Source organism: Acinetobacter sp. COS3 (assembly GCF_000475335.1).
In the GTDB taxonomy this organism is placed as follows: Bacteria; Pseudomonadota; Gammaproteobacteria; order Pseudomonadales; family Moraxellaceae; genus Acinetobacter; species Acinetobacter venetianus.
This window is the reverse complement of record NZ_AXCD01000011.1, coordinates 115,343-173,013: the sequence shown is the minus strand read 5'-3', so window position 1 is coordinate 173,013 and position 57,671 is coordinate 115,343. Positions and strand designations below refer to the sequence as shown.

Below are 57,671 nucleotides of genomic sequence, written 5' to 3'. Positions count from 1 at the left end.
GTGAGTATTTGGTTTGGTGCAGTAGTCCGTGCAGATAATTGTGTGATTCGTATTGGCGACTTTTCTAATATTCAAGAAAATGCTGTTTTACATACAGACGCAGGTATTGAGCTCAATATTGGTGAATATGTTACTGTTGGCCATAAAGTGATGTTACATGGTTGTACGATTGGGGATAATTCACTTATTGGGATGAATGCCGTTATTTTGAATAATGCGGTCATTGGAAAGAACTGTATTATTGGCGCAAACGCTTTAATTCCTGAGGGGAAGGTGATTCCGGATAATTCTGTGGTTATGGGATCACCAGGTAAAGTTGTTAAAACTTTAGATGAACAAGGTGCTGCAAGATTGCGTTTGAGTGCTTTGCATTATGCTGAACACTACAAAAACTTCTTAGAGTTAGAAGCATTTAGCTTCTAACTAGCTGTCTCATAAAAGATGTTCGGATTGCCAAGTCTGTACTTGGCTTTTTTGTATCTATAAAAACAGAACAACTCGCCTATCAGCTTTGAGTGGAGTATGATACTCGACGATTTTTCTCTCTTTTAGTTAAGGTTTTTGCATGAAGTTGCTTGCATTGGAATCTGCAAATGAGCAGTGTTCTGTTTCATTAATTAATGATTCTCAAGAACTCTATTTTCAGTTAGATGAGCGAGCAAAAGCCCAAACGCAAACGATATTACCTTTAATCGAACAAGCATTGTTACAGACAGCGACTCAACTCGCAGATTTAACAGCAATTGCTTTTAGCCGTGGTCCAGGTTCATTTAGCGGTGTGCGAATTAATGCTGCTGTGACACAAGCCTTAGCATGGTCACAAGACCTACCTGTGATACCAGTTTCAAGTTTACAAGCCTTGGCACAAGCGGCATATCGTTTAACAGGTTTGCAGCAGGTAACGGCAGTTTTAGATGCGCGAATGCAAGAAGTTTATATCGCTAACTTTTGCATGGATGAACATGGCATCATGCAGGCTGTAGATGAAGAAAAATTATTAAATTATGAACAAGCGACTGCTTACTGCAAGTATAAACCAGTTGGATCTGGTTCAGAATTAATTAAGCCTGAGTACATAGACTCTCCAAATATTTCCACTCAAATATCATCTGTAATAAAAATTCAGGCAACAGCCCAAGATATTGCGACGATTGCACGTGTGCGCGCAGTTAAAAAAGATTGGGTAGATGCGGAGCATGCTTTGCCAGTTTATTTGCGTGATGATGCGTGGAAAAAAATTCCAGAACAAGGTAAGTCAAATTAAGGTTAACTATGGATCTTTTATTGCTTTTTAAAGCAGCGATTATGGGATTGGTTGAAGGGATTACAGAATTTCTTCCAATTTCAAGTACAGGGCATTTGATTTTAGCTGGACAACTTCTCGATTTTTGGACAGTAGAAAAACGAGATATGTTTGCTGTAGCTGTACAGATTGGTGCAATTGCTGCGGTTATTTATGAGTACTGGGGAAAGCTTTGGGGGGCTTTGATTGGTGCATTAAAAGGGCAGGAGCAAGGTCGTCGTTTAAGTCTGAATTTAATCATTGCATCGATTCCAATTGTGATCATTGGTTTGACTTTCGGTGATGTGGTCAAGGCATATTTATTTAATGCGATTACAGTTGCAATCGCTTTGATTGTGGGTGGTTTTATTATTCTGTGGGCTGAACGCCGTCAGCATCAGATTGTAACTCAAGAAGTCGATGATCTAACCTTTAAACAAGCAACCTTGATTGGTTTGATTCAATGTTTAGCTTTGTTTCCAGGAACATCTCGTTCTGGCTCAACGATTATTGGATCGTTGTTTTTGGGCGTTTCGCGTAAAGCGGCAGCTGAGTTCTCATTCTTCTTGGGTATTCCTGTGCTGATGGGTGCTGGTTTGCTCGACATGTATAAGATGCGTCATGAGCTACATAGCAATGACATGCTGGTGTTAGCAGTCGGTATTATTGTTGCCTTTATTTCGGCGCTAATCGTGATTCGTGCGTTGATTCGTTATGTGTCGAAGCATGACTTTACTGCATTTGCCTATTATCGAATCATTTTTGGTTTATTTATTCTAGCGACTTGGTGGACTGGTTGGGTGCATTGGTAATGCAAATGATTTGTCGATATCAAGCTGAATATGAAGCACAGTTTCAGCAACTACAGGCTCGTTTTACAGAGTTAAATGTTCAGCTTGAAGGACAAACTGTCGAGAAAATTAACGCTAGGTTTTTACGTCTTAACCCAGAAATGACTTTGGTATTGGATAGCGATGGTTTAAGCCTTGCAGCCAATGGAATGAAAATGCAACCTGATTGGCGCGCAGAAATTCCTAGATTAAAACGTGCAACTTTAAAATCAGAAATGATCGCAAGAGCATGTCAGTTAGGGGAAAAGCCGACATTAATTGATGCTACCGCTGGATTGGGCCATGATAGTTTGTTGATGGCCCATCTTGGGGCTGAAGTTCAGTTAGTCGAGCGCCATCCAATTTTGTTTGTTTTATTGGAATATAGCAAAGTTCAGGCTGAACAAGATTCTTTCTTGCAATCCACAGTGCAACGAATTCAGCTTATTTTTGCAGACTCTAATCGCTATCTAAGTCAATTGATCGAGCAAAATGAACAAGTGGATGTCGTTTATTTAGATCCAATGTTTCCTCAGCGTGATCAAAACCAACAAGCGGTTAAGAAGCAAGCACAGGTCAAAAAACAAATGCAGCTATTGCATATGTTACTTCCCGAAGATGGGGAAATGGATTTGGGAGATCAGTTACTTGATTTAGCTAAGCAAATGGCAAAAAGAGTAATTGTTAAGCGCCCACGGCATGCAGTTTATTTGGCTGAGCAAACACCTGATCATCAGTGGTTAGGAGACGCTTGTCGTTTTGATGCATATTTTCCAAAAGGTTAAATCTGAAATCGCACGCAAGTGATTGTTTAGCTTAGGTCAATGCTCGGTAAAGATTTGTGATATAGTGCAAAAGCATGATTGCTAAAAAATTCTTGTCAAGTTTACACTAGTGCAGCGCATAGCATGTTTTTGGAAAAATGATGTTCATTCTGTAACGTTTGGCATATTTTCAGTTTAGGCTTGAAAAGAGAAACTCCCGAAGAATTTTATGATAGACCTCAAACCCTCCATTAATATCTGGCATGATTTTAAAAGTAACCAAATTGCTGGAATGTGGTTGTTTCTAGGGTCTCGTCGTTCCTTACAAGTGGTTCATCCTTCGATTACCCAGCTGATTTTGTGGGGTATTTTGGGAGGCTGTACTAACTCACTTTATAGTTGGTTGGTTGCAGGACAAATGGGAGACTTTAACTCCCAAGGTCTGATAGGTTATGCGCTTTGGCCTTTTATTGCTTTGATTGTTGGGATTTTCTTATCTCAACGTATGAACCAGCCAAGATTGATGCTTGTACCTGCATTGTTATGGTTGGTCCTCGATACAAATATTCTCTTACTACAATGTTTGATCCAGTATTTAGGATCGAATGGTTACCTCAATTTTATCCCTGATAGCATCTACAATGGTTTTCTACCACCACTTTTTGTCGGATTATTTGTTTGGCAAAGTTTAGCTGTTATTTGGGTTTTTTCCCGTGCTTTGAATTGGCCTTGGTGGGAGCGTGCTTTAGTCTTTGTCGCAACGATCGCAACCATGGTGGTTTGGCAGCTCTCGGTAAAAGACCAGCCAATTTGGAAGGTAGAAGAAACACCACCAACATTTGCAGAAGATGCTTTTTATGCACAAAGCTATTTGCTCGATAAAGCATTAGATCAAGTTCAATATGGCGATATTGCACAAAGCCATTGGTATTTCCTTGGTGTCGCGGGTGATAGTTATGTGGATGTATTTAAGTCTGAAATTGAGCGTATAAGAGAGCAATTTGATACGCGTTTTGGAACGTTTGGTCGTTCTATCATGTTGATCAATAATCCTGCGACTCGTTTGGAAGTGCCAATTGCTTCAAAAACCAGTATAGAACTGGCGTTACGACGTATTGGTCAGCAGATGAATCGAGACAGTGATGTTTTATTTCTCTATATGACATCACATGGTGAGCGAAATCATTTTGAAATTGAAAATGCTCCGCTAAATCTCGGTCAGGTTGATCCGAAATGGCTACGGGAGGCGCTAGATAAGTCTGGTATTCGGTGGCGTGTTATTGTGATCTCTGCATGTTATTCGGGAAGTTTCATTCCTGCATTACAGTCGCCTGAAACTTTGATTATTACAGCTTCTGCAGCAGATAAGACGTCTTTTGGTTGTAATAATGAAGCGGATTATACCTATTTTGGTCGTGCTTTCTTTGATTTAGCAATGCGTGAACAGTCTTCAATGAAAACAGCATTCGATCAAGCAAAGCAGACGGTCACTAAATGGGAAACATCACAAGGTTTTGAGCCTTCAGAACCACAATGGTCAATCGGACGAAATATGGAGTTGATGTTGCCACAACTTGAGCCATATTTATTTCCACAACAAAATATGACAACAACAGATATTACAAAACCACAGGATAATGAGCATGCAACTACTGCAAAAAAATCGTTGTTTTGAGGGAGAACAACGAATTTATCAAATTGACTCTCAGCATCTTAAAGGGGCAAGTAAAGTTGGTGTTTATTTACCACCTACTGCTTTAGAAGGAAAACCATGTTCAGCATTGTTTTATCTTGCAGGTTTGACTTGTACAGAGGAAACATTTGCAATCAAAGCACATGCGCAGCGTATGGCTGCTCGTCTTAGTCTTATTTTGATTACCCCTGATACTTCTCCGCGTGGTGAAAATGTTGCGCAAGGTGATCATTGGGATATCGGGCAGGGTGCTGGTTTCTATATTAATGCGACTCAACAACCTTGGGCTGAACATTATCAAATGGAGTCTTATATTGTTGATGAGCTATATGCTCATGTCTTGCAAGAGCTCCCAGTCATTGAAAATCAAATCGGGATTTTTGGTCATTCGATGGGTGGTCATGGCGCATTAACGTTAGCATTTAAATATCCTGAACAATTTAAATCTGTATCTGCTTTTGCTCCAATCTGTGCACCGAGTATTTGTCCTTGGGGGGAGAAAGCATTTGGTCAGTATTTAGGTAATAATCAGCAGCAATGGTTGGCGCATGATGCATTGGCATTAGTTCAACAGAAAGGCTGCATTTTTGAAGAAATTTTAATTGATCAGGGTGTCGATGATCAGTTCTATAGTCAACTTAATCCAGAAAAATTCAAGCAAGCCTGCTTAGATGCTGGTCAGCCACTCACCTTGCGTTTACACAAAGGATATGATCACGGCTATTACTTTATCCAAAGTTTTGTAGATGATCACTTGCAATTTCATGCCATTCAATTAGAAAAAGTGAATGCTTAAAAGAAAAAGAAGCTCTTATGAGCTTCTTTTTAATTGTGTGTCCATTCAACATTGAACTCTTGTTGAGCCATGCGGTTTAAATGATCAATCACGACTTGCTCTAGGTGTTGAACATCATCTTGCTGATTTTCAATCAATACACCTAGATATTGCTGTTGTGGTGTCAATGTAACGGTTGCTGTAGGCATAAAAATTTTTGAGTCAGTTTCGGTCTCAGCAACTTCGAATTTGTGCTTCCAATGATTGATAAGCCGTTTGCTAATGCGCTTACCTTCTTGAGTTGTAATCTGTGTCGTACTATTCATATCTAAACTTCATCTTCTGATTTTCACCGATTAAAAATAGCAAAATCAGTCAGGGTTAAAAACAGCATTCATGCAACGAGCTGTTGCAAGTTTGCAATGTGGTAATCGTGTCTTTGTAACAGCCCTAAAGTGAATGAATTTGCTATAATTCATTTATCATTTTTTCAAAGTTTGCCAGGTCTTCCATGTCCAAGCCTTATTTAATTGCTCCTTCTATTTTATCTGCTGATTTTGCTCGTTTAGGTGAAGATGTAGAAAAGGTTTTAGATGCAGGTGCAGACGTTGTACATTTTGATGTGATGGATAATCATTACGTACCGAATTTAACCTTTGGTGCAGGTATATGTAAGGCGCTTAAAAATTATGGTATCAAAGCACCGATTGATGTGCACTTAATGGTGTCGCCTGTTGACCGTATGATAGGTGATTTCTTGGAAGCTGGAGCTGACATTATTACTTTTCATCCAGAAGCAACAGATCATATTGATCGCTCGCTTCAGTTGATCAAGTCTGGTGGTGCAAAAGCGGGTTTAGTCTTTAACCCCGCGACACCATTACATTATCTTGACTATGTACTTGATAAAGTTGATCAAATTTTATTGATGAGTGTAAACCCTGGGTTTGGCGGTCAAAAATTTATTCCAATGACCTTAGAAAAGTTGCGTCAAGCACGTCAAATTATTGATGCAAGTGGTCGTGATATTCGTTTAGAAGTAGATGGTGGTGTCGGGCCAGCGAATATTAGGGAAATTGCTGAAGCTGGTGCAGATATGTTTGTTGCAGGATCAGCGATTTTTGGTCAACCTGATTATAAAACTGTAATTGACCAAATGCGTGCAGAGCTAGCCAAAGTTGGTGCAAAACAAATTTAGTCTCTTTATCCTATTTTCATACAAGGCTGTGGATAACTTTGTTTATAACTGGGTGGATAACCGTGTTGATAAGCAGGTGGATAAGGTGTTGTTAAATTAAACAAAATGATTTCAGTTGTTTATAATGGCAGCATATTGATGAAAAAAGGACAGTAAAATGTCCTTTTTTTGCGCGCTAAATTATTTATTTTGCTCTTATTTTACTCATTTTTTTACAAAAGTTAATTTTGAATATTTAAACAGCAGCTTTGAACTAAAATAGAGCACCAGAACCTGCGAACAACATAATGTGGATTGTGCATAACTTGAAAAGAAATTATGCTATGAGCATTAAATTGATCTGTTTATTGTGAATAAGGAACACCTCGTGCAACTTCAACCAAAGTACAAACATGTATGGTTTGTATTCCTGATGATAATTTTCATCGGGGGAGGTAGTGCGGCTGTTGCAGCAGTTCATGCCATTCAAGCTGATGAGCAAATGGAGATCATGCCACAGCAGATGCCTTGCCATGATCAAACAAAGACAGATCAACATCAGCACATGCAAATGTCTCATGTCGATGCTCAACTGATGGTGAAATGTCATGGTGAGAACATGTCAGATGATCAGCATTGTCAAGATTGTAATCAGCCATCGCATTGTCAAAATGTTAATTTAGCACTAGATCAACAGGTGCCGACTTTAACTTTGAATTCCATTTTTGAGCTAAGTCATCATAAGAATACGGACTACCACGCTCGTCATCTTGCTGGATATTGGCAAGAAATTTTACGCCCGCCTAAAGCCTAATCTGCATTTGAGTTACCTCTTTTAGATAAGAGGGGCTAGGAGAGATTGTTCTTTCCTAAAATCAATTCATACAGATTGGGAAAATAAAATGTCTGCAAAAATCTATGCTGGTGTAATTACTAGCTTCAGCTTATTGTTTGCGCCTGCCAGTTGGGCTGCGATTAAAGAATATCATTTGAATATTGATCAGGGCATGGTCAATATCACAGGGAAATCTGTCAAACGCATGACGGTGAATGGCAAATTCATTGCTCCATTACTTGAGTTTGAAGAGGGTGATGAGGCGGTTATTCATGTTCATAATCAATTAAAAGATCAAGATACCTCATTGCACTGGCATGGTCTGCTGTTACCTGGATTGATGGATGGTGTGCCTGGTTTTAATGGTTTCAAAGGGATTAAACCAAATGGTAGCTTTGAATATCGCTTTAAAGTCCGCCAAAACGGAACCTACTGGTATCACGCACACAGTAAAGGTCAAGAACAAGATGGTTTATATGGCGCTTTAGTCATTTATCCGAAAGGTAAGCAGCCTGTCGCTCAGCATGAAAAAGCAGATCGTGACTATGTGGTTATGCTTTCCGACTTTCATGAAACTGATAGTGATCAAATCATGGCGAATTTGAAAAAGTCTGCTGAATACTATCAAAATCAACGTGAAACGGTGGGTGATGTTTGGCAACAAGTCAAACAAAAAGGTTTGAAAGCAACTTGGCAAGATCGTTCGATGTGGAATCAGATGCGGATGCTCAAAACCGATTTATCGGATGTCACGGGTTATACCTTTCTAGTTAATGGAAAAACTCCGCAGCAAAACTGGACAGGTGCATTTAGTGCAGGTGAAAAAGTTCGTTTACGTTTTATTAATGCATCTGCAATGTCATTTTTTGATGTACGTATTCCGAATTTGAAAATGACGGTGGTCAGTGCAGATGGTCAACCTGTACAGCCTGTTGCTGTAGATGAGTTTCGTATAGGTGCGGCTGAAACATACGATGTAATCGTTGAGCCAAAGCAAGTACATTATCAAATTGAAGCAGAGTCGATTGATCGTAGTGGTTTTGCAATTGCATCACTACAGCGTGATACAGTCGCCCCACCAGCTCAGATTGAGATGCCAAAAGCGCGTCCACGTGCATTATTGACCATGCAAGATATGGGCATGGATCATGGTACACATGCACAGATGGATATGAAAGATATGGATCACACTGCTCATAAACCAATGAGTACTGATCATTTAGACCATACTGCAATGAAGATGTCAGACATGGATCACTCTTCTCATGATTCTATGGGGATGGGCAAAATGAATGACATGCATCAGCAACAGATGACCTCTCAGCATGAAAATGTGAAGGCTGAATCTGTTCAAGGTTGGGCAAATGCATCCACGCCAATAGGTCATAAAGCATTGCAATATGCTGATCTAAAATCATTAACACCGCAGCCTGATACACGTCCAGCAGAAAGAGAGTTGGTTATTCGTCTTGGTGGAACGATGGAACGCTATATGTGGACCATGAATGGTAAAAAGTTTAGTGATGCTGAGCCATTACAAGTGAAGTTTGGAGAGCGTATTCGACTGAAATTTATCAATGACAGCATGATGGCGCATCCGATGCATCTGCATGGCATGTTTATGCAGTTAGAAAATGGTCAAGCTGCGATTGATATGCCAAATAAACATACTGTTGTCGTTCCACCGGGACAAACGGTGACTGCATTGTTAACCGCTGATGAGTTGGGGGAATGGGCAATCCATTGTCATTTGTTGTATCACATGTCAGCAGGCATGATGAATAAACTGATTGTGGCGAATGTGGATGATTCAAAAACAGTGAATCAACCCAATGAAACAGCACCATCAGAAGGAGCACGCCATGCACATCACTAAGCAATCTCCCGAGGTGAATAAAATGCTAAAGTTGTTATTGATTGGCAGTGTTGTGTCTACATCAAGCGCAATCACCTTTGCTTATGAATCACATCAAATGACGGAAATGGATCATTCAGCTCATCAGATGACATCAATGAATAAAGCATCAGCAATAGATCATTCACAACATCAAACAATAAAGGCAGCTCCAACGGATGCCGTACATCATGCACATGATCACCGCCGTGAGCATGGTGGTCAGATTTATCAAGCCACGACTTTAGAAAATGCTTGGACTTTAGATGAGCATGGACGAGGTAGAGCGAGTACAGAGCTTAAAACATGGATTGGCTCAGATGAAAATAAGATTTTCATTAAGGCACATGTAGAAAAAGCTGAATCTGAAAAAGCAGATACAGAAACGATGGCATTATACAGCCGTAATATTGCAGACTTCTGGGATGTACAAGCAGGTGTTCGTTATCAATATATGCCTGAGCAAAGTTTAGATAAAAATCAGTGGAGCGCAGTATTTGGCTTACATGGTCTAGCGCCTTATTTCTTTGAGACAGAAGCTTATTTGTATGCTGGCCAAGATCAACGTTGGCAATTAAGTTTGGATACCACTCGAGATTTTTTATTTACGCAAAAGTTGATTGCTCAGCCATATTTGCAAGCTGATCTTGTGCTGAGTGATAAATCAAAATACGCACAGAAAACAGGTCTATCAAAGTTTCAGGCTGGCGTGCAAACACGCTATGAAATCAATAAAAAGATCATGCCATTTATTGATATTGCTTATGCATACCATAAAGGTGCTAATAAAACGCTTTGGCAGGAAGGTTCTGACAGTGAAAAAGGTTGGCTATACGGCGCAGGCTTTACGCTAAAGTTCTGATACTTTGTCTAAAATGTCACGTTTCTGAGATACTGTTAGTTTATACTAGCAGTATCTTTTTTGAGTCATTCATGGTGCATAAATGGCTTTAGAACAACAAGACAATCAAATAACAGAAAAATCAATCCAAACGGCTAAGCCAAGAGAAAAGTCTCAAGCTGTAACTTCATCCCAGTTAGAGCTGATACCAACTGATGGCAGTATGAATGTCAGTTTTTATTACATTCCACATATGAGCAGTTTGGTGGAAGTACAAAGAGTCAGGAAGGCATTGTTACCATTCTCTGATCTGTTGATTGAACATAGTATCGATTTAGATGCCCGCCATTTGGTGTTATATCATCTGCAAGAGATAGAAAATGTGACTACAGCATTGGAGTATTTGAGTTTAGGTGCTGAGTTGCAGCAAACGATGCCTCATTATGAACCTGTGGAAGTGTTTATCCAAAAGTCGGATTCATTTGATTCCATGCCACAACATGAGGGTTCTCAGTATCATTTGCTTCATGTTTTTCAGAAATTTTTTTACGCTATTTTTACGTGGTTTAGGCTCAGGATAGAAGCCTTGCAAAAGAAAAAGGAATAATGGAATGCCGAGATGGATGTATGCTGTGTTGGGTTTGGCTCTCGCTTGGTTAGTTTGGACAAAACTGATAAAACCAACGCCAGATATCAGTCAACTTACGACCCATCAAGATGTTCAAGTTGTTAATTTACAAAGTTATGAAGGTTCATTTAGAGTGCTTTCGAGAGAAGATTATAACTTTGGGCGAGAAGCTGAGTATTCTCCGATGGATATCGCTGTTGGATGGGATGATATGGCGAATCCCCAAGTCTATAAAGAAATTGATATTTCACAGAGTAACCGTTGGTATTATTGGCGTGTGGATCATGAACCTCCGATTCCATTACGGGAAATTGCAACGCATAGTGCCAATATGCATCTAGTACCCGCCGATGCTTCTGTTGCTAAACAAATGCAGAAATTAAAGAAAGATGATCTCGTGTATCTCAAAGGTTCTTTAATTGAAATTCAGGCAAAAGATGGTTGGCGTTGGAAAAGTTCTTTATCAAGAGAAGATACGGGAAATGGTGCATGTGAATTAATGCGTGTAGATAGCATTGTTTGGCAATAATACAATTGATCAATATATTTTATTTTCAGTGGGTTAGATTGTTTGGATACATAACAATTCACATATTTAAAAAGATTTGAATTACACTTTGAAGCCGAAGGGGACGACCCCTTTGATTGGTTTGATGTTGGGACGACCCAACCATTTAAAGTGTGAGTAGAAAATGGCTTGGGCGATTTTAATTTTAGCAGGTGTGTTTGAAGTCATTTGGGCATATTCGATGAAGCTATCCGAAGGCTTCACTCGTTTAACACCAAGTATTATCACGATCATTTTCATGATATTGAGTGTCGTTCTTTTGTCGATTTCCATGCGGACTTTACCTCTTGGAACAGCGTATACCATTTGGACAGGGATCGGTGCAATTGGATCGTTTATTGTGGGAATTGTGGTATTGAATGAGCCGATGACGGCAATGCGAATGATCGCAGCAGTTTTGATCGTATCGGGTTTAATGCTGATGAAATTGTCATCAAATTAATGTTCTAAGGAGAGTGTGATGCAACTGGTATATATGTACATGGATTCTCCTGTGGGTGCATTAAAACTGGTTGCGCATGATCAAGCCTTGGTTGCTGTGATGTGGGACAATGAAGATCATAAGCGTGTTCGGCTTGCTGAGTTGGTTGAAAATGTTCAGCATCCAATATTGTTAAAGGTAAAACAACAACTTGAAGAATATTTTTTAGGACAGCGTCAGCAATTTGATTTGCCATTGGATTTTCAAGGCACAGCATTTCAGCAACAGGTTTGGCAGGCACTATTGACGATTCCTTTTGGGGAAACGCGTAGTTATAAAGAGATTGCCGTTCAGTTGGGGAATCAAAAAGCAGTGCGTGCGGTGGGTGCTGCCAATGGGAAGAATCCGATTTCGATTATTGCGCCGTGTCATCGGGTGATTGGTTCGACTGGGGCGTTGGTGGGTTTTGCAGGTGGTTTGGATAAGAAGCAGATTTTATTGAGTTTGGAGCAAAGCCAAACTCTGTAATCTGTATTGTTAATACTCGATTTTCACTTCTTTTTGGAATAAGCTACCAAATCAGATATGAATAACATATTTTATGACTTGAACTGTAAATAAATTACTGAAAAGGCGGTATCTTGTCTAGCGTAATTCAATTATAGGAATAACCTTCGGTTCGAGTTACTTTGGTTTCGCCCAAAGTAACCAAAGGCATTCTCATCTACAAAACCTGTTCACTTGTGGCATTTGTTTTTATCTATCGCAGAAACGAGATATTACAGATACTACGCAGGTTGTAGATGACCTGTCCGAGTCTCATATGTAGGGTATGGTATATATTCATTTTCTTTTTCATAACAAGTTGAAAGGAAGTTTAAAAATGGCTGTTGGTGACGTAACAATGCCACTTATGCATGTGGTGCAGGGTGTAAAAATTGGCTCAACTGAGGCGTATGTGCGTTATCCAAATCGACGAGATTTAGTTATTTTTGAATTTGCTGAAGGTTCAAATGTAGCAGGGGTATTTACCCAAAGCGCATTTGCTGCTGCGCCTGTTTTACTTAGTAAGAAACATTTAACTGAGAACACGCCACGTTACTTGATCATTAATACAGGCAATGCCAATGCGGCGACTGGTGCTATAGGCTATCAAAATGCAGAAGCGACTTGTGCGAAGTTAGCTGAGTTAACTGGTGTTCAAGCCAATCAGATTTTACCTTTTTCAACAGGTGTGATTGGTGAGCAATTACCAATTGATCGTTTAGTACAAGGCATTCAACCTGCGTTAAATGATTTAAATGCTGATCGTTGGGCGGACGCTGCATCAGGCATCATGACCACAGATACCACACCAAAAGGTGCATCTGAACAGTTTGAACTGGATGGTGTGACTTATACCATGACTGGTATAAGTAAAGGGGCTGGCATGATTCGTCCGAATATGGCGACCATGTTGAGTTTTGTAGCAACAGACGCACCAATTGCGAAAGAAATGGTTGAGCAGCTATTAAAAACAACCGTTGAGCATTCATTTAATCGCATCACCATTGATGGTGATACATCGACAAATGACTCGTGTATCTTTATTGCGACAGGTCTTGCTGGCGGGGCTGAAATTCAGCATCAAGATGACGCACGTTATCAAAAAGTGCTTGAAGTGTTGGCGCGTATTATGGAACGTCTTGCACAGTTGATTGTACGTGATGGTGAGGGGGCAACAAAATTCATTACCGTACAGGTTGACGGTGGTGCAAATACGCAAGAATGTTGTGATGTGGCTTATAGTGTTGCAGAGTCTCCACTCATCAAAACGGCATTATTTGCGTCAGATCCAAACTGGGGCCGTATCGTCATGGCGATTGGAAAGGCTGGTGTACCGAATTTAGATAGCAGTAAAGTACAGGTTTGGTTAGGCGATGTGCAAATTTGCTTAGATGGTGGTGCAAATCCAGACTATACCGAAGAAGCTGGTGCCGCTGTCATGGCAGAAAAAGAAATTAGCATTCGTATCGATCTAGGTCGCGGTTCAGCAACGGATACGGTCTATACCTGTGACTTTTCTTACGACTACGTCAAAATTAATGCCGATTATCGCTCGTAAATTTGCGTTATAATAAAAGCCTCCACAGTGGGGCTTTTTTTATATTGCCTATTTGTGGACGATGTGATTGACCTCGAATGATCACCATACCCACGTTATAAGTTTGCAGTGATGCAAGCACGCAGGATAGAGAAGACGTTTTATGAATGATGCGAATTTAATTGCGAACGAAGCCAAAAATATTGTGCAAGCGCATTTAGATCGTTTGGGCGAGCCTAAGGACAATAGCCTTAGCCCAGAAGTGAAACAAGAGAAGTTTGCGCAGATCGCAGCAGAGCTCAAAAAACGAGATGCTGTACTTGTGGCGCACTATTACTGTGATCCTGATGTGCAAGAGCTTGCAGAGCTTACGGGTGGTTGTGTTTCTGACTCATTAGAGATGGCACGTTTTGGCCGTGATCATGCTGCTTCAACCCTTGTGGTTGCTGGAGTAAAGTTTATGGGCGAAACTGCAAAAATTTTATCTCCTGAGAAAACAGTATTAATGCCGACATTAGAGGCAACCTGTTCTTTGGATTTAGGCTGTCCAGTCGATGAGTTCACAGCATTTTGTGATCAACATCCAGATCATACTGTTGTAGTTTATGCAAATACCTCTGCTGCTGTAAAAGCTCGTGCAGATTGGGTGGTTACATCTAGCTGTGCTGTAGAAATCATCGAGCATTTGGATAGCTTAGGTGAGAAAATTATTTGGGCACCAGATCAACACTTAGGTCGCTATATTCAAAAGAAAACTGGCGCTGAAATGTTGCTGTGGGATGGTGCTTGTATCGTGCATGAAGAATTCCGTGCCCGTGGTATCGCACAAATGAAGGCACTTTATCCAGATGCAGCAGTTTTGGTACATCCAGAGTCACCTGAATCTGTGGTTGATATTGCTGATGCGGTGGGAAGCACCTCGCAATTGATTAAAGCAGCACAGACCTTGCCGCATAAACAAATGATTGTTGCAACTGATCGTGGCATTTTCTACAAAATGCAGCAAGCAGCGCCTGATAAAGAATTATTTGAAGCTCCAACTGCAGGTGAGGGGGCAACCTGTCGTTCATGCGCACATTGTCCGTGGATGGCAATGAACGAACTCGATGGTATTTTGCATGTACTACAACATAGTGATCAAGAAATACACGTTGATCCTGCTTTAGCTGAGCGAGCTAAATTACCATTAGATCGAATGTTGAACTTTAGTGCTTCATTAAAGCGTTAAAAAACGCCAAGGTGTTTGTTAAATATACATTTGATAAGGATTTATTACATTTTTGAAAAATAGGTGTTGACGTTCTAGGGCGTCGCGCCTAGAATGCACACCGTACCGCACGATGTGCGATACAATAAAAGCTGAGAAAAATCGGAGCATAGCACAGCCTGGTAGTGCACCTGGTTTGGGACCAGGGGGTCGTAGGTTCGAATCCTACTGCTCCGACCATTTAAAATAATGTTGCAAAACATTGTTTTAAGATCGGCGAAGTATCGCTTGATATTAATATCATCGTTATGCGCCTGTAGCTCAGTTGGATAGAGCATCCGCCTTCTAAGCGGATGGTCACAGGTTCGAATCCTGTCAGGCGCGCCATTTGGTCGCTTGGTACATAGAACTAAATGTTGATGGTGGATGTAGCTCAGTTGGTAGAGCCCCGGATTGTGATTCCGGTTGTCGCGGGTTCGAATCCCGTCATTCACCCCACAAACGGAGCATAGCACAGCCTGGTAGTGCACCTGGTTTGGGACCAGGGGGTCGTAGGTTCGAATCCTACTGCTCCGACCATCATCTTAAAGATGAGATAAATTACCGCTAAGTTAGCGGTTTTTTTATGTCTAAATTTTAATATTCTCATAGCTATATTCATTTAAAAAGTTCTATTCATACTCTTTATTTTATCTAATTTTATATTAAGGATTACTAAGTTAAATATTTGAATGATTTAATAAAAAATTATGATTAAATTTTAATTTTTAGCTATTAAATATATTTCTATCAAAAATATAAGAAAAATAGGTCGTTTGCATTTCAGCGGTTTTAAGTGATAAGTATAGGAGTAGAAAACTTTAATAAAGATTCAAACAGTTGATTTAAGCAATAAAAAGAGAGGTCACGAATGCATAATATCAGCTATGTGTTGATTAGTATTTTAGGTGGTTTAATCGTTCCTCTACAATTGGCAATGGTGAGTGCCTTTCGTAATGCCAGTGGTGCTTCACAAATACAATCAACACTTGTGCTTTATGTGGGTGGAGCGGTGGCTTCATTGATCATTGCATTGATGATTGATGGAAGCATTAAGCCGCCTTTATATCAGCAAGCCTCTTGGTGGATGTGGTTGCCTGGTCTTTTAGGTTCACTTTATATTTTATGTATGTTTCTTGCTGCTCCTAAAATTGGTGCAACCAATACCTTACTCTGGGTGTTTCTAGGTCAGATGCTGTTTGCCACACTTGTCGAGAGTACAGGCTTTCTCGGGATGCAAGTAAAAAAAGTAGATGGTTTAAAACTATTGGGACTTATGTTTATTGTGATTGGCGGTTTAATCATGATTTATAACGAATATAGAAATATGAATGCTTAAGCGCATTTTGTTAAATTTTCTCCGTAATGAGAAGGTATTTATCGGCAATAAAACTAGATCGCTTTCGGGAAGTTAAGAAGAATCTTCACCAGTTCAGATTGTTTGTGTGTTGATGTTTTTCTATAAATTGACTGTATTTGCTTCTTGATAGTATCTGCACGCACTTTATTTTTTTGTGCAATTTCTTTGGTTGAAAAACCATCTAAGAGACTTAGTGCGACTTTACACTCGGCAGGTGTAAATTTGAACACAGAGCTTAATAGTTGAATATCTACAGAGATTGAATGTTCAGGATGAAATAAAGTGAGCATCACTAGAGGGCGGATACCAAAAGCTTTTAACTCTTGCTCAGTCGCAAGTAGGCTGGCAAAGATATACAGTGTTTCACCACTTTCTGACTGTATTTTTATCCCGCCGTCTTGAAGTAATTCATTATCAAATGTTTGTTGCCTAAAAAGTGCTTCGATTTCGCGGAGATTATCTTTTAATTGCTGTTGATAAGGTTGATCTAAGTAGATTTGATTATTCTGCAGTTGAATGAGATTGGTTTTTTCTAATAGTGTTGAAACCGCAGTATTGTAATGAACCACACCTCCAGATAAGTTAAGCAATACGATCGGCTGATGCAGCTTATTTATCAATGAATAACCCACAATACTATTGGTAGAAAATTTATATAGTTGGCGTTGAGTTTTGAGGACGCGTTCCAAATGCGGAAGCAAGCGATTTAAGAACTCAATTTTTTCATTTTGCAGGGGCTGTTGTTTTTCTGATGTATGAATAATGAAGGCAATACAAAGCTGCTCATCTAATACCAATGCTTTCACGGCAACATAGCGTAAATCAAAAGGCAGTAACACTTGCTGATATAGCTTGGACTGTTCAACAAAGGCATGATCAATATGGTGATGACATTGATACCATTTATGCTGATCTTCTAAGCTAAGTTGTAAGAAATATTCCCAGCGAGGATCTGAATCAACTGGATAATGTAAATAAGCAAGATCAGATGCTACACGGTCTACATCATTTAAGCGACCGCCACCTGCACTAAAGGAAATCGCTTGATTACAGACATCTAGCGCTTGAACTTGAATATAAGTCGCATCCAAAATCTGAGTTAAACGTTGTCCAAAATGAACCCAGTTCTCAGGTGTATCTAGAATTTTATAAATTAAATCAATTAATTCATCGTAGTACTGATTTAGAGTTGATTGAGACATCTTTCTTGCTGAATCTATACATGACTTAAATGTAACTGATATGTATCAAATTAACAATATTTAACAAAAGTGGATTTTTCACTAAAAATAATTGGATGGATCTTAATGCTATTAGAATAATTTACATTTTGTTGAGATGACCAAAACGATTTTCTATGTTTTGAAGAATCGTATTTAGATTTAATAAATGAAAGCATATAAAAGTTTTGGATATTTTTGTAGATTGATGAATTATGGCAAAGGGGATGCTGCATTTAGCTATTGAGATTTTGAGTTGCAAAAGCTAATTTTAATTATTTACATCTGTTAGACAGGCGATCGTTTGTTTATAAGATATCTTAGGCATAATGCTTTAACTTTTATAAAGAAAATAACAGGGAAAGAAATGACACAAACAGCATTTGATTTTGTAGTGATTGGTGGCGGCTCAGCTGGTTGTGTACTGGCTGGGCGATTGTCTGAAAACCCAAATGTTTCAGTTTGCCTTTTGGAAGCTGGTGGTGATGGAAATAGTTGGCTGGTAAATACACCTGCCGCTGCTGTCATTAGTATTCCAACAAAAATAAATAATTGGGCTTTAGAAACAATTCCGCAAAAAGGACTAAATGGACGTAAAGGATATCAACCACGAGGTAAATGTTTGGGGGGGAGTTCAGCCATCAATGCGATGGTCTATGTTCGTGGTCATCGTGATGATTATGATCATTGGGCAGCTTTAGGCAATACAGGATGGTCCTATGATGAAGTACTGCCTTATTTTAAAAAATCTGAGCATAATGAAAGAATTAAAAATGAATATCATGGACAACATGGCCCGTTAAATGTCAGTGAGCTACGTTCAGATAATCCATACCAAAAAACCTTTATTGAGGCCGCTAAGCAGGTGGGTTATCCATTGAATGATGACTTTAATGGTGCTGAGCAAGAAGGCTTAGGTGTTTATCAAGTTACTCAAAAGAATGGTGAGCGCTGGAGTACGGCACGAGGCTACTTAGTTCCACATCTCGGTAAACGCCCAAATTTACATATTGTGACTCAAGCAAGCGTTTCAAAGATTGTGATTGAAAATGGTCGTGCTGTTGGTGTTGCATATAAACACAAAGGGCAAAGTTTAACGATTCAGGTAAATAAAGAAGTTTTATTATCTGCTGGTGCTTTTCAGTCACCGCAAATATTAATGCTTTCAGGTATTGGACCACGCCAAGAATTAGAAAAACACGGGATTCCTGTTGTTAAAGATTTAGCGGGTGTTGGTGAAAACTTGCATGACCATCCTGATTTTATTTTCGCGTATAAAACTAAGCAAATGGATGGAACCTTTGGGGTTTCGGTTGGAGGTAGCATCGATTTAGTGAAGCAAATAGGGCGTTATCGTAAAGAGCGCCGTGGATTGATCACGACCAATTATGCAGAATGCGGTGGTTTCTTAAAAAGCCGCCCTGAGCTAGATAAGCCAAATTTACAATTACACTTTGTGATTGCGGTGGTGGATAATCATGCGCGAACCATGCATACAGGGCATGGGATTTCATGCCATGTGTGTTTGTTGAATCCGCGTGCGCGGGGTTCAGTCAAACTCAGTGGTAAAAATGTCGATGATCCATTGTTGATTGACTTTAAATTCTTAGAGGATGAACAAGATCTTCAGGATATGGTTGATGGTTATAAAGTCACGCAAAAGTTAATGAATGCACCTGCTTTAAGTGAAAAAATTAAAGAAGATATGTTTACAGCCAATGTGCAGTCTGATGATGAAATTCGTGAGATTTTACGCCAACGTGTTGACACGGTGTATCACCCAGTCGGCAGTTGTAAAATGGGCGTGGATGATATGGCCGTGGTTGATCCTGAACTGAAAGTGTATGGTGTCCAAGGTTTGCGTGTGGTTGATGCGTCGATTATGCCAACTGTCGTAAATGGTAATACCAATGCGCCAACGGTGATGATTGCTGAAAAAGCGGTGGATTTGATTCGTCAAACTTGGAAGTAAACTATAATTTACTGGAGCTAAGGTAGAAATATCTTAGCTTTTTTCATTTTCAGTGTTGCTGCGAGGCGTTTCCAGCATACGCGGAAAAGTGAAGTTATAATCTTGTAGTGCATAGCGAAACAATTGAGCAGGGCGCTTGCCGACAATTTTTTGCTGTCCTGTTTCTTCAACTGCACCTGCTTCCTGCATACGCCGTCTAAATGATTTTTTTTCTAAGCTATGCCCTAAAATAATTTCATAGATTGTTTGTAATTCGGTCAAGGTAAATAATTCAGGCATGAGACTCGCAGGGAGCGCGGTATAGCGAGTTTTATTGCACAAGCGATCAAATGCTAATTTTAGTAATTTCTGATGGTCAAAGGCTAAATTAAGTTGCAAGGCTTCTGCTATAGAAATCCATTTACTTATTTCAGTAGTTGAAGTCTTTTGAATTTTAAATTGATTAAAATCAATCAGTGCAAAATAAAGTGATGTAATCGACCAACCGCGTGGATCACGATGTTGATTGCCAATGGTTTCGACTTGTTCTAGGTAAGGGGAGTGAATCCCTGTTTTTTCAAACAGTTTGCGGTGCGCCGTTGCCATTAAATCTGGATCGTTTTTTAAATCGACAAAGCCACCCGGTAATGCCCATTTGCCTTTTTCGGGAAAGTTAGAGCGCTGAATCATTAAGACCTGTAATTGACCTTTTGCCACAGAAAAAATTGCCATATCGACCGTAAACAGTGGGGTGTTGTAATCTGTTTTTTGATAGCGGGCAAGGTATTCCTGTTCGGAAGTATGGATAGTTTCCTTACTCATAGAAATATAAAGAAATCGGAATAAAGTAATATCATAGCGGAGTCTTATTGGGTTCTCATCATATTTTAGGATAAGCCACTGCGTCTTGCACTTCTCTAAAGCTTTAATCGCTTTAGTTTGTTCAGACTCGACCTACTTTTGTTTTGGCAAAAGTAGGCAAAACCATTGTCATCCGCAAAACCTGTTCACCACTTGCATCTATTTAATTCTAGTAAAGAGAATCGTGCAGATATTCTTTTAATACCATGCAGGTTGCGGATGACTTTTCCGAGTATCTAATCAATGGATGTGTTTTAATCTTAAAGAGTTTTGCTTAGACCAATCTCTCCCGAATTTGATCAAGCGAGCATTCTCTTAACAGTTGACCATTTTCAAATACTGTTTGCAGTGCACCCATATTCTCCTGTTCAAAGCTTTGTTGATCAAATAACTCAAAGCCATTATTAGTTTGTTCAACCCTTAATAAACCTTTGGCTGATTTTTTAACGCCTGAGTCGGTCACTGGGTCTTTAAATAGTTCGCGACCAACGCCGTTGACTTGACCCCAAGTGGCTTTTACGGCAAAACCAAAGGTGTCACGAGTTAAATAGTTGTAGGTATAGCTACCGATACCAAAGACTAGATTATTAGAAGCAAAGCCTTTGGCTTCTAAACCTTTTAGGATATTTTGGGCACGTTCTAGAGTAATCGAGTCACCATAGATTAAACCAACACGTTCGTTGAGTACTTTATAGCCTTGAGTTGTTTCTGTGCCGCCAAAAATTTCCCATAAACATTGCACTGCACCTTTATAAGCGGGGCTATCTAGCTCTGCATCAGGATCACCACAGATAATTTTTACGGGATCACCAGAGTCAGGGCGAAACACCACTTTGGCAAGCCCGAGGGCATTGGGTTGGCGATTTAGAATCTCTGCTTTTAATTCCATGCTAAACTCAGTAATCACACGCCAAAAATCCCAAGTATCTGAAACGATACTGACCACGCCACTAGGATAGAGTTCACAGATCAGACGTCTAAAGGTCTCGATTTCACTTTCTTCACTACCCATACACATCACACTGTGTTCTGTTGCAGGTACTGAAACGCCTACGACACCAGTGGCGTTGTAATATTCTTCTGCATAGTCAATCGAAGCGACTGAATCGGTACCGATAAAACTGGTCAAGTGCCCCACGCCTGATTGGGCTGCATCATAGATCCCACTCATCCCACGGCTACTAAAATCATGGCCTTGGACTGGAACAAAGTCTAAAGGTGCACCTGTTTTTTCTGCATATTGGATCAACAAGCGTTTGTATTCATAAGCAATTGTTGCAGTGGTGCAACTTTTCCATAATTCGGCACTGAGCACAGTTTCAATATAGTTGGTTAACCAAAAGAAATTTGGATCCGTATTGATAATGGTCAATACGGGCACTTTGATATTGACTCGGCTACCTTCTGGTAAGGCTTTAATCTTTAATGGTAAATAACCAAGATCGTGCAACGCTTCGATGTGTTCGATAGGCACAGCACCTTCACCTAGAGAATTGTCCATACGGCGTTTATAGGCCGCGACTACTTTAGCTTTAGGCTGATTAAAGAAGCCTTCATTCCAAGTTTCAATCAAAAAGTGTTTGATAAAGCCTTGCAGACCAAAGAACACAATCTTGTCATCAAAGTCAGGCAGCATTTTGGCTAAACGTGATGAACGCGGGGTAAAGTTGGCATAGACGTATTCAGTTCCCACTGGATACTGACGACGGTGGTCGGCTTTATAGAAATCAATTGCATTGAGTGGGTTAATTTTAATACTCATTTTTATCTGCCTCTTGCTTTAATCTTAATTTTGAAAATTGATGATGTTGAGTTTGCTTGCTTCTGATTGTGGTAGGCTATTGCTGGTAAAGATCTGATCGACCAAGCCATCAAATACCGCGAGACCTTTGCTAAAAATGCCATGCGTGACATACAAAATAATGTTTTGGCAGTTTAGGCTGCGTAGTTGTTTGGCAATACCAATAAAGGTTGCACCACCATCGCAAATATCATCTGTGATCACGGCTGTTTTTCCTGTCAAATCAGGGCTATCCACCGCCGTTGTTCTAATTTTGCCAGTACTTGGATCGCGTTTCTTTTCACAGTGAATCACGTCAATGGCCTGTTGGCGTTGCGGATTAATGCCGTTTGCAATCGCTTGAGTGCGTTGTGTTGCACCTGCATCAGGACAGATTAATACCGTATTGTCAGCGCTTAAAATCTGCATCAATGCTGGGCTTTGCTGGATAATTTCAATCGGTTCAATATTGATTACTTGTTGGAAGCTGGTATTTCTGCGTAACAGCTCAATCGTTACTGGGCTATGACAATCCCACACCACAATTTTCTGACGTTGCCCTGCAAATTTTTCGCTATTGCTATTCAATAACTTGGTCATTAAATCCAGTGAGAAGGCTTGACCCTGTGCACAGACACGGTCTTGACGTGCATAGGGAAAATAAGGGATTTCCACTGAAAGGTGAGTGCTTTGTTGCAGTAACACATTTTCCAGTAATAGATAATCCATCACATCTGTACTGTTATGCAGTGAAGCTTTGATTTGAGTGTTAGCCTGTAATTGATTTAGTAATTCAGGCTGTAGTTGAATATGACGTTCACCACCTGAAAACTGCAAAAACTCGATGGGAACATTCGCTTGAGCTGTCATAAGTTGGATTGTCATTTTTAATTTCTCTTTTATAGTGGCTTAAAGCCAGTAAATGTATAGTGGCATAGTGACACTATAAATGCAAGGTTTAAATTTGATTGTTTTAATAAAAATAGAGAAGTTATTTAGAAAACTAGATTTATCTACTTGAAGTTAATAGAAAAATAATTTTTAAGTACTTTTAATTAGCCAAGCTACCCTAAAATTAATTATTTGCTGACTTAATTGCTGCGATATATAGATATTTAGGTCATAGTTTTTGACAATTATCCTTGTCAGGATTGAGTGATGTATTGTTTGCTTGCCTTTGTAATAGGTCAAAGTGCTACAGTTGAACAATGGGAATAAAACAAAAAAGGAAAGCATCCTATGAAATCTCTAGTTTGTCATAATGCACAGCTACAACTTGAAGATTCACTTGAACTCATTCCGACGAAAGGACAGGTATTACTCGAGGTAGTACGTTGTGGTATCTGTGGTTCAGATTTACACATGCAACATCACTGTGATCATATGCATGATTTGGCAGCACGTGTGGGTTTCGATGGGGTTGCGAAATCCTCGGATAAATTGGTTTTCGGGCATGAGTTCTGCGGTAAAGTCTTGGATTATGGTCCAAAAACACGCCGTAAATTAAAAGCAGATACTTTAGTTTGTGCAATGCCACTCTTAAATGTTGATTCACAAGGTTATATGCCTACAGGACTTTCAGCGAGTGCATCAGGCGGATATGCAGAACAAGTCTTGGTTCAATCGAGTTTGATGTTTGAAGTTCCAAATGGTTTAGATGCCGATAGTGCAGCGTTGACTGAGCCAATGGCTGTTGCTTTGCACGCGGTACGTCGTAGTCGAATCAAGAAAAATGAGCCTGCAATCGTCATTGGCTGTGGCCCTGTTGGTTTGGGTGTGATTATTATGCTCAAAGCAGCGGGCGTTAAAACTGTCGTTGCTAGCGATTTTTCACCGAATCGACGTCGTTTGGCTGAACAGTGTGGCGCAGATATCTTGATTGACCCTAAACAACAATCTCCATTTAGCAGTTGGAAAGAGCTTGGCTTATTGGGTAACGTCTCTGAAGCAATCAATATGGGGATGGGAATTTTTGATAAAGTTCAGACCTACTCATTACCTTGGGTCAATGCGATGCGTGTGGGTGATAAGCTCGGTTTATTACCGAAACGCCCTGTAATTTTTGAGTGTGTTGGTGTGGCTGGCATCATGCAGCAAATTTTAGAAGGTGCGCCATTGTTCTCACGTATTGTCGGCGTTGGTGTCTGTATGCAAAGCGATAAAATCGAACCTGCATTAGCAATCAACAAAGAGTTGGAAATCCAATATGTACTGGGCTATACACCGCTTGAGTTTCGTGACACGCTACATATGATTGCGGAAGGTAAAGTCGATTGCTCGCCACTGATTACAGGTGTCGTTGGCTTAGAAGGGGTCGAAAATGCTTTTGATGCTTTACGTGATCCTGAACAACACGCAAAAATTTTGATTGATCCTAAAAAATTAGGCTCAGATATTCAGTTGATTTAATTTTAAGTTTGAATCATAAAAAAGCTGCGATAATGCAGCTTTTTTATTACCAAGATTAAAAGCTCTTGGTGAGAGAGAAGGTCACAGTTGAATCAATAGGATCAGATACTTTTGCGTTTGGATTACCATTGCTGTATTGCTTGTAATAATCGTCTTTATCCCATGCTTTGCTGTAGATCAGACTTGCTGCAAGATTGTAAGGTAACTCTTTATTCACAGAGAAACTTGCATCCTGAAAGTTTGCATCAGAGAATTTTTTAATTCTTTGATTGCCGTAGTGGGCATCGACAGACCAGCCTTGTGTAATCGGTTGATGCCAATTCACATCTAAATAACCTGAACCACGTGAATGCTTATTGTTACCTACACCTAGGGTGTCTGAGTTATTGCCGAAATAGTCTTGGGTATAAGTCACTGCATATCGAACGGTTAGCGGCCCATAAGTAACTTCTGGGATAATTTCACCATAGTTAAAGCTTGTATGACCTGTATCAGCGGTCGTTTCAGCACCCGGATAATAATAGTAAGCAACTTTGGTACCTACAGTTAAATCACCAAAGCTACGGCTATAACCTGTATAAACATCCCATTCGACTGATGCATCGCGGATAAAATGGTCACTTACAGTGGATGCCCATGTTCCCGCATAAAAACCGCTATCATGGTTATAGTCTAAGCCACCTTGGATCGCTGGTTTGCCCCAAGTTTGTTGGAAGCCGCGCGAAACATATTGGCTGGCAACAGTAACATTGGCGCTGAAAGGAGATGCTGTTTCAGCTGCGAGGTCTGTTGCATTTGCTGTGTTGAAACATAACCCTAAAGGTAGAGCGAGTAAAAGTTTTTTCATTTCCTTCCCCTTAAGTTTTCAGCACTCCGCATCATGCGAAGTGCTGATCAAAATAATTTGTTTTAATAAAATGGACGTACTGGCGGTTGTCGAACAGGTGCTGTTCCAGCCTTGTAATAACCTGCTTGTGAACGTGGTAATTTTTGCCCGCGAATTTGATCCGCAATTTTTTCTGCCATCATAATCGTGGTGGCATTTAAGTTACCTGTGATAATGATCGGCATGATTGACGCATCGATCACACGTAGGCCTTGCACGCCATGCACACGACCTTGCCCATCGACGACAGCCATATCATCTTCACCCATTTTGCAACTACATGATGGGTGGTATGCAGTTTCAGCATGTTCACGTACAAATGAATCCAGTTCAGCATCAGTTTTTAACTGCATGCTTGGGCTAATTTCCTCGCCACGATAAGGATCGAGCGCAGGTTGATGCATGATTTCACGCGTGATACGAATGCCATCGCGGAATTCGCGCCAGTCTTGTTCCGTTGACATGTAATTGAACAAGATGCTTGGATGCTCAAATGGATCTTTGGATTTGAGTTTGATCCGACCACGAGAAGGTGAGCGCATTGAACCAACATGGGCTTGGAAGCCATGTTCATTCACAGCATTACTACCGTTGTAGTTAATCGCAACGGGTAAGAAGTGATATTGAATATTTGGCCATTCAAACTCATCAGATGAACGAATGAATCCACCTGCTTCAAATTGATTGCTTGCGCCAATCCCTTTGCCAAGGAATAACCACTCCGCACCAATTGCAGGTTGGTTATACCATTTCAAAGCAGGGTAGAGTGAGACGGGCTTTTTACATTTGTACTGAAGATACATTTCCAAATGATCTTGCAGATTCTCACCTACACCTGGTAAGTCTTGTACTACCTCAATGTCCATTGATTTGAGGAAGGTACTTTGTCCAACACCTGAGCGTTGTAAAATTTGTGGTGATGCGATTGCACCTGCACAGAGTAAGACTTCACGCTTTGCATGCGCTTGTTTCATATTGGCTTGATCTGAACCAATAATATATTCAACACCAACAGCTTGCTTATTGCTAAACAAGATTTTATTGGTCATAGCATGTGTGACGATGGTGAGGTTTGGACGACCTTTTGCCATATCCAAATAACCACGAGCAGTACTTGAACGGCGCCCTTGCGGTGTCACTGTGCGATCCATTGGACCGAAACCTTCTTGCTGATAACCGTTTAAATCATCTGTGCGTGGATAGCCTGCTTGTACGCCTGCTTCGACCATTGCATTAAATAGTACATTATTGCCTTGTTTGGGTGTTGCGACTGAAACAGGGCCTTCACCGCCGTGATAATCGTTCGCGCCAATGTCGCGTGTTTCTGCTTTTCTGTAATAAGGTAAACAGTCTGCATAAGCCCAATCTTCAAGCCCTTTATGGGTTGACCATTGGTCTAAATCCATCGCATTACCACGGATATAGCACATGCCATTGATCAGTGATGAACCACCTAAACCTTTACCACGACCGCATTCCATACGGCGATTATTCATATGTGGTTCAGGGTCAGTCAAATATGCCCAATTGTAGCGACGACCTTGTAATGGAAAAGCCAATGCAGCGGGCATTTGCGTACGGAAATCAAGGCGATAATCTGGGCCGCCAGCTTCTAATAATAAAACCGAAACATCTGAATCTTCAGTTAAACGTGCAGCGAGGACATTACCCGCAGAACCTGCACCAATAATAATATAATCGTATTCTTGCTTATTCATAATCTGCCTTTATTTGTTGCAAGATCAACTGAATGTTTGAGATTCAGTTGATCAAGATAAGATAAAGCGCAATGCTTTTAGAAAATGCTTTGGTAATCACCAAGCTCAACTTGAACGGATTTGATGCGTGTGTAATGAGAGAGTGTAGAAATACCATTTTCACGGCCTACACCTGATTGTTTATAACCACCTACTGGCATCTCAGCAGGGGATTCGCCCCATGTATTGATCCAACAAATACCAGCTTCGATTTGATGAATAATACGATGTGCTTTGTTGATGTCTGGTGTCACCACACCAGCAGCTAAACCAAAAGTCGTGTTATTGGCACGACGAATCACTTCATCTTCAGTTTGATAACTTAGGATACTCATCACAGGGCCAAAGATTTCGTCCTGTACAATGCGCATGTCATCAGTACAATCTGTAAATACCGTTGGTAACACATATGCACCTTCGGCCAATTCACCAGATGCTCTATCACCGCCGATCAGCAGTTTTGCACCTTGTTGTTTGCCTGCATTGATGTAGGAAAGAACCTTTTCCATATGAGGGAAACTGGTCAGTGGGCCGAAATTAGTATCTGCGTTCATTGGATTGCCGATACGGATACGTTGCACACGTTCCAAAATCGCAGCTTCAAATGCAGCTTTCAAAGTTGCTGGGACAAAGACGCGCGTGCCATTAGTACAGACTTGACCTGAACTAAAGAAGTTTGCCATCACGGCAATATCAGCGGCTTTGTTGATATCCGCATCTTCACAAATGATCAAGGGCGATTTACCACCAAGTTCCATGGTCACTTCTTTTAGGCTTGAAGCGGCAGCACTTGCCATCACTTTTTTGCCTGTTTCAACGCCACCGGTAAAGGAGATTTTTTCAATCACAGGATGTTCTGTGAGCCATTGACCGATGTCACGACCAACGCCTTGCACGACGTTAAACACACCATTTGGTACGCCTGCTTCGGTATAAATTTCTGCAAGTTTGTATGCAGTTAAAGGCGTGATTTCACTTGGTTTGAAAATCATGGCATTGCCTGCTGCAAGCGCAGGAGCTGATTTCCATAAAGCGATTTGGATTGGATAGTTCCAAGCGCCGATACCTGCCACGACACCTAAAGGTTCACGGCGGGTGTAGAAAAAGCTTGTTTCACGCAGGGGAACTTGCTCACCTTGAATCGCTGTCGCCAAACCTGCGTAATATTCAAGAACATCTGCACCTGTCACGATATCAACAGTAGAGGTTTCGCTAAGAGCTTTACCTGTATCTAAAGTTTCAAGTTCAGCGAGCTCATCATTACGTTCACGTAAAATATCAACTGCGCGGCGTAAAATACGTGAGCGTTCCATGGCAGTCATTGCTGCCCAGACTTTTTGACCGTCTTGAGCGCTTTGAACTGCTTTTTCAATGTCTTGTTGAGAGGCTTGTTGAATTGTGGCAATGACTTTGCCATTGGCAGGGTTGATGCTGTCAAAGCTCACACCACTGGTGGCATTGACGTATTGACCGTGGATATACAATGGATGAATCTGCACATCATTCATTTTGTCTCTCCTGTAATTTTGGTTTTGCAAGTTCAAGTTGCGTATCTAAATAATCATATGCAATGCTTCGCGCAGCCTGACGATCAAATCCGTCATCTTCAATTAGACCACCACGTAACCATAATCCATCAATCAGTGCAGCAAGACCGCTTGCCGCAATATTTGCTCTGTCTTCTGGCATCAATTGCAGGAATTGGTGCTTCAGATTTGAATACAAACGTCGATCATTAATCCGTTGTAAACGAGCAAGTTCTGGAATATGCATACTGGCTGACCAAAAATCTAACCAAACGCGCATTGCGATTTTGTTGACCTGACTAATGTCAAAGTTTGAGTCAATAATTGCCTTAATCTGGTTTTCTGGCTGTGAATCTATTGTGGCAGCCTTGTATTGCAGAGAAATAAGATGCAAGCGCTTCAACATTTCTCTCATACAGTTGTTGATCAAGCCCTGTTTGTCACCAAAATAGTGACTCACGATGCCTGTCGAAACTTGGGCTTTTTTGGCAATTTGAGCGATGGTAGTTTGCGATAAACCGACCTCATAAATCACTTCAAATGCAGCGTTTACGATTTCTTCACGCCGCTCATGCTCTGGTTTAACTCTGCGTTTAGTCATGTGTATATGCCATAAATGCCTATAAAAATTAAGGCGTTATATAAAACACTGGATGCACAAAAATTATAACACAATATAATGATACTTTTTATTGATTGAACGTTCAATCAATAAAAAGTATCATATTTGCAACAGGGTCGTTTTACACAACTCTTAAAGGTATCATCGGAGATACCTGTTAAGGTGTCAGAATTGTAGGTTTAATTGATTGAATTTTGTGTTCGGATCAATGGTCTGATCATCAAAGGGAAATCATTTTTTACAATACTGTTGATTACAAAAATACAGCTTCACTCGCGATAGGTTGTTCGCTAAATGACTGTTCGCTGCTGTGCCTTCTCGTTGTTTTCGTCAATAAATCGTGGTTGAGTTATTGAGAAAAACAACATTTTTATAATTTAATTTTACTTGAGGATTGTATGGTAACAGATAATCCAAGAGCAGTTGATGACTCATCTATTCAAACAAAAGATCAGTTAAATCGTGTGGTCTTTTATGTTTCAGCGCTCATTATTTTAATATTTTCACTCACTACGATTTTATTCAATGACTTCGCCAATCACTTGTTAAATGTGATGCTCGCTTGGGTTAGTGATAAGTTTAGTTGGTACTATTTATTAGCTGCTACGCTTTACTTAATCTTCGTCGTCTTTATCGCTTGCTCTCGTTATGGCGATATCAAATTAGGGCCAAAACATTCCAAACCTGAATTTAGTTTGCTGAGTTGGTCGGCGATGCTATTCGCCGCAGGGATTGGTACAGACTTAATGTTCTTCTCGGTGGCTGAACCACTGTCGCATTATATGAATCCACCTGTGGGTGAGGGGCAAACCTATGAAGCTGCTCGTCAGGGGATGGTTTGGACATTATTTCACTATGGTTTAACGGGTTGGGGGATGTATGCCTTAGTCGGAATGGCTTTAGGTTATTTCAGCTATCGTTACAATCTGCCGTTGACGATTCGCTCAGCGCTTTACCCAATCTTTGGTAAAAAGATTGATGGTCCGATTGGTCATACCGTAGATACAGCCGCAGTGATTGGTACGATTTTTGGTATTGCCACAACTTGTGGTATTGCTGTTGTACAAATTAACTATGGTTTGCATGTTCTATTCAATACGCCTGAAAGTTTATGGGTGCAGTCAGGTCTGATCTTGGTTGCGGTCATCGTGACGATTATCTCGGTCACGGCAGGGGTCAACAAGGGCATTAAAGTCTTATCGGAAATCAACATTTATGCCGCTATTGGTTTGATGTTGTTTATTTTATTACTCGGTAATACTGAATTTTTACTCAATGCCTTAGTTCAGAACTTTGGTGACTATATCAGTCGATTCCCAAGTTTGGCTTTAGAAAGTTTTGCTTTCCAGCAACCGAAAGAGTGGATGAGTAGTTGGACACTATTCTTCTGGGCTTGGTGGGTTGCATGGTCTCCATTTGTCGGTCTATTCCTTGCGCGGATTTCTAAAGGTCGTACCATTCGTGAGTTTGTGTGTGGGACATTGATTATCCCGTTATTATTCACAATTACATGGTTATCTATTTTCGGTAATAGTGCGTTATATAACGTTATTTTTGACGGCAATACCGCATTGGCACAAACCGTATTGACTGATCCTGCACATGGTTTCTATGATTTACTTGCACAGTATCCGTGGTTCCCGTTTGTTGCTGGTGTCGCGACAATTACAGGCTTACTGTTTTATGTGACATCAGCCGATTCTGGCGCACTGGTATTGGGTAATTTCACCACTAAATTCTCCAATGTTGATAACGATGCGCCACGTTGGTTACGCGTATTCTGGGCAGTTGCGATTGGTTTATTAACCCTTGCGATGTTGATGGCAAATGGTATTACTGCCTTACAAAGTGCCACCGTGATTATGGGCTTGCCATTTAGCTTTGTGATGCTGTTGGTAATGGCTGGATTGTATAAGTCATTACGCCTTGAGGATTATCGTAAAGCCAGCCGAAGCCTGAACGCCGCGCCTGTTGTGGGGAACGTCGATATTCTAAATTGGAAGCAACGTTTGTCACGAGTGATGCATCATCCAGGAAGTAGTGAAACGAAACGGATGTTGGATAACGTCTGTGCGCCAGCTGTGAAGACTGTTGCGGATGAATTGATTAAGCGTGGAATGAATGTCGAAGTTACACAAGGCGAGCTTGAAGATAGCGATATGCTCTATCATCTTGATTTAACAATCAATATCGAAGAAGAACATAACTTTGTCTATCAAATTTGGCCTGTACGTTATATTGCGCCTACATTTAGTGAGCGTGGTAAACGTGGTAAGCAACATTATTATCGTTTGGAAACCTTCTTATACGAAGGCTCTCAAGATAACGATTTAGTTGGTTACACCAAAGAACAAGTGATCAATGACATTCTCGATAAGTATGAACGCCATATGACTTTCTTGCATATCAACCGCATTAGTCCGGGAAATCGTCCGTTGTATCCTGATTCTCAGGATTAACAAATAAAAACCTCACTGCAATGTGAGGTTTTTTTATCGCTTATGGATTATAAAGCGCCGTACTGCTGCCATGTTTCGCCAGTATTGTAATGTGAATAATGAGTTTTGAGCTCATGTAGAGACTGGCTTTGATAAAGCGCAAAGATGATCATAATTAAAAATAGGCTAACTAACTTAATTAGACGTTTATGTTTATAATTGCCTGAATATAAATAAAAAATACAGTAAAATGCCAAGATCAAATAAGTACAAAACAATGAGTTGAAGATCAAATAAATCAGTAGTGCTGCGGTTAAAACAAAAGCAGTTCGATTTTTCAAAACACTAGGACGTAAACTCAAAATAGTCAGTGCCAATAAGCCGAATGCAGTCCAAAATAAATAGCCATTGCCACCGATAATGACGATATAGGTTGCTTGTGCCCACAATAAGATGAGCCATACAAAGACAGAAAAAATAATAAATTTAGACGAGCCTAAAGAAGCGGGCAAAGTGTGTTTCATATTGAATTAAATTTTAAAATAGCCAATAAGGTGAAATTTAAAAACGAAAATTAAATAAAGCTTTGGTTTTACTTTTCACGAGAAAAACACAGACCAAAGAAAGTGAACCACCAATTAACATTGCAGGAATCACGCTAAAAAGACGTGCCATCACGCTCGACTGAACAGCACCCAGCTCGTTGCTAGAGGTGACGAAGATACCGTTAATGGCAGCTACACGACCAAGCATGTCTTTGGGTGGGATAAGTTGCAGTATCGTTTGACGAATGACAATGTTGATGCTGTCACAAGCTCCCATAATAATGAGAACTACAGCAGAAAAATAGAGGTGTCTAGTAACAGCAAATAACAGCGTACATAAAGAGAAGCCCGTAATTGCAATTAGCATGGTATGCCAAGGCTGATACTGAGGAGGAAAGCGTACTAAAAGTGCCATCATCACCAGACTACCAACGGCAGGAGCTGCACGTAACACACCAAAACCATCTGCGCCGATATGTAAAATATCTTGAGCAAAAATAGGCAATAGGGTGATGATTCCCGCAAAAAATACGGAACTTAAATCGAGGAACATCACCCAAAAGATAATTTTTGTTTTAAAAATAAATTGTAGTGCTTCTTTCAGACTGTTGGAGATTGATTCAGTTTTGAGTTGAGGAAAGTCTCTCGGCTGCATACCCCACAGGGAAATACTTCCAGCAGTAAATAAACTGCAAATCACAGCAAAGGTAATGTTCAAGCTGAGATGCGCCAGTAGCAATCCACCGAGTACGGGTGCAAGAATGCCGCTTGCTTGCCAGCACATGCTAGTCCATGTTGCTGCATTGGTATAAAGATGTTCTGGAACGATAAAAGGTCGTAAAGAGTTAAAACAAGGGCTGTAAATCCCTCGAATACAACCAAATAAAAATAAGATTGAAAAAGTTGTAATCAATAGAACATTTGAGCTGATGTGCTGTGTTTGGAATAAATAAAAGCTGAGCCAAAGCGCGAGTGATAGTGGAATCGAAAGACTAAAACTGATTTGTAGGATACGTTGGCGATTAAAACGATCAGCAATATAGCCGCCCCACAATGATAGAGCTAGAAAGGGCAGAAAATCCATGAACCCGACTAGACCAAGCATCAGTGGATTTTTGGTGATTTGATATAAATGAAATGCCACAAGAACTTCTTGGATCAGCACTGCAAAAGTGAGACAGCATTGGTTTAGCGTCAATAACCTAAAGTCGCGACTAATAAATGCAGCAAAAGCAGACTGAGCAGAAGTAGGAGACATGATCAAAAAAAATTAAGCGATAAAAGAACAAAAAGGGAAGAGTCGAAACTCATCCCTTTTTAAGTTGGATTATGAGAGGTTTATTGAGCTACAGCTTCTGCTTTAGCTGCCTTGTTCGTAGGAGTTAAATTTGCAGGAGTTGTATAGTTCAAACCTAAAGTAGAACTGGTGTAATGACGGATTTGATCAAGTAATGCTGGATTCGCAGAAAGATCTTGACCATAAGAACGCACGATTTCATGCAACTTCTTATTCCATTCACCATTCGCTTTTTCTGGGAACGCTTGTTCAATCAAGTTCAACATGATGTATGGTGAAGTTGAAGCACCAGGAGAAGCACCAAGCAATGCAGTTACAGACTTATCTTGCGATGCGAAGATTTCTGTACCAAATTGCAATTTAGCTGGTTTACCCGGTTCTTTCTTGATGATCTGAACACGCTGACCACCTTGCTGTAAGTGCCAATCTTTAGGGTCTGCTTCAGGGTAGTATTTTCTTAACTCATTGAAGCGATCTTCATCAGACATTAACACTTGGCTTACGAGATACTGAACAAGATCAGCATTTTGTAGACCAATTGCAGCCATTGGTAAGACGTTGTTTTTGTTGGTAGATACAAGCAAATCTAACTGTGAACCATGTTTAAGGAACTTGTTTGAATACGTTGCAAATGGTCCAAACAACACATATTTTTTACCGTCGATATAACGGGTATCAATATGTGGAACAGACATTGGAGGCGCACCAAGATCAGCACGGCCATACACTTTTGCTGTATGTTTTGCTGTGATCGCTGGATTGTCAGTTACAAGGAATTCACCACCAACAGGGAAGCCTGCATATTGTTTCGCTTCAGGTAAGCCTGTCATTTGCAATAATTTAATGGCTGCACCACCTGCACCAATAAATACAAAGCGTGTTTTCACATGGTTGACTTCGCCAGACTTCAAATCTTTAAAAGCGACAGACCAAGTGTTGTCATCATTTTTGCTGATGCCAGTCACTTCAGTAGAAGTTCTGAGTTTAAAGTTTGGACTTTTCTCAAGGTGATTTACCAATTGAGTTGTGATCGCACCGTAGTTTACGTCAGAACCGACATCCATACGTGTTGCTGCAATCTTCTGTTGAGGATCACGACCATCCATCACCAATGGAGCCCATTGCTTAATTTCAGATGCATCTTCGCTAATCTTCATTCCAGCAAATAGAGGATCTTGAATCATGGCTGCATAGCGCTTTTCCATGAAATCTACATTGTCACCCCAAACGAACGCGATGTGCGGTACTGGGTTGATGAATGTGTTTGGTGTATTTAAAACACCTTGTTTAACTTGATATGACCAGAATTGCTTGGCAATTTCGAATTGACCTGCAACTTTCACTGCTTTAGAAATGTCCATTTTACCGTCTTTTTCAGAGGTATAGTTCATTTCCATAAAGCCTGAGTGACCTGTTCCCGCATTGTTGAAACCATTTGAACTTTCTTGAGCAACTGCATCAAGACGCTCATACATGCGGATATTCCAGTCAGGTTGTAATTCGTTGAGATAAGTACCAAGTGTGGCACTCATGATGCCGCCGCCGATGAGTACAACATCAACAACAGGTTCATCGCTTTTAGTTTTTATTGCCTTAGACGTAATTGGTCTAAAAAGAAAGGCAATAGCAATAACTATCAGTACTAAGAGTAGTACCAATAAGTACTTCCAAAATTTTTTCATTCAATTTACCTTAAAAATTAAATGACTCCCTATATGGATGATATAGAGAGAAGAGATTTAAATGATGAGTGAGCGCAAAGGCACATCAGAATAGGGGATTGCCCGTGCTGATGTTAGAGAAAATAGTTTGTGAATTTTACTTTAAAATAGGCAGTGTTTTTGTTTACCAAATGTTTAAAAATGTATATTTCAAGATGGGTTGATTGGGAGGTTCAATACATTATTGTTAATACTGCATTAATTGAAATAAAAATAGATCATTTGATGAATATATCTTATGTATTTTTTAATTCATTTAATTGTGAAAATTAAAAGCTGCCCTGAGGCAGCTTTTATAATGTAATTTTAAGCTATAGCTTACCAGCTTAAAGCACCACCAGTTTGGTAGTCTGTTACGCGCGTCTCGAAGAAATTCTTCTCTTTACGCAAGTCCATCATCTCAGACATCCATGCAAATGGGTTTGTTACACCAGCAAATTGCTCTGGTAAACCAAGCTGAGACAAACGACGGTTACAGATGAACTTTAAGTATTCTTCCATCATGCTTGCATTCATACCCAATACGCCACGCGGCATTGTATCGCGTGCATATTCGATCTCAAGCATTGTACCTTCAAGAATCATTTGAATCACTTCTTGTTGGAAAGTCGCTGTCCACAAGTGAGGGTTCTCGATCTTGATCTGGTTGATCATGTCGATACCAAAGTTCAAGTGCATAGACTCATCACGCAAGATGTATTGGAATTGCTCAGCAACACCATTCATCTTGTTACGACGACCCATACTCAAGATTTGAGTAAAACCACAGTAGAAGAAGATCCCTTCAAGTACACAATAGAACGCGATCAAGTTACGAAGTAAAATTTGATCGTTCTCAGGCGTGCCTGTATGGAAAGTTGGATCACTCAAAGACTGTGTATATTTCAAGCCCCAAGCTGCTTTACGCGCAACAGATGGAACTTCACGATACATGTTGAAGACTTCGCCTTCGTCCATACCTAAAGATTCGATACAGTATTGGTAAGCATGTGTGTGAATTGCTTCTTCAAATGCTTGACGCAAGATGTACTGACGACATTCAGGATTCGTAATATGACGGTAAATCGCCAATACCAAGTTGTTTGCAACTAACGAGTCCGCAGTCGAGAAGAAACCTAAAGAACGCATGATGATTGTACGCTCATCTTCGGTTAAGCCATTTTCAGACTTCCAAAGCGCGATATCGTGGTTCATGTTGACTTCTTGTGGCATCCAGTGGTTTGCACATCCGTCTAGGTATTTCTGCCAAGCCCACTCGTATTTAAATGGAACAAGTTGGTTCAAGTCCGCACGACAGTTGATCATTGCTTTATCATCAACTTGAACGCGCTGTGCACCCATTTCGAGTTCTTCTAAACCAGGTGCAACATCTAAATGTTCTAAGGCTTCAGATGCTCGAGCCAACGAATTGGTTGGATTTGTTGATCGCACGGAATCGGTTCCAGCGGGTTGTGCAGCTGCCACACGCGGCGATGATGGCTCTGCATCAGATACCACCTGCGTATTAACCGTTTTTTGCGAGTCGAGGGACGTAGACTTGTGTTCAGGTGTAGTCGGTTTTTGCGAATCATCTTCAAAATCGTCCCAACTTAGGATAGACATTTTTCGTTCTCTCTTCGTTGTGTATAGCCGTTAGACATCACTAAACAACGATGTCTTAAAATATACGCTTATTTTGTGTAAGCAAAATTAAGTTTTATTGATATTTATTTCAAAGGCGAATTCACGCCAACATCCCTAAGACTTATTTTGCTTACGCTGTTGTTTACGAATGGCTAAAAATGCATAGACCATCGGTACATAAAAGAAAATAAAAGCAAAGATTAAAACCGCAAGTCCTAACATATAGTTATGGCTGATATGCAACATAATCTTTGCCTCTACTTCAATATTTTAACGCTCTCGAATTTCCTTTAAACAAAGCAGATTTTTATTTCCGCATTTGCTTCGAGGAACTCCCCTCCGTTGAGGAGGGGTTAAGCGAGTCTTACTGACAAGCCTCACAATCTGGATTGTCGATTGAACATGCCATTGGTACTGGAGCCGCTGTAGTAAAACCATCTTCTTCAGCTTGAACTTCTGGTTTTTTGTCTTCAACTGCTTGAGCTGCAACCACAGGTGCTTCAACAGATGCTGGTTTAACAGCATTTAATGCACCCGTATTGATTGTTGATTTCTCAGCAGATGTCGCACCCAAAGCTCGGAGGTAGTAAGTCGTTTTAAGACCACGTAACCATGCCATCTTATACGTGATGTCAAGTTTCTTACCATTTGCACCAGCGATGTAAAGGTTAAGCGACTGTGCTTGGTCGATCCACTTCTGACGACGTGAAGCAGCATCTACGATCCAACGCGTATCCACTTCAAACGCAGTTGCAAAGATTGCTTTTAATTCTTCAGGAATACGCGCGATCTTTTGTACTGAGCCTTCGAAGTGTTTTAGGTCATTCACCATCACTGTGTCCCAAAGACCACGTTCTTTTAATGCACGAACAAGGTAAGGGTTGATCACAGTGAACTCACCAGAAAGGTTCGATTTCACATATAAGTTTTGGAATGTTGGCTCAATAGATTGAGACACACCACAAATGTTTGAAATAGTTGCAGTCGGTGCAATCGCCATCACATTTGAGTTACGCATACCATCTTTTTGAACTTTAGAACGTAAGCTGTCCCAATCCAAACGTTGTGTACGGTCAACTTCAAACATGCGCTCTGGACGAGATTTTGCAACAAGCTCTAAAGAGTCGATTGGAAGAATCCCTTGATCCCACAATGAACCTTTGAATGTTGAATAAGAACCACGTTCGATCGCAAGGTTACTTGAAGTTTCGATTGCGTAATAGCTGATTACTTCCATCGATTCGTCAGCGAAATCAACAGCTGCATCTGAACCATAAGCGATGCCCATTTCATAAAGTGCATCTTGGAAGCCCATGATACCCATACCCACTGGGCGGTGTTTCATGTTTGAGTTCTTCGCTTGTGGCACAGCATAGTAGTTAATGTCGATGACGTTATCGAGCATACGTACTGCTGTTTTAATCGTGCGAGCTAATTTCTCACGATCTAACACACCACCTTGAACGTGTTGTACAAGGTTGATCGAACCTAAGTTACATACCGCGATTTCATCTTGGTTTGTATTTAAAGTGATTTCTGTACACAAGTTCGATGAGTGAACTACACCAACGTGTTGTTGTGGTGAACGCAAGTTACATACGTCTTTGAATGTGATCCATGGATGACCTGTTTCAAACAACATTGAAAGCATTTTGCGCCATAAATCTTTTGCACGTACTTTCTTGTGTAGCATGTTTTGTTCTTTTGCTACAGCTTCATAGTGTGCATAGCGCTCAGCAAACTCAGCACCAGTTAGATCGTGTAGATCAGGTACTTCTGAAGGTGTGAAGAGAGTCCACTCAGCATCTTCAAACACACGTTGCATGAATAAGTCTGGAACCCAGTTTGCAGTATTCATATCGTGTGTACGACGACGGTCATCACCCGTGTTTTTACGTAGCTCTAGGAATTCTTCAACGTCTAAGTGCCAAGTTTCTAAGTATGCACATACTGCACCTTTACGCTTACCACCTTGGTTTACCGCAACAGCAGTATCATTGGCAACTTTAAGGAATGGAACAACACCTTGAGACTTGCCGTTTGTGCCTTTGATATAAGAGTTCAACGCACGAACAGGTGTCCAGTCATTTCCTAAACCGCCTGCCCATTTTGATAACATTGCGTTATCACGCATTGCACCGTAAATGTCATACAGGTCATCACCAATAGTTGTTAAGTAACAGCTTGATAATTGTGGGCGTAATGTACCTGAGTTAAACAGGGTAGGCGTAGAAGCCATATAGTCGAAGCTAGACAATAAGTCATAGAATTCGATTGCACGGTCTTCTTTATTTTCTTCATTAAGCGCAAGGCCCATTGAGACACGCATAAAGAATAATTGTGGTAACTCAAAACGCACGCCATTTGAATGGATGAAGTAACGGTCAAATAAAGTTTGTAGACCTAAATAGGTAAACTGGTTTGAGCGTTCTGGTTTGATCGCAGCAGCTAATTTAGCAAGGTCGAAATTCAGCAAATCTTCTGAAAGTAAATCAAGCTCGATACCTTTCTTTAAGAAAGTTTCTAAAGCATTGCCTTCAAGTGTATCTGAAGGTAGACCCAAGAATTCAAGACCTGTGCTCACCAATTCATTTGATAATAAACGTGCAGTCACATAAGTATAGTTTGGCTCTTGTTCGATACGCGTACGGGTCGCCATCATCATGGTCGTCGCGATATCGCTTTCTTTTACGCCGTTATATAAGTTTTTAACGGTCTCATCAACGATCGCTTGAACATCTATCCCTTCCAAACCTTCACTTGCAGTCTGGATGGTTGCAGTCAACGCATCAAGATCTAATGGCTGGAGCTGGCCATTGCTGTCAGTGATTTGTAATGTTGGATGGTGGTTTGCGCCTGCTTGCTGACGAGCAGATGCACGTTGTTCACGATAAATGACGTACGCACGAGCAACTTTCTGTTCACCAGTACGCATCAGCGCTAACTCAACTTGGTCTTGAATTTCTTCAATATGAATCGTACCGCCAGAAGGTAAACGGCGGTTGAATGTATTCATAACCATCTCTGTGAGTTGAGAGATACGGTCATGGATACGACTAGAGTCAGTACCTTGTTGACCTTCAACGGCTAAAAATGCTTTCCCAATCGCAACAGAAATTTTCTCGGCATTAAATGTCGCAATCTCACCGGTGCGCTTAATGACCTGAAGTTGGCCAGGAGTAGAAGTGATGATGCTCATGTCAGCATAGCTCCATTATCATCTATTTTTATGTTCATGGACCGTTTGAATCGAGCAAAAAGTATGCCACGATGTTTGAGGGATAAACACAATACTTAGTGGTTAAAGTTTATTTTCAACACAAGATACGGGATTTTTGGCAGCAGATCAATCCTTGACATTTTGGTAAATTTTTTTTCATGTCTTAACTGCTGAATTCACAGGCACATAGCATATCAAAGCAGTTAAAAAAGGCTTATAGATAACTCTGTGGATAACTCAAAAAACAAACACTTAAATTATTTTTGGATAGATAAGAAACAAATTGTTTAATACTGGTACAAAATCTATACTCAATATTCATCCTATTTAAAAGTAGCTGTAAAAATAGAAAAATATATTAAAATTCATAATTTTAATAAAAATATAACAAAACTATGTAGGCGTGTATCAGTTTGGTGAACGCCTACTTGTTTACAATGTAAACGTGTGTATATTGCAAATCATAAACCAATGTATCTGTCAGATTTTTATAGATAGATTCTCTCCAATTGTAGGGGCAAACAAATGAGCCAAGAAGAAAAGTTACCGAAGATTTTGATCGTTGAAGATGACGAACGTTTAGCGCGCTTAACACAAGAGTATTTGATCCGTAACGGTTTAGAAGTTGGGGTTGAAACTGATGGTAATCGTGCCATTCGTCGCATTATTAGCGAGCAACCAGATTTAGTGGTGCTCGATGTGATGTTACCGGGTGCAGATGGTTTAACCGTTTGTCGAGAAGTTCGTCCACATTATCATCAACCGATCTTGATGCTTACCGCACGTACTGAAGATATGGATCAGGTACTTGGTTTAGAAATGGGTGCAGATGACTATGTTGCTAAGCCTGTTCAACCGCGCGTATTACTCGCGCGTATCCGTGCATTATTGCGTCGTACAGACAAAACTGTAGAAGATGAAGTTGCACAACGTATTGAGTTTGATGATCTTGTCATTGATAACGGTGGTCGCTCAGTAACGTTAAATGGCGATTTAGTAGACTTCACAAGTGCTGAATATGACTTATTATGGTTATTAGCTTCAAACGCTGGTCGTATTTTATCTCGTGAAGATATCTTTGAACGTTTACGCGGTATTGAATACGATGGTCAAGATCGTTCAATCGATGTTCGTATTTCTCGTATTCGTCCAAAAATTGGTGACGACCCAGAAAATCCAAAGCGTATTAAAACAGTGCGTAGTAAAGGTTATTTATTCGTTAAAGAAACCAACGGGATGTAAATCTCATTCTTCAGAGCTTTAATCACGCCGTACTTTTCAAAGAAAAGCTTACCTCCCTTGATCAGTGGGAGGTGAGGGGTGATTCAAAATTAGCTTGGAACTATTTACCTTATGGTGAGTCGAGTACTTAAAAACAGCATATTCTTGCGTATTTATGCTGGGTTGGTTGTATTGGTTGTTGTGGTTGCCGCATTTTGTTATTTGTTGGTGCAAATCATTAACTACCAAAGAGCGCAAGAATATCGCGAGTCTCTTACAGATGGTATTTCGTATGTCATCAGTGAGGGGGTATCTCGTCAGCCAGAAAAACAACAAAAATTAGATTGGATCTCAGATGCTTCTGATTTGTTGGAATTGCCGATCTATTATGTTGGCGCTGAGCGTGTAGAACTTTCTCGTACGGAGAAGAAACGAATTGCTGAGCAGAAATCGGTAGTTCGCTACGATGCAAATAATGGTATTGGTTATATCATTATTGGATTAAAAGATGATCCTGAGCATTTTATTTATATCAAAGTAGATAAGATCGGTGAGCGTCAAATGAAGGCGCTGCCAATTTTTGTGCTGGATTATTTGATTTTTTATCCGGGACAAGAACGAGAATATCTAGCCAAAATCAAAAAGCATTTCTACTATCCTATTGAAATTGCAAATATTCGAGATATTAATTTAGATTCAGAGCAAATTGGTCGTCTGCGTCAAGATCAGAGTGTGCTTCTATATAAAGATAGTGCAACTGTGCGTGGTACGACGATCTCGATTGTTTCACCAATGCCAAATCATCCTGCCCAAGTGCTGATACTTGGCCCAGTTCCAATGTTTAACTGGATGCCGTTCCAGCTTTCAGCTGGTATTACCTTATTTAGCTTGTTCTTATTGAGTCTTGGTGTATATGGTTTAATTTTACCGCTTGAACGTAAGATTCGTCAGGTACGTTATGCCTTGAATAAAATGAAGTCTGGTGACCTTTCATTGCGTGTGCCTATTGAAGGTACGGATGAAATGGCAAACTTGGCGTCAAGTTATAACAACATGTCAGATCATATCCAGCGTTTGATCGAAGCACAGCGAGAATTAATGCGTGCGGTATCGCATGAGTTAAGGACACCTGTTGCCCGTATTCGTTTTGGTATGGAAATGTTGGCTGAGGAAGATGACTATAGTTATCGTATTCAACAAGTCGATATGATTGATAAAGACATCGAAGCTTTGAATACTTTGATTGATGAAATCATGACTTATGCCAAGCTAGAGCAGGGGACACCATCACTCGATATTGAAGATATTGTCTTGGTGGAAGTGCTTGATCAAGTTGCGATGGAAACGGAAGCATTGAAAACTCAAAAAGAAATCGAGTTGATTGCACCGCCATTATCATTGCGAGTTGATGCTGAGCGACGTTATCTACATCGTGTTGTGCAGAATCTTGTTGGAAATGCAGTGCGCTATTGTGACAATAAAGTCCGTATCAGCGGTGGTATTCGTGCTGATGGCAAGGCTTATGTATGCGTTGAAGATGATGGTCCAGGGATTCCTGAGCAAGAGCGAGCGCGGATCTTTGAAGCCTTTGCGCGGTTAGATGATAGCCGAACCCGTGCTTCTGGTGGTTATGGCCTAGGTTTATCGATTGTAAGTCGAATTGCATATTGGTTTGGTGGTGAAATCCAAGTGGATCAAAGTCCTAACCTCGGTGGTGCTCGATTTATCATGACATGGCCAGCAAAACGTTATAAACAGCATGTGAAAAAATAAAACCCCAATATTGGGGTTTTGATCAAAAGCTTACTATTCTTGCACCGAAGAGTCTGGTTCTATCAATGGATGGCCAGACTTTAAGTTTTTTAGCGCATCTGCATTAAAGTCAATGAGTAGTGCATTGTTCTTAATATCAATTTTATATTTTTCAATAAGTGCTGTGTCACCATTCAGTGTTTCTACTTTATACGCATCAGCAATATTCAGAATACCTTCAAGATTTGTCGTTGTCGCAGCAAAATCCTCTCTAAAAACTTCGTATATATCTCTTAAGTCGAAAATCGCATTGTCAGCATCAGGATGTTTTCGGATATAACTTTCAACGTGACGCATCAAGAGCTGTGAAAAAAAGAAATAATCTGAGTCATGTGTGTATTCTAGATGCATATTTTTCTCCTTGTTTGCTTCTTTTAGAATACTCATCTATTCGGTCAGCAGTGTATAAAGTTAATTAAACCATGTAGCTGAATTGCAACATATTATGTCGAAAATACCACTTGGTTACGACCTTGTCGTTTTGCTTGATAAAGCGCATCGTCTGCTTGCTTAAATAATTGTTCAATAGAATGTTGATTTTCAGGTGTGCAAATGCAAATTCCGATACTGAGTTGAATAGAAAACTGTTGTTTTTTGTCGAGTTGAATAGGGGTGTTACTGACTTGTTGACGAATACGTTCAGCACATTGATAGACCACCTCAGGATTTGTGTCAGCGATAAATATTGCAAACTCTTCACCTCCTAATCGTCCCAGTAAATCATTTGGAGCTAACAGTGCTTGAATATTTTGCACACAACTTTGTAGTGCGAGATCTCCTGCTTGATGCCCATAATTGTCATTTACCTGTTTGAAGTGATCAATATCTAGCATTAGAAAAGCAGTGGTTTGTGATGCATTGGATGCTTGGTGCTGTAAGAGTTGCACAGACTGTAGAAACTGGCGACGTGTTAAGCTTGACGTTAACTCATCATGAGCAATGGTATGTTGTAGCTCTTGAATCAATTTGCTTCGAACCATATTGATGCTGGAGACGGTCAAAGGAGCGATCGTCATCATAATTAATCCAAGGCGAATGGAAATCGTATTGTTGAGATATTGTTCTGGATAAAGTAGTAGATAGTTTTGCGATACATGGTAAATCACAAAAGCACAGCTTATCGAAGTGATAATAGCAACTGAAAAATGACGATATCGAAGTGCACACCAAATCAGTGCAGCGATTGGGTAAAGAAGTGAGCCGGGGCCATTGTCGTAATAACCTATAGCAATAGAAAAAATAACGGCAAATAGGGGGAGGCTTTCTTGAACAGTTTGTGTTTTAAACTCAATAAGTTGTTGCTTGAATTCTGAAAAACGTGGCGCACTGATGATTGCGGGTAAAAGCAATAGTGCGTTTTGAATTTCGGCGGTAAACCAATAACCAAAATCTATCCAAAATGAACCTAAAGAAAATTGAGTATTCATATATGGAAGTGTACTTGCCGCAAACAACGAACTTGCTAAACCACCAATACAGCAAAAGCTAAATAAGGTTAAATAAAAGTAGCCTTGGTGCATCGAACGGATGTAGGAATTAAACTTTATATAAAGTATTAGTGTGGTGATGACATAAACTAAATTGGCCGAGTTTAGGCATATATTTAATAAAAAAGGCGTACCTTGTAACGCATCTGCCAGAAGATAACCTACCGCAGCACCGATAAAACTAATTGGATGGCGGGTTTGTGGAAATCGAATTAATAACCCAAGAAATACAGAGTTTGCTGGCCAAAATGAAGCAAGAAAAGTGAGATGACGTGTGGCGATCCCTAGCAGACAGCAAAGCAGAATGACTCCAGTAAAGAGTGCAAATAGTTTAAAAAATGATTGTGGTTTTAACGCAAGGTTCGCTCGTGACATCCTGACGTATTTCTATAGGAGGATAAGGTTGGCTATTATATAAATTTTGTTCAAAATTTCATCATAAATTTATATTAATGCAGTGATTTAGTTCATCGCGCAAGAATTTTGAACATTGGCTACAAAATAAGAATGTTTTTAATGCATGGATAAAGAAAAAAATGATCAATATTGTGCATTTGATTTGATTATTCGATTTTTAGGGGCGAATTAACAGTGATCTTGGATATATCCACAAATTTATGGACAAAATCATCCGAAAGACTAAAGCGCTTCAACTAGCATGAGAAATTAGAAATCAGGTACAATTGGCGGGATTAATTTTGTGTTTGGTGTATTTGAAGGCCAATACATACATTCTTTGTTAAAAATAGGCCTGCCAGGAGTTATCCCCGCATGAGTGCCATTACTCCATACGATTGGGCAATTATTGCCTTCGTGATCGGCGTTACATTTCTTTGCGTTTTTATGCTCACTGTTCCCTTACTCCTAGGGGGTAAAGCATGGGGACGTGCAAAGCAAGAGCAGTTTGAATCAGGTGTAGTTAGTGCGGGCGGTGCTCGTATCCGCTTGTCAGCCAAATTCTATTTAGTTGCAATTTTCTTTGTGGTTTTCGATTTAGAAGCCCTCTATCTCTATGCCTGGGCAACTTCAGTACGTGAAGTTGGTTGGGTTGGTTTTGCAACTGCTGCAGTCTTTATTCTCGTTTTATTAATTGGTCTGATTTATGAACTTTCAACTGGCGCGCTGAACTGGGCACCTTCTGATCGTCGTAAAGCGGCTGGTATTAAAACGAATATCGGTTCGCCAAATATGAATATTGCTGACATTACTCGATTCAATAACATTGAAGAGTTGGTTGTCGATCCTACTGGTCATATTCCAGCACAGTCTTCTGGTCGTGTTAAATCTAAAACACCGACTACATCATCATCTGAACAGGAGTAAGTCGGGATGAAATATACTTTAACCCGTGCGAATCCGGATGCCGATCAATATCCATTACAAGATCGTCAAATCGTAACTGATCCTCTTGAGGAAGAAGTTAATAAAAGCGTGATGATGACACGTCTTGAGGATGTGTTGCATACAGCAGTGAACTGGGGGCGTAAAAACTCTTTGTGGCCATTTAACTTTGGTACATCTTGCTGCTACGTTGAGTATGCAACGACATTAACAGGCGTACATGACTTGTCACGTTTCGGTGCTGAGGTTATTCGTGCTTCACCACGACAAGCGGATTTGATGATCGTTGCAGGAACTTGCTTTGTCAAAATGGCACCTGTAATTCAACGTTTGTATGAACAAATGCTTGAGCCTAAATGGGTGATTTCAATGGGTGCTTGTGCTAACTCTGGTGGTATGTACGACATCTATTCTGTGGTTCAAGGTGTAGACAAAATCATTCCTGTTGATGTGTACATCCCGGGTTGTCCACCTCGTCCAGAAGCATTAATCCAAGCATTGATGTTACTTCAAGACCAAATTCAATTAGAGCGCCGTCCACTTTCAGCCGTTATTGGTGATGATCTTCAGCCTGTGTATAAGCCAAAGATGATGCCAGAACGTGATCGTAAAAATGCTGAACGTATTGCGGTGAAAAATCTACGCTCTATGGATGAAATTAAATAATTTTAACGATGAGTTTTTGACATATTCGTGATGAATATGGTCATCGAAAAAATTGCCAGAATTTGTATTAAATAGGAAGCCAAGCCAATGGCTGAAACTGACATTGCTATGCCAGAATCAACGCAAGTTGATTCACGCCCAGCATTTGCAATCGTAGAAGAGCTCAAAACCAAATTTGGTGAGAATTTCTACGTGCAGGCGACTTTTGAAGAGTTTCCAACAGTCTGGGTTGAGCGCGCACGCGTGCAAGAAGTCCTCATGTTCCTCCGTAAAGTGGAACGTCCTTATGTGATGTTGTTTGACTTGTCTGCGGTTGATGAGCGTTTACGTGTTCATCGTGACGGGTTACCAGCATCTGACTTCACTGTGTTCTATCACTTATTATCGTTAGAGCGTAATAGTGACATTCGTATTAAAGTTGCATTGAATGAAAATGATTTAAGCATTCCAACTGCAACCAACATTTGGCCAAATGCCAACTGGTACGAACGTGAAGCATACGATATGTTCGGTATTGATTTCGCAGGGCATCCAATGCTCCGTCGTATCTTGCTACCAACTTATTGGGAAGGTCATCCTTTACGTAAAGAATATTCTGCGCGTGCGACAGAATACACCCCGTATATGCAAGACCAAGCGAAGCAAGATTTCGAACAAGAACATTTACGCTTTGTGCCAGAAGACTGGGGTCTAAAACGCGGGAACGATGACGAAGACTTCATGTTCTTGAACTTAGGTCCTAACCACCCATCTGCACATGGTGCGTTCCGTATCGTTTTACAGCTAGATGGCGAAGAAGTTAAAGACTGTGTGCCTGATATTGGCTATCACCACCGTGGTGTGGAAAAGATGGCTGAACGTCAAACATGGCATTCATTCATTCCTTATACGGATCGTGTCGACTACCTTGGTGGTTGTGCGCAAAACATGCCATATGTGATGGCTGTTGAGCAGCTTGCAGGGATTAAAGTACCTGAACGTGCACAAGTGATTCGTGTGATGTTGAACGAATTATTCCGTATCAACAACCATTTACTTTACTGTGGTACAGCAATTCAGGATGCGGGTGGTATGACCCCTGTATTCTACATGTTCGCTGACCGTCAAAAAGTCTATGACATCGTTGAAGCGATTACGGGTTACCGTATGCACCCAGCATGGTTCCGTATCGGTGGTACAGCACACGACCTTCCAAATAACTGGCAAAAGTTAGTTAAGGAACTGTTGGAGTGGATGCCGAAACGCTTGAATGAGTACTATACCGCTGCGCTTAAAAACTCAGTATTTATTGGTCGTACCCGCAATGTTGCGCAATACGATGCAAAATCTGCGTTGGCTTGGGGTATTACAGGTACTGGTTTACGTGCGACAGGTATTGATTTTGATGTTCGTAAATATCGTCCATACAGTGGCTATGAAAACTTTGACTTTGATGTTCCAGTGGAATATGAAGGCGATGCTTATGCACGTGTCTTGGTTCACTTCCGTGAAATTACTGAATCATTAAAAATCATTCAGCAGTGTTTGGATAATATGCCTTCTGGTCCATATAAAGCGGATCACCCATTGGCAGTTCCGCCACCGAAAGATAAGACATTACAAGATATTGAAACCTTGATTACGCACTTCTTAAGCGTGTCATGGGGCCCTGTAATGCCTGCGGGTGAAGCATCATTTATGACTGAAGTGGTGAAGGGTGCAAGTACGTATTACCTCACATCAGATAAGTCAACAATGAGCTATCGTACCCGTATTCGTACACCAACGTTCACACACTTACAGCAAATTCCTTCCGTGATTAACGGCAGCTTGGTATCTGATTTGATCATTTACTTAGCAACCATTGACGTGGTTATGGCTGACGTGGATCGCTAGGGGTAAACGATTATGATGATTTTGACTGATAAAAAACCACGTGTGAATGTTGAAGGAATTTTGACTGCTGACGAAATTCATGAAATTGAACATCACATTGGTCACTATCCGTACCCACGTGCAGCATCATTAGATGCATTGAAGTGTGTACAACGCCGTAATGGTTGGGTAGATGATGCACAAATGAATGCAATTGCGCAGTTGTTGACTATGAGCGTGGCGGATCTTGAAGGTGTTGCAACCTTCTATAACCGTATCTACCGTCAACCAGTTGGCCGCCATGTAATTCTATTGTGTGACTCAATTGCATGCTTCTTGATGGGTGCAGAAACTTTAGCTGAAGCATTTCAGCGTGAGTTGGGTATCCAGTATGGACAAACCACAGCAGATGGTCGTTTTACCTTGCTCCCAATTTGCTGTCTAGGCAATTGTGACAAAGGTCCAACGTTAATGATTGATGAGGATACGCATGGTCTTGTAGACGTATCATCAGTTAAACAGTTATTGGAGAAGTATGTATGAATACTGAACCAAAACCAATTTATGGCGACGGTAATCCAGAAACTCATCCGCTGACTTGGCGTTTGAGCAAACAAGAACACGTTCGCGCTGCTGATGACTACGAAGCGCTTGAGGGTTACGCTGGCTTTAAAAAAGCACTCAGCATGCCACCAAAAGACGTGCTTGAAGTCATTAAAGCTGCAACGGTCAAAGGTCGTGGTGGTGCAGGCTTCCCAGCAGGGATTAAATGGTCATTGATGGCACCAAATGATGGTGGTCCACGCTATTTGATCTGTAATGCCGATGAAATGGAACCAGGTACTTTTAAAGACCGTTTGTTGATGGAAAAACTTCCTCATCAATTGATCGAAGGCATGCTGATTGCAGGTTATACCTTAGAAGCAACTCAAGGTTACATCTTCATTCGTGGTGAATATGTTGAAGCCGCTCAATATTTAAATGAAGCATTAGAGCAAATCCGTGCCAAAGGTTACTTGGGTGACAACATCCTTGGAACAGGCTGGAACTTTGATATGCATGTTCATACAGGTGCTGGTCGTTATATCTGTGGTGAAGAAACGGCATTGATCAACTCATTGGAAGGCCGTCGTGCAAACCCTCGTACTAAGCCACCATTCCCGCAAGTTGCAGGGGCATGGGGTCGCCCAACGATTGTAAACAACGTTGAGACCTACAATAACTTGCCTGCAATTATGTTGCGTGGTCCAGAGTGGTACATCAACTTATCAGCACATAAATCTAAAGACCCAGGTACTAAGATTTATGGTGCATCTGGCAAAGTAAAATTCCCAGGACTTTGGGAACTACCTTTTGGTACAACTGCGCGCGAAGTGATTGAAGATCATGCGGGCGGTATGCGTGACGGTTTAACGTTGAAAGCATGGTTACCGGGTGGTGCATCAACAGATTTCTTAGCGGCTGAACATATTGACTTGCCTATGGATGCTGAAAGCATCATGAAAGCAGGTTCACGTCTAGGTACGTGTTTGTTGATGGTTGTTGATGAAACTCAATGTATGGTTTCTGCTACACGTAATTTAGAAGAATTCTTTGCGCGTGAATCTTGTGGTTTCTGTACACCATGCCGTGATGGTTTACCTTGGGCAGTGAAAGCGCTTAAAGCACTCGAAACAGGCGAAGGTAAGAAAGAAGATATCGACCATTTACAGGAACTGACTCGTAAATTATGGATCGGTAAAACTTTCTGTGCTCACGCACCAGGTGCGATGGAGCCGCTTATGGGCGCACTTAAATATTTCCGTAGCGAGTTTGAGGCAAAGGTTAAAACCCATGCTCCAGCTCTAGACGTAGAACAAGCTTAAGGAATTCGACTATGGCTACAATTCATGTCGATGGAAAATCGTATGAAGTCAACGGCTCAGAAAACTTGCTACAAGCATGTCTTAGCCTTGGCATCGACATCCCGTATTTTTGTTGGCACCCATCCTTAGGTTCTGTTGGTTCTTGTCGTCAATGTGCGGTGACTCAGTATGCAAATCCTGAGGACACACGTGGACGTTTGGTGATGTCATGTATGACACCCGCTGCTGACAATACCTATATCTCGATTGAAGACAAAGAAGCAACGGATTTCCGTGCGTCGATCGTTGAATTCTTGATGACGAATCACCCACATGACTGCCCAGTCTGTGAAGAAGGTGGTCACTGTCATTTACAAGATATGACGGTAATGACTCAGCACGACCGTCGTCGCTATCGCTTTACCAAACGTACTCACTATAACCAAGAGTTAGGTTCGTTCATTGCGCATGAGATGAACCGTTGTATCGCGTGTTATCGTTGTGTGCGTTACTACAAAGACTATGCGGGTGGTACGGACTTTGGTGTATATGCCAATGCTTCACGTGTTTACTTTGGTCGTCCAGAATCAGGTACTTTAGAATCTGAATTCTCTGGTAACTTGACTGAAGTTTGCCCAACAGGTGTATTCACGGATAAAACACATTCAGCACGTTATAACCGTAAGTGGGATATGCAATATGCACCAAGCGTATGTCATGGTTGTTCTTCGGGTTGTAACATCTCTCCGGGTGAACGCTATGGTGAAATCCGTCGTGTTGAAAACCGTTTCAATGGCTCTGTAAACCAATACTTCCTTTGTGATAAAGGTCGTTTCGGTGTGGGTTATGTCAACCGTGAAGATCGTCCACGTCAACCACAATTCCGTAATGGTGAAACTGTTGCGAATGTGACTGTGGATCAATCACTTGATCAAGTGATTGCACAGCTTCAAGGTAAGAAAGTACTAGGTATTGGTTCTCCACGCGCAAGTTTGGAATCAAACTACGCACTTCGCGAATTGGTTGGACAAGATAACTACTCAACAGGGATGTCTCAAAAAGAGCAAAACTTGGCTGAGTTAGCTGCATCAATCATGCAAACGCAGGGTATTTACAACCCGAACATGCGTGAAATTGAAAGCTATGATGCGGTGTTGATCTTGGGTGAAGACTTAACGCAAACTGCGCCACGTATGGCATTGTCTGTTCGCCAAGCGGCGAAAAATAAAGCCAAAGAAATGGCGGCTGCAACACGTACGCCAGACTGGTTAGCTGAACCTGTACAACGTATTGGTCAAGATGCAAAATCTCCAATTTATATCCTTGCGGCTACGCAAACTCGTTTAGCAGATGTAGCAACGGGTGAAGTCGTCGCATCGCCAAACGATATTGCACGTTTAGGTTTTGCTGTTGCTGCTGCGGTTAAAGGTGAGTCACTTGCTGGCCTAGCTGATGATGCAAAAGCATTTGCTCAAACCATTGCGGATACGTTGAAAGCAGCGAAAAAGCCATTGATTATCTCTGGTACAAGCTTACAAGATCCAGCGATTATGGAAGCAGCTGCACAAGTTGCACAGAATCTAGGTGAAAATGCGGGCTTGTCATTGACTGTTCCTGAAGTGAACACAATGGGCTTGGCATTGTTCGGTGGTTTAAGCCTAGAACAAGCTTTTGCACTAGATTATGATGCAGTCGTTGTTGTAGAAAATGATTTAACGCGTCGTTTGCCAGTTGCTCAAGTTCAAGCTGCATTTGATAAAGCTCAAACTGTGATCGTTTTGGATCATAGTGAAACTGAGACTTTGAAACTTGCTGATATCGTACTTTCTGCTGCAAGCTTTGCTGAAGGTGATGGTACTGTTGTGAGCCAAGAAGGTCGTGCGCAACGTTTCTATCAAGTGTATGACCCAAGCTATTACAAGCCTGAATATGCGATCAAAGAATCATGGCGCTGGTTACATGCCGTTGAGACGGGTCTTAAAGGCAAAGCAGTCGATTGGACATTGTTGGACGATGTCATTGAAGATATCGTGAAAAATGTTCCTGTGCTTGCTGCAATTGAAGATGTTGCTCCAGATGCTGGCTATCGTATTCACGGTTTGAAAATTGCACGTGAACCACGCCGTTATTCTGGTCGTACAGCAATTCGTGCGCCTTTATCGATTCATGAACCAAAACAACCGACTGATCCAGATTCAGCATTAACGTTCTCTATGGAAGGTTATGTGGGTAATCAGACAGCATCTTCATTAGTACCATTCGCATGGTCTGCGGGTTGGAACTCTCCTCAAGCTTGGAACAAATACCAAGATGAGGTGGGTGGTCACTTAAAAGGTGGTGATTCAGGTGTACGTCTATTTGATCGCTTAGCAAAACGTCCTGCACGTAGCTATGTAGCACCGTCGGCTGTTGTTGTGAATCCTGAAAGCTTCCGTCTTGTACCAATGCACCATATTTTTGGTTCTGGCGAATTCACCATTAAAACACCTGCGATGGAATCTCGTATCCCTGAAGCAATGTTTGCGGTGGGTGAACAAGATGCGACACGTTTAAATGTTCAAGATGGTCAACGAATTACAGTTCAAGCGGGCGAAACTAGCATCAGTTTACCTGTGCAAGTGATTGAATATTTACCAACAGGCTATATTGGTTATCCAATTGGTTTAGCACCAACAGTTTCATTGGCAGAGCCAGTGTCTGTGGCGGTAGGAGTGTAATTCATGAATCAAGAAATTATACGTCAAACGCCACTTTGGGCTGAAAATTGGCCAATTGCTTATTCAGTGATTCAAGCCATTGTGATCTTGCTTGTGGTAGTTTTGGTTGCTGCTTTGATGTCATTCATTGAGCGTCGTCTGTTAGCATTATGGCAAGACCGTTACGGTCCGAACCGTGTTGGTCCAGGTGGTATGTTCCAGATCGTTGCCGACATGCTCAAGATCATGTTTAAAGAAGACTGGACACCAAAGTTTGCTGACAAGCTCACTTTCCGTTTAGCACCAGCAGTTGCGATGGCAACTGCGGTACTCTCATTCATGGTCATCCCAGTGAGTCCTACACTAGGTGTAGCTGATATGAGTATCGGCCTATTGTTCTTTATGGCAATGGCGGGTATCGCAGTCTATGCGGTGTTATTTGGTGGTTGGTCTTCAAACAACAAATACTCATTACTCGGTGGTCTTCGTTCGGCTGCTCAAACCATTTCTTATGAAGTGTTCTTGGGTATCTCGTTGATGGGTGTGGTTGCAATCGCAGGTTCATTTAACCTTCGTGAAATCGTTGAAGCACAACGTGATATGTGGTTCATCATTCCGCAATTCTTAGGTTTCTTAATTTTCGTGGTTGCTGGTGTTGCTGTGACTCACCGTCATCCATTTGACCAACCAGAAGCTGAGCAAGAGTTGGCCGAAGGTTACCATGTTGAATATGGTGGTATGAAGTGGGGGATGTTCTTCGTTGCGGAATACGTCAACGTTGTTTTGATCTCAGCTTTGATCGTGACTTTATTCTTTGGCGGATGGCTTGCACCATTTAACTTAGAAATTCCATTTGTTCCACCAGTATTCTGGTTCGTGATTAAAACAGCATTCTTTGTAATGATGTTTGTCTTGGCGCGTGGTTCGTTAATGCGTCCTCGTTATGATCAAGTCATGAACTTTGGTTGGAAAGTGTGTTTGCCATTGGCGTTGGTCAACTTGTTGGTGACTGGTGCTGTGATTCTGATGAATCAGGCCTAGGACAGCAGGGAGTACAAAATGTATAAAATTCTAGCTGGATTCGGATCGATTGTTCGTTCGTTATGGATGGTGTTTAGCCATGTAACGCGTAAACGTGACACGATTTTATATCCAGAAGTACCAGCTGAACAAATTGTTCCACCACGCTATCGTGGTCGCATTATCTTAACGCGTGATCCTGATGGTGAAGAGCGTTGCGTGGCATGTAATCTTTGTGCGGTTGCTTGCCCAGTTGGCTGTATTTCATTGCAAAAAGCGGAAAAAGAAGATGGACGTTGGTATCCAGAGTTTTTCCGCATTAACTTCTCACGCTGCATTTTCTGCGGTATGTGTGAAGAAGCATGTCCAACAACTGCAATTCAGCTCACACCAGATTTCGAACTTGGTGAATATGTACGTCAAGACTTAGTTTATGAGAAAGAAAACTTACTTATCTCTGGACCGGGTAAATATCCTGACTACAACTTCTACCGTGTAACAGGTATGGCGGTTAGCGGTAAAGAGAAAGGTCAAGCACAGAAAGAAAGTGCACCAGTTGATGTACGGAGCTTATTACCATGATGTGGCCATTTTATTTGATGGCGCTCGTGGCCATCGTTTCAACAGTTCGTGTTGTAACCAATACGAATCCTGTGCATGCACTTTTAAGTTTGATCGTTTCACTTCTTGCTGTTGCTGGTATTTTCATGATCGTGGGCGCGCCGTTTGCGGCTGCGCTTGAGATCATTGTTTATGCTGGTGCGATCATGGTTTTGTTCGTCTTCGTTGTCATGATGTTGAATCTTGGACAAGATACGATTGAACAAGAAAGCAAATGGTTGTCTTCGGATGCTTGGGCTTATCCAGCAATGTTGAGCTTTATTTTAGGCTTGATTTTGGTATGGATGCTAGGCGGTGAATACACCACAATTTCTGCACCTATGGGTACAGAAATTGTTGGGCCTAAAGCAGTCGGCCAAGCACTATTTACTCACTATCTATTATTGGTAGAAGTTGCCGCGATGTTATTGCTTGCAGCACTTGTTGCAGCATTCCACTTAGGCAAACGTGAACCAGGTGCAGAAGAGGATAAAGAATAATGGGACACATCCCTTTAGAACATGGTTTGATCGTTGCGACCATCCTTTTTGCACTGGGTTTTTACGGTGTAATGGTACGACGTAACTTTTTATTTATGCTTATGAGCCTCGAAGTGATGATGAATGCTGCTGCGTTAGCATTTGTTTTAGCGGGTAGCGTTTGGGCGCAGCCAGATGGACAAATCATGTTCATCTTGATTCTGACGCTTGCAGCTGCAGAGGCGTGTATCGGTCTTGCGATCGTCCTTCAGTTTTATCATCGCTTCCATCACTTGGATGTGGATGCTGCTAGTGAGATGCGCGGATGAGTACATTATATTTAACCGTTTTATTTCCGCTCATTGGTTTTATCCTGTTAGCGGCAGGGCGTGACAAACTTTCTGAAAATGTAGCCGCTATTATTGGTGTGGGTTCAGTTGGTTTATCTGCTCTATTTGCTTTAATTGCGGGTATTGCATTTACCAACAGTGGCGAAGCAGTGTTTGTTCAACACCTTTGGACTTGGTTCAGTGTTGGCGGTTTTGAGCCAGGTATCAGTTTACATTTGGATGGTTTGTCATTACTCATGACAGGCATGATCACAGGTGTGGGTTTCCTGATTCATATTTTCGCATCATGGTATATGCGTGGTGAAGAAGGTTATGCGCGTTTCTTCTCTTATTTCAACCTATTCGTTGCCAGCATGTTGTTGTTGGTATTGGGTGATAACTTAGCGTTATTGTTCTTAGGTTGGGAAGGTGTTGGTCTGTGCTCATATCTGTTGATTGGTTTCTACTACTCTAACCCTGCAAATGGTTGGGCAGCAATCAAAGCATTTACAGTAACACGTGTGGGTGACGTATTTTTACTCATCGCATTGTTCTTGCTCTATCAACAATTTGGTACGTTGAATACACAGTACATCGTTGAAAATGCAGCAACTGTAATGACGCAAAGCTCATCATTGTCGATCTGGACAGCATTGATGTTGTTCTTAGGTGCGGCGGGTAAATCAGCGCAAATTCCATTACAAACTTGGTTAGCTGATGCGATGGCTGGTCCTACACCAGTATCTGCATTGATCCATGCTGCAACAATGGTTACAGCGGGTGTGTACTTATGCTGCCGTATGTTCTCTGTGATGGAAATGGCGCCAGAAGTAATGCAGTTCATCTCGATTACAGGTGCTGTGACTTTACTGGTTGCTGGTTTTGCGGCATTGGTGCAAACCGATATCAAACGTATCTTGGCATACTCAACTATGAGTCAGCTCGGTTATATGTTTATGGCTGTGGGTGCTGAGGCGTATCAAGCTGGTTTATTCCACATGCTTGCTCACGCATTCTTCAAAGCGTTATTGTTCCTTTCTTCAGGTGCAGTGATTCTTGCATGTCATCACGAACAAAACATTTTCAAAATGGGTGGATTACGTAAAAAGATTCCATTTGTATTCTGGTGTTTCGTAATCGGTGGTGGTGCATTAGCTGCACTTCCAATCGTAACAGTTGGCTTCTTCTCTAAAGATGCGATTTTAGGTGCTGTATATGCACAGTCTACGATTGCAAACCTTCCACTTTATAATACGTTGTATTGGGTGGGGGTTGCTGGTGCATTCTTAACGTCTATCTATACCTTCCGTCTAATTTGGGTGGTATTCTTTGGCGAAGAAAAAACCCATGCACATGCCATTCATGGCGTGACTTACTGGGCACCGCTTGCGATTCTTGCTGTGTTATCAACAGGAATTGGCTATTTCCTTCAAGCGCCAGTTGCAAAATTATTGACGACTGCAAGTATTCCAAGTTTTGTTGTTCCTGAAACATTAGAAGCTGCTGTTGCACATGCTGAGCATTTAGCAAGTGGTATTGCACTTGCTGGTTTAGCGGTTGGTATTTTCTTATTTGCCTTTGCTTATGGTGCAGTTAAATCTTTTGCTCAAACGTCATTGGGTTCTGGTTTAGCACATATCTGCCGTACAGCATTTGGTTTTGATGCTTTGTATGACATCGTATTTGTAAAACCTTATTTATTGATTGCTAAAATCTTAGGTCGTGATCCAGTTGATGGTTTATGGCTGGTGCTTCCTGCAATCGTGAAAGGTGGAAATAGCTTTACAAGTTCACGTCAGACAGGTTCATTACGTGAATACGCATCAAGCATGTCACTCGGTGTAGTGGTGTTATTGATGATCTTGATCGTTATTCAGGTTGTGGGGAAATAAAATGGAAAACAATTTAATTTTACCCGCACTGATTTTAGTTCCTTTCATTGCTGGTTTTATTTGTTGGTTGGTTGATAAATTCGACCAACAACTACCACGTTGGATTGCCTTAATCGGTATGCTCATTACCTTTGGTTTGGGTATTGCACTTTGGCAAAGCGGTAACTATACCTATGA

At 41.0% G+C, this 57,671-nt stretch carries 51 protein-coding genes and 4 tRNA genes (2 of these 55 running past the window's edge); 38 read left to right on the top strand and 17 right to left on the bottom strand.

The features are described from left to right. The 6 genes from IO68_RS23280 to fghA all read left to right on the top strand — a co-directional run. Window positions 1-423, top strand: the 3' portion of a protein-coding gene (locus IO68_RS23280; RefSeq protein WP_161626775.1) for a gamma carbonic anhydrase family protein. It extends 105 nt beyond the left edge of the window; only the last 423 of its 528 coding nucleotides appear in the window; its start codon lies beyond the left edge, outside the window; its stop codon occupies window positions 421-423. 142 nt (window positions 424-565) lie between these two features. Continuing rightward, a complete protein-coding gene (gene tsaB / locus IO68_RS23275; protein ID WP_023013102.1) occupies window positions 566-1,264 on the top strand; it encodes a tRNA (adenosine(37)-N6)-threonylcarbamoyltransferase complex dimerization subunit type 1 TsaB in 699 nt (232 codons plus the stop codon). An 8-nt stretch (window positions 1,265-1,272) separates the two neighbouring features. Beyond that, on the top strand, window positions 1,273-2,094 hold the full coding sequence (locus tag IO68_RS23270; protein WP_004881415.1) for an undecaprenyl-diphosphate phosphatase: 822 nt from the start codon (window positions 1,273-1,275) through the stop codon (window positions 2,092-2,094). After that, a complete protein-coding gene (locus IO68_RS23265; protein ID WP_023013101.1) occupies window positions 2,094-2,897 on the top strand; it encodes a class I SAM-dependent methyltransferase in 804 nt (267 codons plus the stop codon). Before IO68_RS23270 ends, IO68_RS23265 begins: the two co-directional genes overlap by 1 nt. Before the next feature lie 208 nt (window positions 2,898-3,105). After that, the gene (locus IO68_RS23260; protein ID WP_023013100.1) at window positions 3,106-4,551 is read left to right on the top strand and encodes a C13 family peptidase; all 1,446 of its coding nucleotides are present in this window, start codon (window positions 3,106-3,108) and stop codon (window positions 4,549-4,551) included. Beyond that, the gene (gene fghA, locus IO68_RS23255) at window positions 4,520-5,365 is read left to right on the top strand and encodes an S-formylglutathione hydrolase (RefSeq protein ID WP_023013099.1); all 846 of its coding nucleotides are present in this window, start codon (window positions 4,520-4,522) and stop codon (window positions 5,363-5,365) included. Before IO68_RS23260 ends, fghA begins: the two co-directional genes overlap by 32 nt. A 29-nt stretch (window positions 5,366-5,394) precedes the next feature. Here the strand turns inward: fghA and IO68_RS23250 are convergent, their stop codons facing one another. Then, window positions 5,395-5,670, bottom strand: a complete 276-nt coding sequence (locus IO68_RS23250) for a DUF2218 domain-containing protein (protein ID WP_004881406.1) — start codon at window positions 5,668-5,670, stop codon at window positions 5,395-5,397. Between the two features lie 185 nt (window positions 5,671-5,855). Here IO68_RS23250 and rpe point away from each other — a divergent pair, with 185 nt between their 5' ends. From rpe to IO68_RS23175, 15 genes are all read left to right on the top strand, one after another. Further along, window positions 5,856-6,542 carry a ribulose-phosphate 3-epimerase gene (gene rpe / locus IO68_RS23245; RefSeq protein ID WP_004881404.1) on the top strand — a complete coding sequence of 229 codons (687 nt, stop codon included), beginning with the start codon at window positions 5,856-5,858 and terminating at the stop codon, window positions 6,540-6,542. Window positions 6,543-6,909: 367 nt separating this feature from the next. Further along, window positions 6,910-7,335 carry a hypothetical protein gene (locus IO68_RS23240; protein ID WP_023013098.1) on the top strand — a complete coding sequence of 142 codons (426 nt, stop codon included), beginning with the start codon at window positions 6,910-6,912 and terminating at the stop codon, window positions 7,333-7,335. A gap of 88 nt (window positions 7,336-7,423) precedes the next feature. Further along, entirely contained in the window at window positions 7,424-9,232 is a 1,809-nt protein-coding gene (locus tag IO68_RS23235) for a copper resistance system multicopper oxidase (RefSeq protein WP_023013097.1), read from the top strand. After that, complete coding sequence (locus tag IO68_RS23230; protein WP_004881397.1) at window positions 9,219-10,112, top strand: copper resistance protein B; 894 nt, start codon at window positions 9,219-9,221, stop codon at window positions 10,110-10,112. The genes IO68_RS23235 and IO68_RS23230 overlap by 14 nt, the downstream gene beginning before the upstream one ends. Before the next feature lie 82 nt (window positions 10,113-10,194). Continuing rightward, on the top strand, window positions 10,195-10,698 hold the full coding sequence (locus IO68_RS23225) for a hypothetical protein (RefSeq protein ID WP_023013096.1): 504 nt from the start codon (window positions 10,195-10,197) through the stop codon (window positions 10,696-10,698). 4 nt (window positions 10,699-10,702) lie between these two features. Beyond that, on the top strand, window positions 10,703-11,248 hold the full coding sequence (locus IO68_RS23220) for a hypothetical protein (RefSeq protein WP_023013095.1): 546 nt from the start codon (window positions 10,703-10,705) through the stop codon (window positions 11,246-11,248). Window positions 11,249-11,411: 163 nt separating this feature from the next. After that, the gene (locus tag IO68_RS23215; protein ID WP_004881392.1) at window positions 11,412-11,729 is read left to right on the top strand and encodes a DMT family transporter; all 318 of its coding nucleotides are present in this window, start codon (window positions 11,412-11,414) and stop codon (window positions 11,727-11,729) included. A gap of 18 nt (window positions 11,730-11,747) precedes the next feature. Further along, on the top strand, window positions 11,748-12,236 hold the full coding sequence (locus tag IO68_RS23210) for a methylated-DNA--[protein]-cysteine S-methyltransferase (RefSeq protein WP_023013094.1): 489 nt from the start codon (window positions 11,748-11,750) through the stop codon (window positions 12,234-12,236). Between the two features lie 355 nt (window positions 12,237-12,591). Next, window positions 12,592-13,812 (top strand): bifunctional glutamate N-acetyltransferase/amino-acid acetyltransferase ArgJ, encoded by a 1,221-nt coding sequence (argJ, locus tag IO68_RS23205; protein WP_023013093.1) that lies wholly within the window; start codon window positions 12,592-12,594, stop codon window positions 13,810-13,812. A gap of 142 nt (window positions 13,813-13,954) precedes the next feature. After that, complete coding sequence (gene nadA / locus IO68_RS23200; RefSeq protein WP_023013092.1) at window positions 13,955-15,019, top strand: quinolinate synthase NadA; 1,065 nt, start codon at window positions 13,955-13,957, stop codon at window positions 15,017-15,019. Window positions 15,020-15,161: 142 nt separating this feature from the next. Next, window positions 15,162-15,238 (top strand) — tRNA-Pro (locus tag IO68_RS23195). A gap of 70 nt (window positions 15,239-15,308) precedes the next feature. Next, a tRNA-Arg gene (locus IO68_RS23190) sits at window positions 15,309-15,385 on the top strand. Between the two features lie 35 nt (window positions 15,386-15,420). After that, window positions 15,421-15,496, top strand: a tRNA-His gene (locus IO68_RS23185). Between the two features lie 4 nt (window positions 15,497-15,500). Further along, window positions 15,501-15,577, top strand: a tRNA-Pro gene (locus IO68_RS23180). Window positions 15,578-15,908: 331 nt separating this feature from the next. Then, a complete protein-coding gene (locus IO68_RS23175) occupies window positions 15,909-16,376 on the top strand; it encodes a DMT family transporter (protein WP_023013091.1) in 468 nt (155 codons plus the stop codon). A 53-nt stretch (window positions 16,377-16,429) separates the two neighbouring features. On the opposite strand, the gene IO68_RS23170 is transcribed toward IO68_RS23175, so the two are convergent. Beyond that, window positions 16,430-17,599 (bottom strand): helix-turn-helix transcriptional regulator, encoded by a 1,170-nt coding sequence (locus IO68_RS23170; protein ID WP_023013090.1) that lies wholly within the window; start codon window positions 17,597-17,599, stop codon window positions 16,430-16,432. 385 nt (window positions 17,600-17,984) lie between these two features. On the opposite strand from IO68_RS23170, the gene IO68_RS23165 reads away from it, so the two are divergent. Next, a complete protein-coding gene (locus tag IO68_RS23165; protein WP_023013089.1) occupies window positions 17,985-19,589 on the top strand; it encodes a GMC family oxidoreductase in 1,605 nt (534 codons plus the stop codon). 33 nt (window positions 19,590-19,622) lie between these two features. On the opposite strand, the gene IO68_RS23160 is transcribed toward IO68_RS23165, so the two are convergent. From IO68_RS23160 to IO68_RS23150, 3 genes are all read right to left on the bottom strand, one after another. Beyond that, the gene (locus tag IO68_RS23160; protein WP_023013088.1) at window positions 19,623-20,390 is read right to left on the bottom strand and encodes an NUDIX hydrolase; all 768 of its coding nucleotides are present in this window, start codon (window positions 20,388-20,390) and stop codon (window positions 19,623-19,625) included. A 313-nt stretch (window positions 20,391-20,703) separates the two neighbouring features. Further along, complete coding sequence (locus IO68_RS23155; RefSeq protein ID WP_023013087.1) at window positions 20,704-22,191, bottom strand: nicotinate phosphoribosyltransferase; 1,488 nt, start codon at window positions 22,189-22,191, stop codon at window positions 20,704-20,706. A gap of 24 nt (window positions 22,192-22,215) precedes the next feature. Continuing rightward, a complete protein-coding gene (locus IO68_RS23150) occupies window positions 22,216-23,094 on the bottom strand; it encodes a phosphoribosyltransferase family protein (RefSeq protein ID WP_023013086.1) in 879 nt (292 codons plus the stop codon). Between the two features lie 354 nt (window positions 23,095-23,448). Here IO68_RS23150 and IO68_RS23145 point away from each other — a divergent pair, with 354 nt between their 5' ends. Next, the gene (locus tag IO68_RS23145; RefSeq protein WP_023013085.1) at window positions 23,449-24,618 is read left to right on the top strand and encodes a zinc-binding dehydrogenase; all 1,170 of its coding nucleotides are present in this window, start codon (window positions 23,449-23,451) and stop codon (window positions 24,616-24,618) included. Window positions 24,619-24,673: 55 nt separating this feature from the next. Here IO68_RS23145 and IO68_RS23140 read toward each other — a convergent pair whose 3' ends face one another. The 4 genes from IO68_RS23140 to betI all read right to left on the bottom strand — a co-directional run bounded on the left by IO68_RS23140 (window position 24,674) and on the right by betI (window position 29,388). Continuing rightward, window positions 24,674-25,465 (bottom strand): TorF family putative porin, encoded by a 792-nt coding sequence (locus tag IO68_RS23140; RefSeq protein ID WP_023013084.1) that lies wholly within the window; start codon window positions 25,463-25,465, stop codon window positions 24,674-24,676. A 62-nt stretch (window positions 25,466-25,527) separates the two neighbouring features. Next, the gene (gene betA / locus IO68_RS23135; RefSeq protein WP_004881366.1) at window positions 25,528-27,222 is read right to left on the bottom strand and encodes a choline dehydrogenase; all 1,695 of its coding nucleotides are present in this window, start codon (window positions 27,220-27,222) and stop codon (window positions 25,528-25,530) included. Window positions 27,223-27,299: 77 nt separating this feature from the next. Beyond that, complete coding sequence (gene betB, locus IO68_RS23130; protein WP_023013083.1) at window positions 27,300-28,769, bottom strand: betaine-aldehyde dehydrogenase; 1,470 nt, start codon at window positions 28,767-28,769, stop codon at window positions 27,300-27,302. After that, complete coding sequence (betI, locus tag IO68_RS23125) at window positions 28,762-29,388, bottom strand: transcriptional regulator BetI (protein ID WP_007480908.1); 627 nt, start codon at window positions 29,386-29,388, stop codon at window positions 28,762-28,764. The genes betB and betI overlap by 8 nt, the downstream gene beginning before the upstream one ends. Before the next feature lie 419 nt (window positions 29,389-29,807). Between betI and IO68_RS23120 the strand changes: the two genes are divergently transcribed. Then, window positions 29,808-31,868, top strand: a complete 2,061-nt coding sequence (locus IO68_RS23120) for a choline transporter (protein WP_023013082.1) — start codon at window positions 29,808-29,810, stop codon at window positions 31,866-31,868. Between the two features lie 47 nt (window positions 31,869-31,915). On the opposite strand, the gene IO68_RS23115 is transcribed toward IO68_RS23120, so the two are convergent. The 6 genes from IO68_RS23115 to IO68_RS23095 all read right to left on the bottom strand — a co-directional run bounded on the left by IO68_RS23115 (window position 31,916) and on the right by IO68_RS23095 (window position 40,232). Continuing rightward, a complete protein-coding gene (locus IO68_RS23115) occupies window positions 31,916-32,371 on the bottom strand; it encodes a hypothetical protein (protein ID WP_007480911.1) in 456 nt (151 codons plus the stop codon). Between the two features lie 37 nt (window positions 32,372-32,408). Further along, complete coding sequence (locus IO68_RS23110; RefSeq protein ID WP_023013080.1) at window positions 32,409-33,650, bottom strand: MFS transporter; 1,242 nt, start codon at window positions 33,648-33,650, stop codon at window positions 32,409-32,411. Between the two features lie 80 nt (window positions 33,651-33,730). Next, window positions 33,731-35,371, bottom strand: a complete 1,641-nt coding sequence (gene mqo / locus IO68_RS23105; protein WP_023013079.1) for a malate dehydrogenase (quinone) — start codon at window positions 35,369-35,371, stop codon at window positions 33,731-33,733. A 357-nt stretch (window positions 35,372-35,728) separates the two neighbouring features. Continuing rightward, window positions 35,729-37,012 carry a ribonucleotide-diphosphate reductase subunit beta gene (locus IO68_RS23100; protein ID WP_004881351.1) on the bottom strand — a complete coding sequence of 428 codons (1,284 nt, stop codon included), beginning with the start codon at window positions 37,010-37,012 and terminating at the stop codon, window positions 35,729-35,731. 135 nt (window positions 37,013-37,147) lie between these two features. Beyond that, on the bottom strand, window positions 37,148-37,282 hold the full coding sequence (locus tag IO68_RS33560) for a preprotein translocase subunit YajC (protein ID WP_167317666.1): 135 nt from the start codon (window positions 37,280-37,282) through the stop codon (window positions 37,148-37,150). A gap of 115 nt (window positions 37,283-37,397) precedes the next feature. Continuing rightward, window positions 37,398-40,232: a ribonucleoside-diphosphate reductase subunit alpha gene (locus IO68_RS23095; protein ID WP_004881344.1), complete on the bottom strand. Its 2,835-nt coding sequence runs from the start codon at window positions 40,230-40,232 to the stop codon at window positions 37,398-37,400. 546 nt (window positions 40,233-40,778) lie between these two features. On the opposite strand from IO68_RS23095, the gene bfmR reads away from it, so the two are divergent. Further along, entirely contained in the window at window positions 40,779-41,495 is a 717-nt protein-coding gene (gene bfmR / locus IO68_RS23090; RefSeq protein WP_004881343.1) for a response regulator transcription factor BfmR, read from the top strand. 111 nt (window positions 41,496-41,606) lie between these two features. Then, the gene (gene bfmS, locus IO68_RS23085; protein ID WP_007480951.1) at window positions 41,607-43,247 is read left to right on the top strand and encodes a sensor histidine kinase BfmS; all 1,641 of its coding nucleotides are present in this window, start codon (window positions 41,607-41,609) and stop codon (window positions 43,245-43,247) included. A gap of 33 nt (window positions 43,248-43,280) precedes the next feature. Here the strand turns inward: bfmS and IO68_RS23080 are convergent, their stop codons facing one another. Both IO68_RS23080 and IO68_RS23075 read right to left on the bottom strand, forming a co-directional pair. Further along, window positions 43,281-43,637 (bottom strand): hypothetical protein, encoded by a 357-nt coding sequence (locus IO68_RS23080; RefSeq protein WP_004881341.1) that lies wholly within the window; start codon window positions 43,635-43,637, stop codon window positions 43,281-43,283. A gap of 92 nt (window positions 43,638-43,729) precedes the next feature. Continuing rightward, on the bottom strand, window positions 43,730-45,148 hold the full coding sequence (locus IO68_RS23075) for a GGDEF domain-containing protein (protein WP_023013078.1): 1,419 nt from the start codon (window positions 45,146-45,148) through the stop codon (window positions 43,730-43,732). A 396-nt stretch (window positions 45,149-45,544) separates the two neighbouring features. Here IO68_RS23075 and IO68_RS23070 point away from each other — a divergent pair, with 396 nt between their 5' ends. The 12 genes from IO68_RS23070 to nuoM form a co-directional block, all read left to right on the top strand. After that, window positions 45,545-46,096, top strand: a complete 552-nt coding sequence (locus IO68_RS23070; RefSeq protein ID WP_004881337.1) for an NADH-quinone oxidoreductase subunit A — start codon at window positions 45,545-45,547, stop codon at window positions 46,094-46,096. Between the two features lie 6 nt (window positions 46,097-46,102). Then, a complete protein-coding gene (locus IO68_RS23065; RefSeq protein ID WP_004638049.1) occupies window positions 46,103-46,780 on the top strand; it encodes a NuoB/complex I 20 kDa subunit family protein in 678 nt (225 codons plus the stop codon). 87 nt (window positions 46,781-46,867) lie between these two features. Beyond that, entirely contained in the window at window positions 46,868-48,655 is a 1,788-nt protein-coding gene (gene nuoC / locus IO68_RS23060) for an NADH-quinone oxidoreductase subunit C/D (protein WP_004881333.1), read from the top strand. A 12-nt stretch (window positions 48,656-48,667) separates the two neighbouring features. Beyond that, the gene (gene nuoE / locus IO68_RS23055) at window positions 48,668-49,177 is read left to right on the top strand and encodes an NADH-quinone oxidoreductase subunit NuoE (RefSeq protein WP_004881330.1); all 510 of its coding nucleotides are present in this window, start codon (window positions 48,668-48,670) and stop codon (window positions 49,175-49,177) included. Then, on the top strand, window positions 49,174-50,499 hold the full coding sequence (gene nuoF / locus IO68_RS23050; protein ID WP_004881327.1) for an NADH-quinone oxidoreductase subunit NuoF: 1,326 nt from the start codon (window positions 49,174-49,176) through the stop codon (window positions 50,497-50,499). The genes nuoE and nuoF overlap by 4 nt, the downstream gene beginning before the upstream one ends. 11 nt (window positions 50,500-50,510) lie before the next feature. Continuing rightward, the gene (gene nuoG / locus IO68_RS23045; RefSeq protein WP_023013077.1) at window positions 50,511-53,195 is read left to right on the top strand and encodes an NADH-quinone oxidoreductase subunit NuoG; all 2,685 of its coding nucleotides are present in this window, start codon (window positions 50,511-50,513) and stop codon (window positions 53,193-53,195) included. Window positions 53,196-53,198: 3 nt separating this feature from the next. After that, window positions 53,199-54,215 (top strand): NADH-quinone oxidoreductase subunit NuoH, encoded by a 1,017-nt coding sequence (gene nuoH / locus IO68_RS23040; protein ID WP_004881324.1) that lies wholly within the window; start codon window positions 53,199-53,201, stop codon window positions 54,213-54,215. A gap of 18 nt (window positions 54,216-54,233) precedes the next feature. After that, complete coding sequence (gene nuoI / locus IO68_RS23035; protein WP_004881322.1) at window positions 54,234-54,776, top strand: NADH-quinone oxidoreductase subunit NuoI; 543 nt, start codon at window positions 54,234-54,236, stop codon at window positions 54,774-54,776. Next, a complete protein-coding gene (gene nuoJ / locus IO68_RS23030) occupies window positions 54,776-55,294 on the top strand; it encodes an NADH-quinone oxidoreductase subunit J (RefSeq protein WP_017196614.1) in 519 nt (172 codons plus the stop codon). Before nuoI ends, nuoJ begins: the two co-directional genes overlap by 1 nt. Then, complete coding sequence (nuoK, locus tag IO68_RS23025) at window positions 55,294-55,602, top strand: NADH-quinone oxidoreductase subunit NuoK (RefSeq protein ID WP_004881318.1); 309 nt, start codon at window positions 55,294-55,296, stop codon at window positions 55,600-55,602. The genes nuoJ and nuoK overlap by 1 nt, the downstream gene beginning before the upstream one ends. Further along, window positions 55,599-57,494: an NADH-quinone oxidoreductase subunit L gene (gene nuoL / locus IO68_RS23020; protein WP_023013076.1), complete on the top strand. Its 1,896-nt coding sequence runs from the start codon at window positions 55,599-55,601 to the stop codon at window positions 57,492-57,494. Before nuoK ends, nuoL begins: the two co-directional genes overlap by 4 nt. Window position 57,495: 1 nt before the next feature. Further along, a protein-coding gene (gene nuoM, locus IO68_RS23015; RefSeq protein ID WP_023013075.1) for an NADH-quinone oxidoreductase subunit M crosses the window boundary here: on the top strand, window positions 57,496-57,671 show its 5' end (the start). The gene runs 1,432 nt beyond the window's last position; 176 of the gene's 1,608 nt are visible here — the first part of the coding sequence; the start codon lies at window positions 57,496-57,498; its stop codon lies beyond the right edge, outside the window.

Excerpts from the sequence above, each read along its gene's own strand:
- tsaB (WP_023013102.1), top strand. The coding sequence starts at position 566 with ATGAAGTTGCTTGCATTGGAATCTGCAAATGAGCAGTGTTCTGTTTCA.
- IO68_RS23270 (WP_004881415.1), top strand. The coding sequence starts at position 1,273 with ATGGATCTTTTATTGCTTTTTAAAGCAGCGATTATGGGATTGGTTGAA.
- IO68_RS23265 (WP_023013101.1), top strand. The coding sequence starts at position 2,094 with ATGCAAATGATTTGTCGATATCAAGCTGAATATGAAGCACAGTTTCAG.
- IO68_RS23260 (WP_023013100.1), top strand. The coding sequence starts at position 3,106 with ATGATAGACCTCAAACCCTCCATTAATATCTGGCATGATTTTAAAAGT.
- fghA (WP_023013099.1), top strand. The coding sequence starts at position 4,520 with ATGCAACTACTGCAAAAAAATCGTTGTTTTGAGGGAGAACAACGAATT.
- IO68_RS23250 (WP_004881406.1), bottom strand. The coding sequence starts at position 5,670 with ATGAATAGTACGACACAGATTACAACTCAAGAAGGTAAGCGCATTAGC.
- rpe (WP_004881404.1), top strand. The coding sequence starts at position 5,856 with ATGTCCAAGCCTTATTTAATTGCTCCTTCTATTTTATCTGCTGATTTT.
- IO68_RS23235 (WP_023013097.1), top strand. The coding sequence starts at position 7,424 with ATGTCTGCAAAAATCTATGCTGGTGTAATTACTAGCTTCAGCTTATTG.
- IO68_RS23230 (WP_004881397.1), top strand. The coding sequence starts at position 9,219 with ATGCACATCACTAAGCAATCTCCCGAGGTGAATAAAATGCTAAAGTTG.
- IO68_RS23225 (WP_023013096.1), top strand. The coding sequence starts at position 10,195 with ATGGCTTTAGAACAACAAGACAATCAAATAACAGAAAAATCAATCCAA.
- IO68_RS23220 (WP_023013095.1), top strand. The coding sequence starts at position 10,703 with ATGCCGAGATGGATGTATGCTGTGTTGGGTTTGGCTCTCGCTTGGTTA.
- IO68_RS23215 (WP_004881392.1), top strand. The coding sequence starts at position 11,412 with ATGGCTTGGGCGATTTTAATTTTAGCAGGTGTGTTTGAAGTCATTTGG.
- IO68_RS23210 (WP_023013094.1), top strand. The coding sequence starts at position 11,748 with ATGCAACTGGTATATATGTACATGGATTCTCCTGTGGGTGCATTAAAA.
- argJ (WP_023013093.1), top strand. The coding sequence starts at position 12,592 with ATGGCTGTTGGTGACGTAACAATGCCACTTATGCATGTGGTGCAGGGT.
- nadA (WP_023013092.1), top strand. The coding sequence starts at position 13,955 with ATGAATGATGCGAATTTAATTGCGAACGAAGCCAAAAATATTGTGCAA.
- IO68_RS23175 (WP_023013091.1), top strand. The coding sequence starts at position 15,909 with ATGCATAATATCAGCTATGTGTTGATTAGTATTTTAGGTGGTTTAATC.
- IO68_RS23170 (WP_023013090.1), bottom strand. The coding sequence starts at position 17,599 with ATGTCTCAATCAACTCTAAATCAGTACTACGATGAATTAATTGATTTA.
- IO68_RS23165 (WP_023013089.1), top strand. The coding sequence starts at position 17,985 with ATGACACAAACAGCATTTGATTTTGTAGTGATTGGTGGCGGCTCAGCT.
- IO68_RS23160 (WP_023013088.1), bottom strand. The coding sequence starts at position 20,390 with ATGAGTAAGGAAACTATCCATACTTCCGAACAGGAATACCTTGCCCGC.
- IO68_RS23155 (WP_023013087.1), bottom strand. The coding sequence starts at position 22,191 with ATGAGTATTAAAATTAACCCACTCAATGCAATTGATTTCTATAAAGCC.
- IO68_RS23150 (WP_023013086.1), bottom strand. The coding sequence starts at position 23,094 with ATGACAATCCAACTTATGACAGCTCAAGCGAATGTTCCCATCGAGTTT.
- IO68_RS23145 (WP_023013085.1), top strand. The coding sequence starts at position 23,449 with ATGAAATCTCTAGTTTGTCATAATGCACAGCTACAACTTGAAGATTCA.
- IO68_RS23140 (WP_023013084.1), bottom strand. The coding sequence starts at position 25,465 with ATGAAAAAACTTTTACTCGCTCTACCTTTAGGGTTATGTTTCAACACA.
- betA (WP_004881366.1), bottom strand. The coding sequence starts at position 27,222 with ATGAATAAGCAAGAATACGATTATATTATTATTGGTGCAGGTTCTGCG.
- betB (WP_023013083.1), bottom strand. The coding sequence starts at position 28,769 with ATGAATGATGTGCAGATTCATCCATTGTATATCCACGGTCAATACGTC.
- betI (WP_007480908.1), bottom strand. The coding sequence starts at position 29,388 with ATGACTAAACGCAGAGTTAAACCAGAGCATGAGCGGCGTGAAGAAATC.
- IO68_RS23120 (WP_023013082.1), top strand. The coding sequence starts at position 29,808 with ATGGTAACAGATAATCCAAGAGCAGTTGATGACTCATCTATTCAAACA.
- IO68_RS23115 (WP_007480911.1), bottom strand. The coding sequence starts at position 32,371 with ATGAAACACACTTTGCCCGCTTCTTTAGGCTCGTCTAAATTTATTATT.
- IO68_RS23110 (WP_023013080.1), bottom strand. The coding sequence starts at position 33,650 with ATGTCTCCTACTTCTGCTCAGTCTGCTTTTGCTGCATTTATTAGTCGC.
- mqo (WP_023013079.1), bottom strand. The coding sequence starts at position 35,371 with ATGAAAAAATTTTGGAAGTACTTATTGGTACTACTCTTAGTACTGATA.
- IO68_RS23100 (WP_004881351.1), bottom strand. The coding sequence starts at position 37,012 with ATGTCTATCCTAAGTTGGGACGATTTTGAAGATGATTCGCAAAAACCG.
- IO68_RS23095 (WP_004881344.1), bottom strand. The coding sequence starts at position 40,232 with ATGAGCATCATCACTTCTACTCCTGGCCAACTTCAGGTCATTAAGCGC.
- bfmR (WP_004881343.1), top strand. The coding sequence starts at position 40,779 with ATGAGCCAAGAAGAAAAGTTACCGAAGATTTTGATCGTTGAAGATGAC.
- bfmS (WP_007480951.1), top strand. The coding sequence starts at position 41,607 with ATGGTGAGTCGAGTACTTAAAAACAGCATATTCTTGCGTATTTATGCT.
- IO68_RS23080 (WP_004881341.1), bottom strand. The coding sequence starts at position 43,637 with ATGCATCTAGAATACACACATGACTCAGATTATTTCTTTTTTTCACAG.
- IO68_RS23075 (WP_023013078.1), bottom strand. The coding sequence starts at position 45,148 with ATGTCACGAGCGAACCTTGCGTTAAAACCACAATCATTTTTTAAACTA.
- IO68_RS23070 (WP_004881337.1), top strand. The coding sequence starts at position 45,545 with ATGAGTGCCATTACTCCATACGATTGGGCAATTATTGCCTTCGTGATC.
- IO68_RS23065 (WP_004638049.1), top strand. The coding sequence starts at position 46,103 with ATGAAATATACTTTAACCCGTGCGAATCCGGATGCCGATCAATATCCA.
- nuoC (WP_004881333.1), top strand. The coding sequence starts at position 46,868 with ATGGCTGAAACTGACATTGCTATGCCAGAATCAACGCAAGTTGATTCA.
- nuoE (WP_004881330.1), top strand. The coding sequence starts at position 48,668 with ATGATGATTTTGACTGATAAAAAACCACGTGTGAATGTTGAAGGAATT.
- nuoF (WP_004881327.1), top strand. The coding sequence starts at position 49,174 with ATGAATACTGAACCAAAACCAATTTATGGCGACGGTAATCCAGAAACT.
- nuoG (WP_023013077.1), top strand. The coding sequence starts at position 50,511 with ATGGCTACAATTCATGTCGATGGAAAATCGTATGAAGTCAACGGCTCA.
- nuoH (WP_004881324.1), top strand. The coding sequence starts at position 53,199 with ATGAATCAAGAAATTATACGTCAAACGCCACTTTGGGCTGAAAATTGG.
- nuoI (WP_004881322.1), top strand. The coding sequence starts at position 54,234 with ATGTATAAAATTCTAGCTGGATTCGGATCGATTGTTCGTTCGTTATGG.
- nuoJ (WP_017196614.1), top strand. The coding sequence starts at position 54,776 with ATGTGGCCATTTTATTTGATGGCGCTCGTGGCCATCGTTTCAACAGTT.
- nuoK (WP_004881318.1), top strand. The coding sequence starts at position 55,294 with ATGGGACACATCCCTTTAGAACATGGTTTGATCGTTGCGACCATCCTT.
- nuoL (WP_023013076.1), top strand. The coding sequence starts at position 55,599 with ATGAGTACATTATATTTAACCGTTTTATTTCCGCTCATTGGTTTTATC.